This window comes from Psychrobacter sp., from assembly GCF_041554015.1.
GTDB lineage: Bacteria > Pseudomonadota > Gammaproteobacteria > Pseudomonadales > Moraxellaceae > Psychrobacter.
This window is the reverse complement of record NZ_JBFFMS010000004.1, coordinates 1-57,671: the sequence shown is the minus strand read 5'-3', so window position 1 is coordinate 57,671 and position 57,671 is coordinate 1. Positions and strand designations below refer to the sequence as shown.

At 44.1% G+C, this 57,671-nt stretch carries 46 protein-coding genes (1 of these 46 running past the window's edge); 29 read left to right on the top strand and 17 right to left on the bottom strand.

Features of this window, described 5'->3' with window-relative positions; all coding sequences use genetic code 11:
* A protein-coding gene (locus ABYU67_RS02445) for an NAD+ synthase (protein ID WP_372843431.1) crosses the window boundary here: on the bottom strand, nucleotides 1-1,051 show its 5' portion. The gene continues 653 nt to the left of window position 1, outside the view; the window shows 1,051 of its 1,704 coding nt (coding positions 1-1,051); it begins with the start codon at nucleotides 1,049-1,051; its stop codon lies off the left edge, out of view.
* A gap of 764 nt (nucleotides 1,052-1,815) precedes the next feature.
* Here ABYU67_RS02445 and ABYU67_RS02440 point away from each other — a divergent pair.
* The 3 genes from ABYU67_RS02440 (at nucleotide 1,816) to epmA (ending at nucleotide 5,296) form a co-directional block, all read left to right on the top strand.
* Nucleotides 1,816-2,961, top strand: coding sequence for an AI-2E family transporter (locus tag ABYU67_RS02440; RefSeq protein WP_372843430.1), 1,146 nt, complete (start codon nucleotides 1,816-1,818; stop codon nucleotides 2,959-2,961).
* Nucleotides 2,962-3,060: 99 nt separating this feature from the next.
* Nucleotides 3,061-4,194: a 4-phosphoerythronate dehydrogenase gene (locus ABYU67_RS02435; RefSeq protein WP_372843475.1), complete on the top strand. Its 1,134-nt coding sequence runs from the start codon at nucleotides 3,061-3,063 to the stop codon at nucleotides 4,192-4,194.
* Nucleotides 4,195-4,267: 73 nt separating this feature from the next.
* On the top strand, nucleotides 4,268-5,296 hold the full coding sequence (gene epmA / locus ABYU67_RS02430) for an EF-P lysine aminoacylase EpmA (RefSeq protein ID WP_372843429.1): 1,029 nt from the start codon (nucleotides 4,268-4,270) through the stop codon (nucleotides 5,294-5,296).
* Between the two features lie 115 nt (nucleotides 5,297-5,411).
* On the opposite strand, the gene ABYU67_RS02425 is transcribed toward epmA, so the two are convergent.
* From ABYU67_RS02425 to ABYU67_RS02400, 6 genes are all read right to left on the bottom strand, one after another.
* A complete protein-coding gene (locus ABYU67_RS02425) occupies nucleotides 5,412-6,050 on the bottom strand; it encodes an NAD(P)H-binding protein (RefSeq protein ID WP_372843428.1) in 639 nt (212 codons plus the stop codon).
* A gap of 188 nt (nucleotides 6,051-6,238) precedes the next feature.
* Nucleotides 6,239-6,688: a DUF188 domain-containing protein gene (locus tag ABYU67_RS02420; protein WP_372843427.1), complete on the bottom strand. Its 450-nt coding sequence runs from the start codon at nucleotides 6,686-6,688 to the stop codon at nucleotides 6,239-6,241.
* Nucleotides 6,688-8,043, bottom strand: a complete 1,356-nt coding sequence (locus ABYU67_RS02415; protein ID WP_372843426.1) for a 5-(carboxyamino)imidazole ribonucleotide synthase — start codon at nucleotides 8,041-8,043, stop codon at nucleotides 6,688-6,690. Before ABYU67_RS02415 ends, ABYU67_RS02420 begins: the two co-directional genes overlap by 1 nt.
* A gap of 231 nt (nucleotides 8,044-8,274) precedes the next feature.
* Nucleotides 8,275-8,835: a 5-(carboxyamino)imidazole ribonucleotide mutase gene (purE, locus tag ABYU67_RS02410; RefSeq protein WP_372843425.1), complete on the bottom strand. Its 561-nt coding sequence runs from the start codon at nucleotides 8,833-8,835 to the stop codon at nucleotides 8,275-8,277.
* A 103-nt stretch (nucleotides 8,836-8,938) separates the two neighbouring features.
* Nucleotides 8,939-9,910, bottom strand: coding sequence for a metallophosphoesterase (locus ABYU67_RS02405; RefSeq protein WP_372843424.1), 972 nt, complete (start codon nucleotides 9,908-9,910; stop codon nucleotides 8,939-8,941).
* Between the two features lie 59 nt (nucleotides 9,911-9,969).
* Entirely contained in the window at nucleotides 9,970-10,578 is a 609-nt protein-coding gene (locus tag ABYU67_RS02400; protein WP_372843423.1) for a rhomboid family intramembrane serine protease, read from the bottom strand.
* Nucleotides 10,579-10,909: 331 nt separating this feature from the next.
* Here ABYU67_RS02400 and ABYU67_RS02395 point away from each other — a divergent pair, with 331 nt between their 5' ends.
* Nucleotides 10,910-12,436 (top strand): hypothetical protein, encoded by a 1,527-nt coding sequence (locus ABYU67_RS02395; protein ID WP_372843422.1) that lies wholly within the window; start codon nucleotides 10,910-10,912, stop codon nucleotides 12,434-12,436.
* Nucleotides 12,437-12,982: 546 nt separating this feature from the next.
* Nucleotides 12,983-14,593, top strand: coding sequence for an OmpA family protein (locus tag ABYU67_RS02390; RefSeq protein WP_372843421.1), 1,611 nt, complete (start codon nucleotides 12,983-12,985; stop codon nucleotides 14,591-14,593).
* Nucleotides 14,594-14,723: 130 nt separating this feature from the next.
* On the opposite strand, the gene nagZ is transcribed toward ABYU67_RS02390, so the two are convergent.
* On the bottom strand, nucleotides 14,724-15,806 hold the full coding sequence (gene nagZ / locus ABYU67_RS02385; RefSeq protein WP_372843420.1) for a beta-N-acetylhexosaminidase: 1,083 nt from the start codon (nucleotides 15,804-15,806) through the stop codon (nucleotides 14,724-14,726).
* A 508-nt stretch (nucleotides 15,807-16,314) separates the two neighbouring features.
* Between nagZ and ABYU67_RS02380 the strand changes: the two genes are divergently transcribed.
* Complete coding sequence (locus tag ABYU67_RS02380; RefSeq protein WP_372843474.1) at nucleotides 16,315-18,525, top strand: carboxy terminal-processing peptidase; 2,211 nt, start codon at nucleotides 16,315-16,317, stop codon at nucleotides 18,523-18,525.
* Between the two features lie 517 nt (nucleotides 18,526-19,042).
* Here ABYU67_RS02380 and ABYU67_RS02375 read toward each other — a convergent pair.
* On the bottom strand, nucleotides 19,043-19,528 hold the full coding sequence (locus ABYU67_RS02375; protein WP_372843419.1) for a peptidylprolyl isomerase: 486 nt from the start codon (nucleotides 19,526-19,528) through the stop codon (nucleotides 19,043-19,045).
* 329 nt (nucleotides 19,529-19,857) lie between these two features.
* Here ABYU67_RS02375 and ABYU67_RS02370 point away from each other — a divergent pair, with 329 nt between their 5' ends.
* Nucleotides 19,858-21,795 carry a M61 family metallopeptidase gene (locus tag ABYU67_RS02370; RefSeq protein ID WP_372843418.1) on the top strand — a complete coding sequence of 646 codons (1,938 nt, stop codon included), beginning with the start codon at nucleotides 19,858-19,860 and terminating at the stop codon, nucleotides 21,793-21,795.
* Between the two features lie 111 nt (nucleotides 21,796-21,906).
* On the opposite strand, the gene ABYU67_RS02365 is transcribed toward ABYU67_RS02370, so the two are convergent.
* From ABYU67_RS02365 to ABYU67_RS02355, 3 genes are all read right to left on the bottom strand, one after another.
* Nucleotides 21,907-22,764, bottom strand: coding sequence for a DUF305 domain-containing protein (locus ABYU67_RS02365; RefSeq protein WP_372843417.1), 858 nt, complete (start codon nucleotides 22,762-22,764; stop codon nucleotides 21,907-21,909).
* A 200-nt stretch (nucleotides 22,765-22,964) separates the two neighbouring features.
* On the bottom strand, nucleotides 22,965-23,591 hold the full coding sequence (locus tag ABYU67_RS02360) for an rRNA large subunit pseudouridine synthase E (protein ID WP_372843416.1): 627 nt from the start codon (nucleotides 23,589-23,591) through the stop codon (nucleotides 22,965-22,967).
* A gap of 326 nt (nucleotides 23,592-23,917) precedes the next feature.
* Nucleotides 23,918-26,137 carry an NADP-dependent isocitrate dehydrogenase gene (locus ABYU67_RS02355; protein WP_372843415.1) on the bottom strand — a complete coding sequence of 740 codons (2,220 nt, stop codon included), beginning with the start codon at nucleotides 26,135-26,137 and terminating at the stop codon, nucleotides 23,918-23,920.
* A 728-nt stretch (nucleotides 26,138-26,865) separates the two neighbouring features.
* Here ABYU67_RS02355 and ABYU67_RS02350 point away from each other — a divergent pair.
* The 3 genes from ABYU67_RS02350 to glyA all read left to right on the top strand — a co-directional run bounded on the left by ABYU67_RS02350 (nucleotide 26,866) and on the right by glyA (nucleotide 30,400).
* Nucleotides 26,866-28,203, top strand: coding sequence for a GNAT family N-acetyltransferase (locus tag ABYU67_RS02350; RefSeq protein WP_372843414.1), 1,338 nt, complete (start codon nucleotides 26,866-26,868; stop codon nucleotides 28,201-28,203).
* Between the two features lie 45 nt (nucleotides 28,204-28,248).
* Nucleotides 28,249-28,755, top strand: a complete 507-nt coding sequence (locus tag ABYU67_RS02345; RefSeq protein WP_372843413.1) for a chorismate lyase — start codon at nucleotides 28,249-28,251, stop codon at nucleotides 28,753-28,755.
* Nucleotides 28,756-29,143: 388 nt separating this feature from the next.
* Entirely contained in the window at nucleotides 29,144-30,400 is a 1,257-nt protein-coding gene (gene glyA, locus ABYU67_RS02340) for a serine hydroxymethyltransferase (protein WP_372843412.1), read from the top strand.
* Nucleotides 30,401-30,506: 106 nt separating this feature from the next.
* Here glyA and gltS read toward each other — a convergent pair whose 3' ends face one another.
* The 4 genes from gltS to ABYU67_RS02320 form a co-directional block, all read right to left on the bottom strand.
* Nucleotides 30,507-31,781, bottom strand: coding sequence for a sodium/glutamate symporter (gene gltS / locus ABYU67_RS02335; protein WP_372843411.1), 1,275 nt, complete (start codon nucleotides 31,779-31,781; stop codon nucleotides 30,507-30,509).
* A 79-nt stretch (nucleotides 31,782-31,860) separates the two neighbouring features.
* Entirely contained in the window at nucleotides 31,861-32,241 is a 381-nt protein-coding gene (locus ABYU67_RS02330) for a barstar family protein (RefSeq protein ID WP_372843410.1), read from the bottom strand.
* A gap of 1 nt (nucleotide 32,242) precedes the next feature.
* Nucleotides 32,243-32,983: a ribonuclease domain-containing protein gene (locus ABYU67_RS02325; protein ID WP_372843409.1), complete on the bottom strand. Its 741-nt coding sequence runs from the start codon at nucleotides 32,981-32,983 to the stop codon at nucleotides 32,243-32,245.
* Nucleotides 32,984-33,144: 161 nt separating this feature from the next.
* Entirely contained in the window at nucleotides 33,145-34,446 is a 1,302-nt protein-coding gene (locus ABYU67_RS02320) for a glutamate-5-semialdehyde dehydrogenase (protein ID WP_372843408.1), read from the bottom strand.
* Nucleotides 34,447-34,819: 373 nt separating this feature from the next.
* Between ABYU67_RS02320 and ABYU67_RS02315 the strand changes: the two genes are divergently transcribed.
* The 10 genes from ABYU67_RS02315 (at nucleotide 34,820) to ABYU67_RS02270 (ending at nucleotide 46,300) form a co-directional block, all read left to right on the top strand.
* Nucleotides 34,820-35,146: a hypothetical protein gene (locus ABYU67_RS02315; RefSeq protein ID WP_372843407.1), complete on the top strand. Its 327-nt coding sequence runs from the start codon at nucleotides 34,820-34,822 to the stop codon at nucleotides 35,144-35,146.
* A 172-nt stretch (nucleotides 35,147-35,318) separates the two neighbouring features.
* Nucleotides 35,319-36,116 (top strand): ABC transporter ATP-binding protein, encoded by a 798-nt coding sequence (locus ABYU67_RS02310; RefSeq protein ID WP_011512694.1) that lies wholly within the window; start codon nucleotides 35,319-35,321, stop codon nucleotides 36,114-36,116.
* Between the two features lie 337 nt (nucleotides 36,117-36,453).
* Nucleotides 36,454-37,254 carry a transporter substrate-binding domain-containing protein gene (locus tag ABYU67_RS02305; protein WP_372843406.1) on the top strand — a complete coding sequence of 267 codons (801 nt, stop codon included), beginning with the start codon at nucleotides 36,454-36,456 and terminating at the stop codon, nucleotides 37,252-37,254.
* An 86-nt stretch (nucleotides 37,255-37,340) separates the two neighbouring features.
* The gene (locus tag ABYU67_RS02300; protein ID WP_372843405.1) at nucleotides 37,341-38,270 is read left to right on the top strand and encodes a transporter substrate-binding domain-containing protein; all 930 of its coding nucleotides are present in this window, start codon (nucleotides 37,341-37,343) and stop codon (nucleotides 38,268-38,270) included.
* Nucleotides 38,271-38,371: 101 nt separating this feature from the next.
* Nucleotides 38,372-39,301, top strand: coding sequence for an ABC transporter substrate-binding protein (locus tag ABYU67_RS02295; protein WP_372843404.1), 930 nt, complete (start codon nucleotides 38,372-38,374; stop codon nucleotides 39,299-39,301).
* Between the two features lie 450 nt (nucleotides 39,302-39,751).
* A complete protein-coding gene (locus ABYU67_RS02290; RefSeq protein WP_296190763.1) occupies nucleotides 39,752-40,498 on the top strand; it encodes an ABC transporter permease in 747 nt (248 codons plus the stop codon).
* A 12-nt stretch (nucleotides 40,499-40,510) separates the two neighbouring features.
* Complete coding sequence (locus tag ABYU67_RS02285) at nucleotides 40,511-41,236, top strand: ABC transporter permease (protein WP_372843403.1); 726 nt, start codon at nucleotides 40,511-40,513, stop codon at nucleotides 41,234-41,236.
* Between the two features lie 179 nt (nucleotides 41,237-41,415).
* Entirely contained in the window at nucleotides 41,416-42,045 is a 630-nt protein-coding gene (locus tag ABYU67_RS02280) for a fumarylacetoacetate hydrolase family protein (protein ID WP_372843473.1), read from the top strand.
* Between the two features lie 274 nt (nucleotides 42,046-42,319).
* Complete coding sequence (locus ABYU67_RS02275; protein ID WP_372843402.1) at nucleotides 42,320-44,521, top strand: PhoX family phosphatase; 2,202 nt, start codon at nucleotides 42,320-42,322, stop codon at nucleotides 44,519-44,521.
* Nucleotides 44,522-44,833: 312 nt separating this feature from the next.
* Complete coding sequence (locus ABYU67_RS02270) at nucleotides 44,834-46,300, top strand: esterase/lipase family protein (RefSeq protein ID WP_372843401.1); 1,467 nt, start codon at nucleotides 44,834-44,836, stop codon at nucleotides 46,298-46,300.
* A 124-nt stretch (nucleotides 46,301-46,424) separates the two neighbouring features.
* Here the strand turns inward: ABYU67_RS02270 and ABYU67_RS02265 are convergent, their stop codons facing one another.
* On the bottom strand, nucleotides 46,425-47,405 hold the full coding sequence (locus tag ABYU67_RS02265) for an Hsp33 family molecular chaperone HslO (RefSeq protein ID WP_372843400.1): 981 nt from the start codon (nucleotides 47,403-47,405) through the stop codon (nucleotides 46,425-46,427).
* Nucleotides 47,406-47,813: 408 nt separating this feature from the next.
* Here ABYU67_RS02265 and ABYU67_RS02260 point away from each other — a divergent pair, with 408 nt between their 5' ends.
* The 9 genes from ABYU67_RS02260 to ABYU67_RS02220 all read left to right on the top strand — a co-directional run.
* Entirely contained in the window at nucleotides 47,814-48,812 is a 999-nt protein-coding gene (locus tag ABYU67_RS02260) for a glutamate/aspartate ABC transporter substrate-binding protein (RefSeq protein WP_372843399.1), read from the top strand.
* 107 nt (nucleotides 48,813-48,919) lie between these two features.
* Nucleotides 48,920-49,666, top strand: a complete 747-nt coding sequence (locus tag ABYU67_RS02255; protein ID WP_372843398.1) for an amino acid ABC transporter permease — start codon at nucleotides 48,920-48,922, stop codon at nucleotides 49,664-49,666.
* Nucleotides 49,663-50,331 carry an ABC transporter permease subunit gene (locus ABYU67_RS02250; RefSeq protein WP_372843397.1) on the top strand — a complete coding sequence of 223 codons (669 nt, stop codon included), beginning with the start codon at nucleotides 49,663-49,665 and terminating at the stop codon, nucleotides 50,329-50,331. The genes ABYU67_RS02255 and ABYU67_RS02250 overlap by 4 nt, the downstream gene beginning before the upstream one ends.
* 182 nt (nucleotides 50,332-50,513) lie before the next feature.
* Nucleotides 50,514-51,233 (top strand): amino acid ABC transporter ATP-binding protein, encoded by a 720-nt coding sequence (locus tag ABYU67_RS02245; protein ID WP_372843472.1) that lies wholly within the window; start codon nucleotides 50,514-50,516, stop codon nucleotides 51,231-51,233.
* 235 nt (nucleotides 51,234-51,468) lie between these two features.
* Entirely contained in the window at nucleotides 51,469-52,725 is a 1,257-nt protein-coding gene (locus ABYU67_RS02240; RefSeq protein ID WP_372843396.1) for an FAD-dependent oxidoreductase, read from the top strand.
* A gap of 337 nt (nucleotides 52,726-53,062) precedes the next feature.
* A complete protein-coding gene (locus tag ABYU67_RS02235; protein ID WP_372843395.1) occupies nucleotides 53,063-54,817 on the top strand; it encodes an AMP-binding protein in 1,755 nt (584 codons plus the stop codon).
* Nucleotides 54,818-54,942: 125 nt separating this feature from the next.
* A complete protein-coding gene (locus ABYU67_RS02230) occupies nucleotides 54,943-56,553 on the top strand; it encodes a carboxyl transferase domain-containing protein (protein WP_372843394.1) in 1,611 nt (536 codons plus the stop codon).
* A gap of 61 nt (nucleotides 56,554-56,614) precedes the next feature.
* The gene (locus tag ABYU67_RS02225; protein ID WP_372843393.1) at nucleotides 56,615-57,415 is read left to right on the top strand and encodes an enoyl-CoA hydratase/isomerase family protein; all 801 of its coding nucleotides are present in this window, start codon (nucleotides 56,615-56,617) and stop codon (nucleotides 57,413-57,415) included.
* 62 nt (nucleotides 57,416-57,477) lie between these two features.
* Nucleotides 57,478-57,671 (top strand): GFA family protein (locus tag ABYU67_RS02220; protein ID WP_372843392.1); only part of this gene is annotated, 194 nt, incomplete at its 3' end.

The following is a 57,671-nucleotide window of genomic DNA, read 5'->3' as shown; positions in this document are numbered from 1 at the left end:
CTAAGCTGATTTGCGAGGTGTATTCGTACGGCATCATGACCGCATAGACTTTATCAGCGCCCAAGGCGTCGACAGCAATACACAAGGTCAAGGCTGAATCGATACCGCCTGATAAGCCAACGATGATGCCCGTAAAGCCTGAAAGATTGACGTAATCACGGAGACCGACGACCAATGCTTGATACATCTCTGACTCACGGCTCAATGATAACGGCGCTTTTGCTTGCGTATCAAACTTTGCGGTTTTGACATCAAAGCTTGCCAGTAGCAACTGATTCATAAAGCGTGAGGCTTCATGGGCGACGCTGCCGTTAGCTTGAATGGCCATAGAGCCGCCGTCAAAGACCAAGTCATCTTGACCGCCAACAGCGTTTAGATAAACGATAGGCAAATTATTTTCGCGGCTACGTTTGGCCAGCATGGTTTTGCGCGTATCTTGTTTTTCGATCTCAAATGGTGAGGCGTTTAAGCTCACAATCAGGTCAGCGCCTTGTTTTTTAAGCTCGGCAATAGGACCTTTTTCCCACAAATCTTCACAGATCAGCAGACCGATGGTAATACCTTTATAGTCAAACAAGACTTGATTGCGACCTTTATCAAAATAACGGCGCTCATCAAATACGCCATAATTTGGCAGAATTTGCTTATGATAAAATCCTTTTTGATGACCGTTATGCAAGATAGCGGCTGAGTTAAAGGTGCCATGATGATCAACATGCGGATAGCCCACAATCATGACGATATCATCGATATCACTTAAAGACGACAGCGCGCTTTTGACGCGACCTGAAAGACTAGGACGTAGCAATAAATCTTGTGGCGGATAGCCTAATAAAGCGAGCTCTGGAAAAATAATAACATCAGCGCCTTGCTCGCGCGCTTGTAGGGCTAGGGTACGCATTTTTTCAGCATTGGCTTTGATATCGCCAACTAAGAAGTGGGATTGGGCTAGGGCAAACGTAACGCTATCTTGCGATTTTGAAGCTTGGTTGCCCTTATTAGAAGGCGTAAGGTTGGGGTTATCAGTATCTCTTGCAGTGTCTTTTGACATTGTTATTGTTCCTATCAATAGGTTATTTAAATCTGTTAAATATTACTTGGTTCCAAATAAAACCAAATGAAAATATGTTTTCGAAAACCCTTCAAATATGTATTTTCAATGACGTGCTTAAAATACGTGGCATTAAATAATGCAGCAGACTTTTTAAACACGTTAAACACGTATAGGCATGAATGTCATGCAGCTGTGCCCTCTCAATTTATGCAAACTGCTCTAAATATCATCTAGAGTGCGATCATAGGCGAGAGGTTATTTCATAGACGTTAGGGGCTTATCTTAATAAAAGTCATAAAGCCAAACCAACAAAGCGTCATTTAAAAGCGTAAATCAATCCCTTTAGTATAACATCAATTGATGTTACTAATAGAACCAGCCAGTGATTTAGCGCTGTAGATGACAGAGCTAAAAATGCCTCAAAAGCGTACTTCGATGGTGTTTTTGTTGAAACAATTCTGACCTATAGGTTTTGGTTATGGCCATCAGTGACGATACAGGCACCAACAGATTTGCTCTCAAGAAAGTTGTAAGTAAAGGTTACAACATAGCCTTATTTATTTGGATAATCTTGTTGCATAATAGTGTTTTGCTGTTAGCCTTATTACCCTTGTAAAGGTAGATGTTTTAGCCAAATCGGTACTGCTCAAAATCTTCGCTAATGGATGAAAATTACAAACATGCTCTGTGATTTCAATAACCCATTTATAAACTTTATAGTAGAGCGTTAAGGTTCTACTGATGCCCTTGGTTTGCACGTTATGATTGAAAACTGGACAAAAGAATTTATTATTCAGCGCTTGCTGGCAATCACTTTATTGGTCGTGCTGTTTGTACTGTGTTTTCAAGTAGTGCAATTTTTTATTGTACCGGCACTGTGGGCAGCAATTTTGGCGTATGTGACCTTTCCTATTTATAACTTTTTTCATCAACGGGTTAGGTTCAGCTCAAATTTTAGTGCAGCGATTATGACCGTCAGTATTACTTTGATGATAGGCGTGCCCTTGGTAGCGGGTATTTTTATCTTGCAGCAAGAAGCTTTGAGCCTGATTAGCAATTTGATCTATCGTATTAAAGTAGGTTATTTGGATGTGCCTGATTCTGTCAAAGATTTGCCGATAATAGGGCAGCAGGTCAAAGATGTGCTGTGGCGCATCAATAAAAATCCTGAGGGAACGCTAGAGGCGTTTCGTTTGTGGGTACAGTCGCATCTGTATTATGGCAAGATTGCCTTTGATGTGGTGTTTAGTGGGCTTGCCAAACTTGGTATGGCACTTATGACGGTATTTTTCTTTTATCGCGATGGCACAAGCTTAGTCCGTCAAATTCGCCAAGCGCTGCGCAATATCATCGGTAATCGTATCGATGGTTATATCGATTCGGTCGGTACTACTACGCGTGCGGTGGTCTACGGTATCGGATTGACCGCACTGGCACAGGCATTGCTTGCGGGGATTGGTTACTATTTTGCCAATGCACCGAGTCCTATTTTGATGACGATTGTGACATTTATCATCGCCTTAATTCCTTTTGGTACGCCATTTGTGTGGGGCGGCGTTTCAATCTGGCTCTTGACCCAAGGGCATACCGTTGAAGGCATAGGTTTGGCGCTATGGGGCATACTAGTGATCAGTTGGGTAGATAACCTGATCCGTCCGATCGTTATCAGCGGCGCGACCAAAATTCCTTTTATTATCATATTTATTGGGGTGCTGGGCGGTCTGACGGCGTTTGGTTTTGTTGGTTTGTTTATCGGACCTGTGGTGCTGGCAATCGGTCTTGCGGTATGGCGTGAATGGATATCGCAGCACAAAAATGATTTGTTTGCTCAGCAAGAAGAATTGGATCAAGGTAAAAGCTTGACTAAAGTGAAACAGCCGAGCCCGAGCCAAGACACACCGGTATAAGCGCGTTTATAGCAAAGCAATCATCTAAAGCGCTGAAAGCCATAGATAAGATGATCCCTATTCAATGAGACGGTAGCGAATACGATGAAAAACGATACGATGAAAAATCTCACTATTGTGGCTGATAGTAATATCGCAAGCCTCGATGAGTATTTTAACCCTATGGCACTGGGTCAAAACACTGAGCAACAGGTACGGGTCATACGTGTTGCTGGTCGCGATATCAATGCAAAATTGGTGGCAGAGTTGCAGCCCGATGTGCTGTTGATACGTTCAGTAACTCCAGTAGATCATTCACTGCTGGCTCACAATAATAGCGTCAAATTTGTCGGTTCTGCGACCATCGGTACTGACCATGTCGATCAGGATTATTTGGCCACGCGTAATATCACCTTTGCCAATGCCGCCGGCTGTAGCAAGCATTCAGTCGCGCAATATGTATTGACGGCTATATTGACCTTGCGCCCGCAGTATTGGCAGCAGTCCACGCCGCCATTAACATTGGGCATCATCGGACTTGGTAATATTGGCAGTACGCTGGCTCAGTATGCCAATGATTTAGGCTGGCAAGTATTGGGTTATGACCCTCTATTAGCGAGCTCTGCTATCAATAATGCCAGTTTTGAGCAGGTACTGCGCCAAAGTGATGTACTCAGCTTACATGTGCCTTTGACGGATAAAAAAACTGTCGATATGCAAGGTTCAATTAGCCTCAGCAATACCGTCAGCGACTATCCGACCCGTCATTTAATCAATGCAGAGGCTTTGGCGATGATGTCGCCGCATACCATGCTGATCAATAGCGCGCGCGGACCTGTGATTGATGCGGACGCTCTTGAAGCCGATATCGATGCAACTAAACGTCAAGTGGTATTGGATGTGTTTGAGCATGAGCCGCAGATTGCTGAGCGTCTGCTCTCTAAGCTTGCGATTGCCACCCCGCATATCGCTGGTTATACCCTAGAAGGTAAGCTGCGCGGCACACAAATCATTTATGATGCCTTATGTGAGAAGTTAGCAGTACTGCCTGTATTGTCGATGCATCAGCTGCTACCGCTCAATACTTATCTATGGTCTGAGCTAAAAGAAAATCCAGATAGACTGCTAAAGTTTTATGATATTAAAAAAGACGATGCGGCACTAAGAAACAAAGTCACTCATGGCAAAGTAAAAGGGGTGGATTTTGACCAATTACGCCGTGATTATCATCTGCGCCGTGAGTGGCAAGCATAAACACTCAATGAATAATCAGAGTGACTGTTTATAACTATCTGTTCTTATGATTTATGAGGCACTATAACTACTTATGAGTAACGCCAACAACCTGCCTGTGCCTAACCTAAGCTATGCACCAACCATGACCCTTGCCATGGCGCAGCAGCGTGCGCAGTTTATGAGTGTCATTCGGCAGTTCTTTGCCACACGGCAAGTATTAGAAGTGCAGACGCCGCTGCTATCGCAAGCGGGCAATACCGATACTTTTTTGCAATCAGTCGCGGCGCAGGTCACCTATCAAGACAAACCTTGTACTTACTATCTGCATACGTCACCTGAATTTGCCATGAAGCGTTTGCTTGCCAGCTGGCAGGTGCCTATGTATCAGATTTGCCCAGTTTTTCGAGACAATGAGATAGGGGCGCGCCATAATATCGAATTTACCATGCTTGAATGGTATCAGCCGGATTATGGTCTGGATGAGATGGCGGCTGAACTGGGCCAACTGTTAGAAGCTCTCTATGGTCATCCGGTCATCCTAAGTCATTATCGCTACGTCGATGCTTTTATGGACTTTGTTGGCATCCATCCGCTGACAGCTAGCCTTGATGCCTTGCAGGCAGTCGCCGAGGATAAAGGTTTGATAGGCTTTGATTTTAATAGCGATTTTAATAATACAAAAGATAGCGAAGCAGATATTCGTCAAAGCTGGCTTGACTTATTATTTAGTCATGCAGTCGAGCCAAATTTGGGGCATGACTTACCAACATTGATTATAGAATATCCGCCTGCGACAGCCGCATTGGCAAAAACCGCTGTTGATAAAGAAGGTAATACAGTTGCCAAGCGTTTTGAGCTGTATATTAAAGGTATTGAGATTGCCAATGCTTATGACGAGCTAGCAGACGGGCAGGCACTAAGAGAGCGGTTTGAGCATGATAATCAGTTGCGTAGGCGCCACAACTTGCCACAAATGCCAATCGATGAACACTTAATTGCCGCGTCTGACGACTTGATACCTTGTAGCGGGATTGCGGTCGGTTTAGATAGGTTGTTGATGGTGTTGATAGGTGCAACAAGCTTAGAAGAAGTTATCGCTTTCCCTAGCGGTTTGGCTTAGTCGCTCTTTGATAGATTAAACATAGTCGCCACTTATTTAACAAGCACATAATAACAAAGCGCGTAAACCGAAAGGCTTATGCGCTTTGCTATTTTAACCACTGTTAAGCTATTTACTATAATTTTGCAATAGCATCATCAATGTCTGTTTCACCATTATGCATACTAAACACGGTGTTGATGCTATTATCTGCATTGAGTACCGCAGCTAACGTAGTAGCCACATCTTCGATTGAGTTCTCACCAGAAGCGTCATCATTGATGGTGATTTTCCCAGTAGCCGCTCGCTCTTTTAATGCTCCTGCTTGCACGATGGTGTAATCAAGACTGCTATTATTAATCAACCACTGATCAGCGTAGTGCTTGCAGATATAGTATGCCTTTAAATCTGCAATCGCTGGGTTGTCCCATTTGCTGGTATCTAATGAAAAGACGGTGCTTAGCATAATATAGCGTTTGATGCCTTTATCTTGTACGGCTTGCATGGTTTTAACTGCCCCATGTAAATCGACTTCTAATACATCTTTACCACCAGAACCGGCGACGAAATAGACAGCATCGATATCTTGATCAATTTGTCTTTGAATTGCATCTTTGTTTGCAGTGATATCCAAATCTAATTGGCTATAATTATTATCTGAAAATAACTTTTCTTCCTGACGGGTAGTGCCAATCACTTGATGATTATCTGCTAATAGCTGTTTAACCAAGTCCGTACCCACTCGGCCACTTGCGCCGATCACTAAAATCTTCATAACTATTCCTATTTTTATTTACGTTATTGTCGTTTAAAAGTTGAATATAGCGTAACAAGAAAAATCGGCACGCTTCGTTATGAAGCGTGCCGATTGCATAGTGTTTGGTTATGGAGTGTATACGGTTTGCAAGGAAGCAAAGAGGGTATACGGTTTGAAATAATAGAGAGAACGTTATGTATAATAAGTTAGCGTACCAATTTATTTAATCCATCGGCAAAGGCTTTTTTATCACGATCGCCATAAGGTTTTTGCCCGCTCATTTCTTGCAGCTCAAGTACGCCAGTACCACGCATGGTATCCATAAAATCGCGCATATTGAGCTTTTGCTTGATATTGTTTTTATCATAGACCACGCCGCGTGTCGTCAGTACCATGCCACCTTTATCCAAAATATCATTAGCTAATGGGATATCGCTGGTAATCGCCAAATCACCCGGCTGAATCTGCTCAACGATGTAATCATCAGCTTTATCAAAGCCGGATGGCACGACAGTCATCATAAGCAGCGACGACTTACGCAGTTTGATTGGCTGATTGGCGACAAATATCGCCATCGTTTGTGTGCGCTCAGCGGTCTTAATAATTAAGTCTTTGGCAATCAAAGGCACTGAATCTGCATCTATCCATATCTGCATTATTTCTTAGCCTTTTCAGCTTTAGTGTTGGCTGACTCAGTGATTTGCGGCTCATTATCATCATTTACTGAGCTTTTTTTATTTTCAGCGTCAGTCTCTACGTCAGCAGTCGTTAAGCTATCTTCTGCCGTTGTAGGGTTGTTAATGGGCGTTACCTTTTTATCAAGACCGACTTTATTAGGTAGTATGGCGACAAGCTTCGCTAGTGCAGGCTCCAAGTCTGCCACATCGTTTGGCATCAAGGTAATATGCGCAATCTTACGGTCGTCGCGCTCAGCTTTATGGTAACTATGATAATGGACGCCGTCGATATTGAGCACTTCGCTAATATCAGGATATTGCCCTAGGACATTGACCATAATCGCTGGATAGACATTATCAGTATCACCTAGTGGCAGATTGACCACGGCACGAATATGATTTTCAAACTGGCTGGTGACAGCACCTTCAATACTCCAATGACCAGAGTTATGTACGCGCGGTGCTATCTCGTTGGCAAGTAAAGTGTCATTGCCGCGAGCGTCTTTGGTCACAAATAGCTCAAGTGCCATCACGCCGACATAACCCAAATGATTCATCACTTTGGTGATAGCATCGGTCGCTTGCTTAAATAAATGGCTGGTACCAATAGCTGGCGCTTGGGTTTTGGCTAAGATACCTTGATGATGATGGTTTTCGACCAAATCATAACAGCGTACCTGACCGTTTTGACCGCGTGCAGCAATGATAGAAAGCTCACGGCTAAAGTGAATAAAACCTTCTGCAATCAATGGCGCTGGCGTTTGTGTCAGCGTCCCTTTACCACTGACTGCATCTTTTAGCTCTTGCCAAGCGGCTTTGATATCACTGTCTTGTCTGATCACAAACTGACCTTTGCCATCATAACCGCCGCGGCTGGTTTTTAGGACGATAGGCAATCCAAGCTCATGACAAGCTTGCTGTAACTCCGCCTCTGAGCTAACAGACATAAAGGGTACTGTTGCGATATCAAGCGTATTAAACATCTGCTTTTCTTTTAAGCGATCTTGCGCGATATCTAGGGCAATCGTTGGCGGGAACATACCTTGCTTACTACCAGATTTCGATAAATTTGCCAGCTGCTCAACGGTGGCAGTTGGAGTGTTTTCAAACTCTAAAGTAAAGACATCAGCCGCTTCAATAAAGGCGTCCAATTGCTCGCTGCTAAAAACGCGTCCATATAGGCTTGCTGGGCAGTCAGCGCTGTCTTCTAAAAACACGCACTGATAGCCTAATGGCATAGCCGCTTGTGCCAGCATCATACCGAGCTGACCACCGCCTAAAATACCGATGGTGTGAATGGTTTGAGTAACAGGGTAAGCATTCGCTATGGTCATGGCAGGCTCTTTGATTTAAATAAACAATGGGTTAAATGCTTCAAGGTACAAAAATATAAAGGCATAAGGCTAGAAGATTCTAACGAATTAAAATAGGAAAAGGTGCACTGTATGCACCTTATATTTAGTAAAACCTATCTAAAGATAAATATCAAGTAAACCTGATTATATTTAAAGCAAATGATAAAAATGGTCAATATGACAATTTTTATCATTCACTTAAGCTAAATATTAAGAGTTGATAATACCGGGCGTTGGGCTAGCAAGGATAGTATCGGTTTGGGTATTACGCAGATGGTCAAGCTTGGTTGCGATCGACTCATCATGTAATGCCAGTACTTGAATAGCAAGCAGCGCGGCATTATAAGCGCCCGCTGAGCCAATGGCTAAGGTGCCAACTGCCACACCTTTTGGCATCTGAACGATCGACAGTAAGCTGTCCCAACCACTTAGCATAGAAGATTTTACCGGAACACCAAATACAGGTAGCGGCGTTTGGCTGGCACACATACCGGGCAGGTGGGCCGCGCCACCAGCACCAGCGATAATCACGTGCAAGCCATTGCCTTTTGCACTCTTGGCATAGTCGAACAATCTATCAGGGGTGCGGTGCGCTGACACCACTTCACATTCAAAGGCGATATCAAAGTCTGCAAGCAATTGTGCTGCTGCGCTCATGGTTGCCCAATCAGACTGCGAACCCATAATAATGCCAACTTTTGGTTGACCAACGGGGGACGTGATAGGGGCGTTCTGATCGATAGCGTTAACCGCCGCTGAGATGATGCTCATGCTTTGATATCCTCAAAAAGACCATCATACAAAAAATTTGCTGCACTCGTAAAGCCAAGTTTGTGCTTTAGTATCAAAGCAGGTGCAATAGTAACGATTTGGCTTAAAAAGAATGACGTATCGAGCTGCCTTCATCATGACGATATTGTATAAAATGACTGGTCTTTAAAGGTAGTGGCTGCTGACTATCGAGCTGATAACAGGTCAGATAACCGCTATCGACGGCAGCTGAATAATCAGTGCAGACAACTTGCGGACTAAGCGGTTCAGGCTCGCCCGTTAGCCAATAATGTCCGACAAAGACGGGCTTTTGGGTTTTTAGCGCAAAGTCGATATTCTCAGCCAATACATCCTGAGGGATTTGTGCCAATGCCGATAACGGTGCGCGCGCTACTTCATGCAGACTGCGTGTATTTAATTGATCAAGCCACCAGCGTACTCTTACCCGTGTGCGCTCGGTACCTTCTTTATCGACCATTATAAGGCCATTAGGCAGTGGTGTTTCCACGCCTTTTAAGACGCGCTCTAACGCATTAAACTCTACACTGCCTTCTCTAGAAGTGGCAATAAGTCCGTGGGTGGTCAGGCAGTTATTCTCTGTTAATAAGGGCTTTAGTATCGCCATGCTATCAACATCCCAGCAAGCATGGACAAAGCAAGCGTAGTCGGTTTCGAGCCACAAAGGAATCTCATATAGGCGCTTTAGCCAGTATTGATGAGCTTCTGAGCCAAAAGGCACTTCTGCCAAAAACGCCTCATGCTGGCGAGTATGTATCTCATTATGTGAGCGCAGATATTGGCTGCTATCAGCAGGATCAGGGGTCGCATAAGCAAGGGCATTATATTCATGATTGCCCATCACCGCATCAGCAACATCGGCATCAAGCATGGCAAAGACGATTTCTAATGTCGCTACCTGCTGTGAGCCGCGATCAATCAAATCACCAATAAATAGCGCACGATGACCGGCTGGCGGCACAAAGTACTGACCATTATGTACATAACCCAATTGTTGTAACAATCCGACCAGCTTATCTGCGTAGCCGTGAATATCACCGATAACATCTATCATCATAAAGCATCAACGTTGACTAAAAATATTTGAAATATAAGGTAGATTCACAATAGTACTGTTTAAAAACCTGGCGATAACAACGCATTGATAAAATGCGGCAGCACTTGTGGTTCTAAAATAATCGTCGCTATAACCCCGAATGCGCCGCCCCACATATGTGCCATATGATTGATATTTGAGCCGCCGCGTTTATCAGAGTAGATACTGTAAGCGACATAGGCCACTGCAAATAAGATAGCAGGAATAGGAACGATCGCAAACAGATAGATTTTTTCCCAAGGCGCAAGCAATATAAAGGCAAACAATACCGCAGAGACACCGCCCGATGCGCCAAGACTCAAATAGCTGGCACTTTGCTTGTGCTTAATATAACTTGGAATCATCGCGACAATAATCGCTAGGACATAAAAAAGCAAAAAGCCATAGCCGAACAAAAACTTCTGATATAAGCCCTCAATAGCTCGACCAAAAAAGTATAACGTGAACATATTAAAGAGCAAGTGCACGCTATCGGCATGGATAAATCCATGAGTCACAAAGCGATCCCATTGACCATTGTTCACAGCTGGCGGATAAAAAATTAGTCGATTAAAGACAGTTTTGTTTTGCCACGCCAATAGACTGACAATAACCGTAATAATAATGATAAGCGTCGTCTGGTTAAACAAAGGATAGTCCTTAGGTTGGGTATGCTAGATAGCAGTGATAAGTAAGACAATACTTATAACATATAGTGTATTAATTATTTTTATCCAAATATGGCTGATCGACAGTTACCGATTCAGTTTAACTGATTCGTTTTAATAGTAGCAGCAATCAGCAGGCAAAAACCAATATGCGACAAAATTATGCTTTAATACTGAGTTATATCGAATAATATAACATCGTGTGAGCGGCAGTGCGTAATGCTTCGTATACTGACAGTAACGACTGATGCGACAAACATTCAAGATATATTGACCATATGCGTAATATGAACGCTGACAGAGGCTGTAACTTATGAGTATCATTGACCAACTAGAACAAACGGTGACCCCAGCCATATTAGGTAACAATGGCAGCGTCTCCCACGTCAGCTTATTAGAACAGTTTTATGCGATTTTGGCATCGCGTCTGGCATTGCCACCTATTTACTCACAGGTATTGCGTATTGATACCACGGTTATCAGTGAGCATGTGGTACAACCGCCATTATTTGAGCAACTTTGGCAAACCGCAAGCTTACGGCGCTTGATGATTCAAGAGCTGGCATCGACCCATCATATTGATGAGTTTACAACCATGCAGCTCTTGATAAATGCCACGCCACTGGCTTATCAAGAGCTAAAAACACTGGCAAATGGACAATTTTTGCCAGCCTTTTTGCAAGCTGAGCAAGCTTCATTGCGCCCTTATCTGCCGATATGGTCTGCCCCTATCATTGGCGCGCCGCAGCATAGCGATGATGGTCTGTTTCAGGGCCAGAGAGTATTGGCAGCCAACGAGATGCCCGTTGCTGCCATCAATAATGACGAGCCTGTCGTTATCGATAGTATTACTGCGCCAAGTTTTACGACAGCATCGCCGATACCGACTTTGGATGAGCGTCTTAGTACTGATGCGATTCATGTCAGTCCGGCAGCGCATCATTTAGCAGAAAATAGTAGCCTACGCCGAGAAAAAACACGTACCCGTAATCAACGTAATGACATGCTGCTATGGACCTTTGTACTGTTGGGCGCAGTAACCGCTATTGGGCTGGTGTGGGCATTATTAATCAAGCCAAACGATACGCCGCCAGTAGAAGCGGTGGTGACGACGCCAGTGGTCGTGCCGCCTGTGACTGAACCGCCAGCCCAAGTGGCAACGCCTATTGAGCTGATAGTTGGGGTAGATAATAATGGCAGTCTGTATACTTGTAGTGGCTCAGTGGGCGATGCCGCGCTACAAAGTCTATTACAACAGGCGCTCAATACCAGCTTTGGTGAGCAGGCGGGAATGTGTCAGTTAATCGTTAAAGAAGGGGTGGCAAGCAGTATTGCCAATATGCCAGTAGAAGTACTCCCTAATGTGCTGACATTATTGAGGGCAGCACCGTTTGCGCGCTTACAGCTACAAAATGATCGTATGACAGTAGAGGCGCCAGATAGTATGCAGCTACAGCGTTTAATGACAGACATGCGCACTTTACTCCCATCGATGATGATAGAAAGTACCACGCCATTACCATTACCTAGCAGCTCTACTGCTATGAATAATGGTGCGGTTGAGCAACAAGGTATGGCAAGCAATAATTTTAATAATCAATTTGAGAATGCACCTGCCAATAACAATGCTAACAACAGCCCTAATACTGTGGAATATCAAGCGCCAGATGATGAGACTAATGACAGTGTGATGCCAGCACCTGTCAGAAATAATAATACTAATAGCGCTAACAATTTTAATAATGCACCTTCGGGTTCAAATGGCGCTATCTCTTTATCTGAAGCTGATGACATGGCAAACAATATTATTGTGGTAGAACCGGCTCAAGTTAGAAGATAAATTATTATTATTTTTAAAGACGGTAAAATGTTAAAAGTGCCTTATGTTTTATAAGGCAATTTTATTTTATAAGGTTATTCTACTAATCGGCAATTTTTTAGACCACTTTAATTGCCTTAGGTTTTATCTCTTAGCTTAACGTTTCTTGGCTGAACGTTAAGCTAAGTATAAATTGGCAATGTTTACTTTATAAAACTCATAGTTACGAGTAACAACTGAAAGATTACTTATTGTAGCATTTGCACAACAACGCCTTGATTGTGAATACCTTCTTCATACTCTTATAATGGCAAAAGTTGAATCTGGTTATCTCCTATTTTATATCGTGTATTTTTTTAGAGTATGGCTAAGATAAGAGGGTCAAGCATGATTCAAGCCTGTTAAATTTGAGATTCTTAGAATGATCATTTTAGGGAGAGCAGTTTTGATATAACGCTCTTTTTTGCGCGCATCAACGCTATAAACCAAGTTGCATAAAATCAAGTTGCATTAAATTAAGGCACATTAAATCAAGCCACATAAAATAATGAATATAGGAAGGATGCTATGGATATTATCAATCATTTGACACGGACAGTCAGCCCAGCCGTACTTGGAGACGATCACAATCCTGCTAAGAAGAATTTGCTTGAACAGTTTTATGCCATTTTTGCGGCACGTTTAGCAGACAATCATACTCATGACCGTTTTGCCCATGAAACCATTGCTCGTGACGATCAAGGTTTTTATGATCGTGTCTGGACAGAAGACACGCATCGCGATCAAATTGCTCGTGAGCTTGCAGGTAAACACAACGTTGATGTTACGGCGACGCGTGGCTTAATTGCTATGGCAGCACCGCTTGCTTATCATGAAATCAAAAGTTTGGCAGGTTCTACGCCAGTACCACAGTTTTTAAATGAGAATGCTGATGGTTATCAGCGTCATATCCCTATATGGGCGACAGCTGTATTGCCTATCGGTGCGGTTGCTGCTGCGCCTGTTTCTACAGGTACGCCTATATCAGATACGGTGAGCACCGCGCCGCTACAGCGCGAAGCAGAAAAAGATGGCAGCTTTATGAAAGCGCTATTACCTATTATTGGCTTGATCATTTTAGGTGCTTTGGCGTGGGCACTATTAAGAGGTTGCCAAGATAATCCTGAGCCGGTCGGCACGCCTGTTGTGACAGAACAGCAAGCAGCGGATAATGAGGGGCAGGCAGTTGCCGCTGAGATTACACCAGCATCTTTGCGTATTGCTACTGGTGAAAATAACGAGCTTTATGCTTGCCGTATGAATGTGGGTAATGACACCCTACAGAGCAATGTTATGAGCGCCTTGACGGGTGTATTCGGTGATGCGGCCAATAATTGCCGCGCCGATATTGATGACAGTTTCTCAATTGATATGCCTGCAACCGCGCAGCTTGCTACTATCTTACCTATATTCAAAAATGTCCCAAATGCTAGTATGTTGGTTAAAGGCGATACGATTACAGTCAATGCTGCTGACACGGCCGCTTTAACCAAATTAGTCTCTGACTTACAGGCGGCGGCGCCAGCTATGACGGTTATTGCTGAAGGTCCGCTTAATGAGCAGACTGAAATTACTGATAGTTTAACAGCGTCTGAGGCAGCCATGGACAACTTGGGGCAGAACCCAGATCCCCGTGATGTGGCTCGCGCCTTAAGTCTTCAAGTGGTCAATTTTGAAGTCGATAAAGCAGTGATTCCTGATGCCAATAAGGCGTTATTGGACCGTGCTGTGAAGCTGATGGAGCAAGTGCCTAACATGACACTTATGATTATTGGGCACACTGACAAAACAGCAGATCCCGCCTACAATATGAAGTTGTCGGAGGAGCGTGCTCAGGCAATGAAAGATTATTTGATTGCACAAGGGGCTGATCCAACGAAGCTTATGACCAAAGGTATGGGCGAGACTGACCCTATTGCTGATAATTCGACAGAACAAGGTCGTTTTCGTAACCGCCGTATTGAGTTTGTGGTTTATGATGAAACGACTGCAGCAAACGCAGCAAATGATGGCGTAGCGATTAGTAATGAGGCGCTTGATCCAGATCTCAATCCATTAGATAGTAATAATGATGATTTAATGCCAGATGCTGACGATGCTAGCCAAGGTACTGCTTTGGATCCAGCAGCAACTAACTAAGCAAAACGTTCAAAATAGCGTGTTAATACATAAATCAGATTACTGTATAAATCAAAAAAACCGCACCTTAATTAAGATGCGGTTTTTGTTTGGCTTGTCTTTATATAAATATTAAATTGCTTGCCATTTATTAGATGTAGCTGGTTGGATCTTTTAGCTCAAGATTAGCAGGCGCACTAGAGTCTGATTGAGTAGGAAAAAAGGTCTGTGAAATATTCTCTTTTGCCTGTTGCCAATGGTCAAACTGCTGACAAGTTGATGCAAGGTCGCCTTGCCAAACCGGTATCTGCCCACGCATAGTTTTGATACGTTTTTGATTGGGATAGGGCAGCTCCTGCGCCGCTTTTGCTGCTTCATGAGCGGCGACGCGATCGTTACAGACTAGCGCAATATCACAGCCAGCTTCGATCGCTGCTTTGACGCGGGCGCTAACATCCCCTGCAGCTTTTGCGCCTGCCATCGACAAATCATCAGAAAATAATACCCCATCAAAATTTAGCTGCTGACGGATAATGTCTTTAAGCCAAATTTTAGAAAAACCCGCTGGCTTGTTATCCACTTGCGAGAAAATCACATGCGCTGGCATCAAAGCATCGAGCAAAGGCAGTGTTTGCGCAAATGGCTGCATATCACTATTCATAATCTCATCCAAGCTACGATCATCGATGGCTTCAGCAACATGCGAATCAGGCGCTATCGCACCGTGACCGGGGAAATGCTTGCCCGTGGTTGCCATGCCAGCGGCTTTCATACCACGCATAAACTGGCTTGCCAAAGCAATGATGGCTTGGGGCTCATGATGGAAGCTGCGATCGCCAATTACTTGACTGATACCATCTCTATCAAGCACCGGTGCAAAGCTCAAATCAATGCCCACTGCCAATACTTCCGCTGCCATCAAATAACCACAATCATAGGCACAGTCTAGCGCGCGATTGGGGTCTTGGTTAAATAATTCACCAAGCCGACCCATCGCTGGCAGTGGCGTAAAACCGTGGCGCAATCTGGCAACGCGCCCTCCTTCTTGATCGACCCCGATGAGGATATCAGCATTGTGACAGCGTATATCGTCACATAGGGCACGTACTTGGGCAGCATCGGTGACGTTTCTGGCGAACAATATGACCCCACCAACTTGTGCTTGTCTAATTAAGCTAACATCTTCAGCCGTCAGCGCGGTACTATCGATATCAATCATTAAAACGCCATACATTGCGTGATCCTTATGAGGTTATATATTGTTATATGATACGTTAAAATAAAAAACTATGAGAAATGACATCCATTATTTATCGCTATCACGGTCTTATTATGACAGTAATTGCAAGTCGAACATAATGTATCACGGGGTTTCATTTGCAGGCATTTTAATAAATTGACCGTTTTTCGTTAAATGGACGCGTCTGATTGATGCAATTGACTTATGCAACTGACTTATGCAATAGGCAACTTGGTATGAGCGCGCGCAGCGTGTAAGATTGTTTATACAGTTTGAGACAGAGCTATATTGACGTTCATGCTAATATTGATTGGTTTTTTAATGATAACACCAACACACTCCTTGTATAGATATAAGCTTTTAGGGCTAGCGTAACGCATGGTTTAATGTTAAATATAAGAGCATAAAAATAGCCAAGTTTTATGGACAGCCATTTATAGATGTTTTTGGATGTTGCTAAAAACAGAGCATACTTTTCACTTAAAATAATTAGGTATATATGATGAAAAAACAACCAGCACAGTGGTTACTCAGTGCAGCGTCAGTGGGCATCGCAGGTATAATACTTACTCAGAGCTACGGCACGGCAGTAGCTGATACCCATACTGAAGGCTTTAAACAGACGCCTGAGCAGCAGGTTACCACGCGCCAAGTAGCGGCATTGCTGGATCGCAGTCATTATCTTAATCAGCCACTTGATACGGCAACAGGTAGCGAGATTCTGTCGATGTATATCGATAGTCTTGATCCAAACCATACGCTGTTTTTACAATCTGACGTTGATGAATTTAAGAAAAAGTATGCTGATGAGTTTGGCGCGCGTCTAAAGCGTGGTGATTTATCTGCTGGCGTAGAGGTGTTTGAGCGCTATCGTAAACGCTCAAATGAGTATTTTGCGATGGCAAAGAAGATGCTAAAAACCGATATTGATTTGACCAGTAAAGATACCATCGTGTTGGACCGTGAAAAGCTCAATCACTTTAAGACCAAAAAAGAGCAGCGCGACTATTGGACGAAACAATTAAAGTTTCAGCTAATGAGCATCACCTTGGGTAAAGAGGATGAAAAGGCAAAAGAAAAAGTCTTTTTAGACAATCCAGATATTACCCGCGGTCAAGACTTGGTGCGTAATGATGAGCGCACCCCAAGTGAGATTTTGCTTAATCGCTTATCGCGTCAGCAGGAGCAGTTTACCCGTCTTAAAGATGATGAGATTATGGAAACCATCTTGAATACGGCAATGCTAACCTATGATCCGCACAGTAATTATTATGCGCCCATTCAAGCCAATGAGTTGCAAATTCAATCTAGTCTTCAATTAGAAGGGATAGGGGTATCTATCCGCCCTGACCGCAAAAACCCAGACTATACGCGTATTGTGACCTTGGTCGATGGCGGTCCTGCCGCAAAATCAGGTCAAATCAAGCCCAATGATTTGATCATTGGTATTGCTAAAGACGGTGAGACCATGACTGATGTGGTCGGCTGGTCAACGCGTGAAATCGTTAGCTTGATTCGTGGTAAACGCGGTACATCAGTGACCATTAAAGTACGTCAGCCCAATACCCCTGACGCCAGTGCCCGTAATGTGACCGTGGTTCGCGATATTATTCAGCAAGAAGAATCTGGTGTTACTCATCGTGTCGTTGAAGTACAGCGTCCAAATATTGATAAAACCCCAAAACGTATCGGTGTTCTTGAAATCCCAAGCTTCTATCTAAACTACCGTGCTCGCCGTAATGGTGAAGATTATCGTAGTGTCAGTATAGATACCGAAAAAGCCTTAAAAGAGTTAAATAAAGAAAACATTGATGGTTTGGTGGTCGATCTGCGTAATAATCCAGGTGGCTCGCTAGATGAAGTTGCCAAAATGCTGGGCTTCTTTATTAAGAGCGGTCCGCTGGTACAGATTCGTGACAACCGCGGCAATATTCAAGTGTATCGTGACGATGACGGCGGCGAGCAGTTATATGATGGCAAGGTAGTGGTTTTAACCAACCTAGCATCTGCATCTGCCAGTGAGATTTTTGCTGCTGCCATCCAAGATTATGGACGTGGCTTGGTGGTTGGTAGTACAACGACGGGCAAGGGCTCTGCGCAGATTCAATTAGACAGTTTGGCGCTTGGTTCAGCGACATTAACGCAGCGTAAATTCTATCGTATTACTGGTGGCAGTACGCAGAATAAGGGCGTGGTACCAGATGTTGAACTGGTCAATATCTATGACGATGCAACCTTTGGTGAGCGCGCACAGAAAAAAGCGCTGCCTTGGGATACCATAAAGACGGCGCCTTATAAGCCTGAAGGTAAATTTACGTCGGATACCTTGGCGACGCTGAATCAGCAATCAAAAATCCGTCAACAAAAAAATCCACAATTTGTGTATTTATCGACCCTTAACGATATTCGCAATATGGAAGATGAGAAAAAACCCATTGCCTTAGATATCAATAAACGCCGTGCCAAAATGCAGCTGATAGAGAAACGCTCGTTAGAAGCTGAGAATAAGCGTCAGATTGCCTCGGGTGAGCGCCCTTATGCCAATTGGAATACTTATCAAGCGGCAATGGATGCAAAGTTTGAAGAGCGTAGTCAGATGAAGGCTGCGGAGCGTCCAGAGTTGCCAGAAGATGAGGCGTTCATTAATGAGGCGGCTTATATTATGCTCAGTGCTGAACCAATGAAGCTAAGCAGTCCTGAAGAAAAGCTATAATGACGTGCGCTAAACCAGCTTTCATGCAGCTATTTAAACCTACAAAAAGATGCATGTAAGCATATGCTTACATGCATTGACGTTTAGACCTCTTACTTAGCATGGGTCAATCTGCGATTATACATCTACGGCATGATTGAACTGAAAGGTTTAGAGGTACTAGGGATTGGTAGCTGGCACGTCGTATAAGGGATAGGTAGTTTGCTGATTAGGGATGATAGGGCTGGATGCCCGACCGTTATAAAATACTTCGGGATTAAGTATTGAATGACAGTAACATGGATGGTTGGTAATAAAAGCCGTATAATGCTAGTCGTTATGCGGCTTTGTTACGTCTGGGCTTTGTGATATGTACAAGGTGCTAATACTGAGTAAGTGCAGATAACACTCTTTCTGTTTGCCTAAAAAAGATAGTTACCCATAAAAAAGGGTCAGTAGAAAACTCTACTGACCCTTGGCGATAAACGATGTGATATATCATTTACTGCCTACACATCTCACCATAATCAATCAGTGATTAGTGCTCAACGCCACCTGCGCCATGTACATGACCGTGGTTCAATTCGTCTTCAGTAGCAGCGCGTACTTCTTGGATTTCAACATCAAACGTCAAACGCTTGCCAGCTAGTGGATGATTGGCATCAACAGTCACTTCTGTGTCGTTGACAGCAGTAACGGTTACTAGCATGACTTGACCGCCAGCTTCTGACTGAAACTGCATACCAGGCTGGATATCATCAACGCCTTGGAAGTTATCACGTGGTACATGTTGTACCGCTTGTTCTTGGTATTCGCCGTAACCATCAGCAGGCTCAACAACGGCATTGACTCTTTCGCCAGCAGATTTGCCTTCTAGTTGTTGCTCTAGACCTGGGATGATATTGCTGTGACCGTGCAAATAAGCCAGTGGTTGACCTTCTGGAGATTGGTCAAGGATATTACCTTCGTCGTCTTTTAGCGTGTAGTTAAACTTGACGGCAGTGTCTTTTGCGATAGTAGTCATAAATTATCCTAAATATGTTGATATTAAAAATTAAATACGGTTGCAATAAAATAAACCTAAAAAAGCCAATCAGCCAGCCAAATAGCCACGTCATCAGTTAATTATCATCAGTTTATTAGGGTAACTTTAGCAGTTAGCTTCTTTAATTGCGATAACTGCCATCACTTTCAAGGCTAAAAGCACAAAAAATGCCAATTAATCGTGTAATAGAGCAGAATAATTAGTATTTTTAGCCCATTTGCTAATAAACGCTTGCTCAGTTTTTGCTTAGCCAGTTGCGTTTTTGAGCAATGACTTCTACCATAGTGATAACGATAAGGATAAAAAATATGACCGTCATCTCTCATGCCGCTTATCATCAGCTATCTAATATTCATTACCAATTCGACTTTGAGCGTTTTTTAGAGCATCTGGTTGATGTCTCGCTGACCTTTATAGCAAATACAGATGCGCCAAGCTTATGGTTGCCAGCATGGATACCGGGCAGCTATTTGCTACGTGAATTTGCGCGCAATATTACTGCTGTACATTATGAGGTAGTGGATGAAGCGTTGCCGGATAGCCAAATTACGCATAATAATAGAAAGCCCAAGCGTTATCGCACCCAAAAAACTGACAAGCATACATGGCAGCTGCCAGAGGCGAAAGCAGGGCAGACGATAAGCGTATATTACGAGGTATATTGTTATGATTTATCGGTACGTACCGCTTATGTTGATCAGCAGCGGCTGTACGGCAATTTTACCTCACTGGCATTGGCGGTCGATGGGCAAGAGCAATCACCAGTACAAGTCAGCTTGATAGTGCCTAAAGCCTTTTTTAGCGATAAAGATAAAGAACACGTATTGTTGGCATGTGGGCTTAAAGCGACACACTTACAAAGTAATAAGCAAGATTTATATAGTGTGCAGGCGGACAGCTATCATGAGCTGATTGATTATCCGTTTGAGATTGCGCTACAAGAGAAGTTTGATTTTATTATTCAAGATAATCAGCACCAGACGCTGGGTCATCAATTTTTCCTTGCTGGTAAGCACAATGCCAATATGGGACGATTGCAGCAAGACCTGACTCAGATTTGTCAGACCTATCTTAACTGGTTGGGTGATGCACCGTTTGATGATTACACCTTTATGACCTATGCCAGCGGGCAAGATTATGGCGGTTTGGAGCACATCAATTCGACCAGTCTGATTACCCCGCGCCGTGATCTACCTCATACTAATGAGTCAGCAGTACCAAGTAGTGATTATCAGCGATTTTTGGGCTTATGTAGTCATGAATACTTTCATGCATGGTGGGTGAAGACCGTCCGTCCGGATGTGATGCTAGATGTGGATTTACGCCGTGAAGCGTTTACCCCTTTACTTTGGGTGTTTGAAGGCTTTACCTCCTATATTGATGATTTTATGCTGCAAGCGTCAGGAGTGATCGATAAGGCAAGTTATCTAAAGCTACTTTCCGAACAAATCAATCGCTATTATCAAACGCCGGGTCGCGCGCAGCAAAGTGTGGCAGAGTCAAGCTTTGATGCGTGGATTAAGCTGTATCGCAACGATGAAAATACTGGCAATGCGGGTATCAGTTACTACAATAAAGGCGCTTTGGTAGCGTTATGTTTGGATTTAATGCTACTAGAAAGGAGCGCGGGACGTTATCGTTTATTTGATGTGGTCAAAGCTTTTTATGAGCAAGCAAAGCAAAATGACAAAAAGCGCATCGGTATCAGTAGTGCCGATATGGGAGCTGTCATTGGGCAATTTATACCAGTAGCAGAGTGGCAAGCGTTTGAAAGCCGCTATGTTAATGGTGTCGAAGAATTACCGCTTGAAAAACTGTTAGCCGCTCATGGTATTGAGTTTCATATCAACAGTAAAGAAACCTCAGATAAGCACGTACCGTGGGGTATGAGATGTACAGAAACGCCAGCTGGGCTTAAGGTTAGTAGGGTAACGCGTGGGAGCGCTGCTGCCAAAGCAGGTATATCAGCACATGATGTCATTATCGCCATTGATGCTATCAAAGCAGATAATAAGCAATTGGCAGCTTTTACTCAGGCCTCAGATGAGGTTGAGTGCCATCTGTTCCGCCGTGATGAGCTGATGATGGTCAAAGTCTTACCAAAAATAGATACAGATGATACTCATGATTCTGAGAAGGTATATCCACATAGCATTAGCTTACGTTTGGCTAAGAAAGACGAAGATAAAGCAAATAATGTAAAAACAGAGAGCGCTTGGTTGGATCTTATGAGGCATGCTCAGTAATAGTGATTTTGCTATCACATATAAATGATGGCTCTTTAAAAATAGTGGCCATTAAAAAGCCCATGCTAAGTATCCGTATTTAGCATGGGCTATTTGCTATAAGCTTAAATTTTAAGCGGCAGGTTTATTGGCTTTGGCAGAATCGATTGCCTCTTTCATGGCTTCTTTAGGGGTCAAAGACGTTTCTTGCTCGGTAGCAACGGTCGCCTCTTTTGCAGTCGATGATGTCCTTGCAATCCAGCTTTCTATCAGCTCAATTTCAGGCTGCTGGGCATCAATGATATCTTGTGCCAATTTACGCATCTCTTTATCAGTACCATATTGCAGCTGGGTTTTTGCCATATCTACCGCGCTGCGATGATGGGGCAGCATTCCACGTGCAAATGCCATATCTGGTACAGGGTCTGTAATACCCGCCATCATATCTGCATGCATAGTATCCATCCCGTTAGCATAAGCTTGTTGCATCGCTTCGGTATTGGGCTTAGGTTTGGGCGTATCAGGGTGGCTGGCAAGCCATTTATTGAGGATATCGATTTCAAGCTGTTGTGAGTCCATGATATCTTGTGCAAGTTGACGCATCGTCTCATCGGTACCGTATTTCAGCTCAATCTTTGCCATATCTACGGCGCCGCGATGATGCCCAAGCATACTTTTAGCAAAGGCGGTATCTGGATCGTTATACGCTATCCCCACCATCATCTCATTATGCATGTCAGTCATCGACTTGGTATAGTCTTTAAGCATGTCTGTCATGGGCGTTGCATCTGATGTAGTCTCAGGCATCATCACGTCATGACCTGCATGAGCGTCCTTCTCATCATGGCTGTCAGGCTGCTCTGTTGTGATTGGTACATCATCTTGCATTGCATTTATCTCACTATCATCCGCTTTTGGCTGACAGGCGCTGAGTAATAAAGCAGCAGAAACCCCACTAGCAAATAAGGCAAAACGATGTAAAACAGTCATGACATATCCTTACTATAGATTTAACGAACCATAAATTGAGCAAACCATAAATTAAGCAAAAAGCGTGACTATCATATAAAACATATAGCCCAATATTAACAGGCCAATCTTACTCTTTCGAGACGCTATGTTTAAGATGTCGTAGTTTAAAGTGTCATAGTTTAAGGTCTCTTAATATAGGTAGCTTAGGTCTATGACAACTAACCTATAACACCAAGTCTAAGGCATTGCTCATGATTTAGAGTGACGCGTACGAACTCACCGACCCCAAGCTCCCCAAGCTCAAACCCTGCCACTGACCAGCGTATCAAGCGTAAACAAGGCAGCCCCACATGTGCGGTCATGCGCCTTACTTGGCGATTTTTGCCCTCATAAATTGTGAGCATTAGCCATGACGTTGGGATACTTTTACGTTCACGGATGGGCGGATCACGCTGCCAAAGCTTAATAGGCAAATCGGCTTCATCGACCAAGACGACAGAGGCGGGCAAGGTCTTGCCATCTTTTAGTATCACGCCACTTGCCAGCTGTTTTAATTGAGCCGTAGTAACCGTGCCCTCTACTTGTACCAGATAAGTCTTGCCCTGCTTTTGTTTATTTTGCGCAAAACCTTTTATGGAGGGCGGCTGCGTGATGGCTTTATTAATCCGTCCATCACTGGTCAGGATCAGTAAACCCTCTGAGGTGGCATCAAGCCGGCCGGCAACTCGTACTGATTTGTCTGTAATATACTCTGATAAAGTAGCATGGTCATTATTGCTGTCATCACGGAATTGGCTTTGTACGCCGTAAGGCTTATTAAACAAAATCAGGCTAGAGCTGGTCATAAAATAGCGTTTCCCAAAAACAAATGACAGGTAGCAGTCATAAAATAGCATGGTTGATAAAGGGATAAAATATACAAGTTACTAACCTATATAGCCCTAGCATAACAGAATGCTGGGCAAGCTTAAAATATTTAGCTTATCAAAGGCCAGCTCTTTAGATGGTCGCAAGACTTATCAGAATTATAAGCATTCAAAACACCTAAAAAACAAGCCTAAATAGCAGATAAAAAAACACCCCAAAATCTAATATTTTGGGGTGTTGTATTTACGCTAAGATTACTTTTATTAACTCACTTCTATTAACTTACTTTTATAAAATGAGTAAATTATAGCGATGCGATTGCGTCATTGAACAAAGTGCTAGGGCGCATCGCTTGCTCAGCCAATGCCTCATCAGCTAGGTAATAACCCTTAAGATCGATAGGCTTACCTTGAGCATCATTCAGCTCTTTGACAATAGCGGCTTCATTGCTCTCTAGCGTTTGCGCAAGTGGCGCAAACTGTGCAGCAAGCTCGCTGTCTTTATCTTGAGCCGCAAGCTCTTGAGCCCAGTACAAAGCAAGGTAGAAATGACTACCACGGTTGTCAATTTCACCGGTTTTGCGTGATGGAGACTTGTCATTTAATAACAGCTTTTCAGTCGCTGTGTCTAAAGTATCAGCCAATACTTGAGCCTTAGGGTTGTTATCATTCTGTGCCAAATGCTCGAGTGACACTGCCAATGCCAAGAACTCACCCAATGAATCCCAACGTAAATGGTTTTCTTCAACCAATTGTTGGACATGTTTAGGTGCTGAACCACCAGCGCCTGTTTCAAATAAACCGCCGCCTTTCATGAGTGGTACGACTGATAGCATCTTCGCGCTGGTACCCAATTCTAAAATTGGGAATAGGTCAGTGAGGTAATCACGTAAGATATTACCAGTAGCAGAAATCGTATCAAGACCACGGGCAACGCGCTCTAGGGTATAACGCATCGCACGAACTTGTGACATGATTTCGATATGTAGACCGCTGGTATCATGATCTTTTAGATACATTTTTACCTTTTTGATCAGCTCGTTTTCGTGTGGACGATACGGGTCTAACCAAAAGATGACCGGCGTATTAGATTCGCGCGCGCGGCGTACAGCAAGCTTGACCCAATCTTGGATCGGATCATCTTTGACCTGACACATGCGCCAGATATCACCTTTCTCAACACGCTGCTCAAGTAAGATCTCATTTGTTTCTTCGTCAACAATACGAGCAATACCGTTATCACTTGCTTCAAACGTCTTGTCATGCGAGCCATATTCTTCCGCTTTTTGAGCCATTAGACCAACGTTAGGTACTGTACCCATCGTGGTTGGGTCAAAGTTGCCATGCCATTTACAGAAGTTAATCATTTCTTGGTAAATACGCGCAAAAGTAGACTCAGGCATGACGGCTTTACAGTCATACATTTTGCCATCAGCACCCCACATTTTACCGCCTGAGCGGATCATAGCAGGCATAGAAGCATCAACAATCACATCACTTGGTGAATGGAAGTTGGTGATACCTTTTGATGAATCAACCATTGCTAGACGTGGACGATGTACTTGGCAAGCATGTAAATCGCGCTCAATCTCTTCACGCAAGCTGGCTGGCAACTCAGCAATTTTTTCGTACAAGCTTGCCATGCCGTTATTAACATTGACCCCTAGCTCGTCAAATAATGCGCCATGCTTTTGGAAAGCATCTTTATAGTAGATTCTAACCGCGTGACCAAAGACGATAGGGTGCGATACTTTCATCATGGTCGCTTTTACGTGCAACGAGAATAAGATACCAGCTTCTCGGCAGTCTTCCATTTCACGCTCATAAAATTCAAGCAGTGCTTTTTTGCTCATAAACATAAGATCGATGACTTCTTTATCAAGCAAAGCGATGCCTGTTTTGAAGACATTGACAGTGCCATCGTCCGCTAAGCGTTCCATGCGTACAGTACGCGCTCTATCTAACGTGATAGATTGCTCGCCGTCATAAAAGTCGCCACTGTGCATGTGTGATACATGCGTCTGTGACCATTGCTTCCATTCGCCCATCGAGTGCGGATGCTTGCGTGCATAGTTTTTGACCGCTTTTGGTGCGCGGCGGTCTGAGTTTCCTTCACGCAGTACAGGGTTTACTGAGCTGCCTAAACTTTTGCCATAACGTTGACGAATTTCTAGCTCTTCGTCAGTTTTTGGGTCATCTGGAAAATCAGGAATGGCATAGCCTTTGCCTTGTAGCTCTTTGATCGCTGCTTTTAGCTGTTGCACAGAAGCACTGATATTTGGCAATTTGATGATGTTGGTATTTGGATCTTGTGTCAGACGACCCAGCTCAGCTAAGTTGTCAGGGACGCGTTGCTCTTCACTTAAGAATTCAGGGAATTCAGCCAGTACACGGGCAGCAACTGAGATATCACTGGTGTCAACTTCAATACCTGCTGTTTGAGTAAATGCTTTAACAATAGGCAAGAATGATACGGTTGCAAGCGCTGGGGCTTCGTCGGTTTTTGTATAAATAATTTTTGACATTGTAGTAGAGTATTCCTTTATGTTGTCAGTAATGATAGTGAATAAGGCTTGGATATTATTTAATACCTTGATATAGCCTTCATACCATAATGGGCGATGGCGCTAAATTAAGTACCTCGCGTGTCACTTTTGCAATCATACAAAAATATATTGAAACGGTTTGATGCATTCAAATGGTTTGTATATTGCCAGTTGACGTCATTTTACAAAACTATCTTTTGGAAGCTGTTTTAACCTTTATGACAAACTTACCGCCAAAAGAGGGGTTAAACGATTGGGTAACACTGCCTGACGATACATGATGACCGATATATTATAGTTCATGCACTATAAATCCGCTATGATGTCAATCTTGTACCTTGAACTAAGTATACTATTTCGCTCATATCTCATGTGTCTGAATTATATTAAGCTAATAATACTCTTATTCTATCAGTCATCAAGATTGATATCATCTTTTCCATGTAATTTGCCTGATTTTAATGGCTTTTACTGGCAATTTTTGTCACATATCGCATCGACATTTGCCTCTATAACGATAATATTATTCCAATCTCAAGCCATTCTTAAATGATGACGCTGATTCTATAAAGGTTGGGCGCAGTTTTTGCAAATTGTGACAGCAAAAAAATAGCCATTTGTTAGGCTATATCAGCAAGACCTGTTATCAAAAACAGTCATCAACGACCCTCATCAACAAAAGCCATCAAAAAAACAGTGTGCTGATTATGACCTTACAATATGCGTTACTGAACGATACTAGCTGGCAAAGCCTAGGCGATTGGCAGGCGTCAGATACGCCTTTTATGTCATTTGCTTTTTGGCAAGCGCTTATTGATAGCGGCGCAATCGGTGAAAAAGCAGGCTGGTTGCCGCTTTATATCTTGATACATCGTGCAGAAGCTGATGACGATACTGCCATACAGCACAGTCTGTCTTCTGTAGAAACTACTCTAAAAGTGCAGCAGCCAGTTGCTGTGATGCCCGTCTTTATTAAAGGTCATCATCAAGGGGAGTTTGTATTTGACCATGCGTGGGCGCAAGCTTATGCACAATATGGTCTGGATTATTATCCGCGTTTGGTGACCAGCGCCCCTTATACGCCCATCACAGGTCAGCGTTTATGGTTGGCAGAGGGTGAAATACTTGATGCTGATATTATAAAGACCGCCATCGCTGGTGTTGATGATATTGCGCAGCAAGTAGATGCCTCAGGTTGGCATGGATTATTTGTCACCCCTGAGATGGCTAGTATCACCAACGCCTCGCTACCCACTGATATCGATATAAAAATAGCGCTTAACAATCAAGTAAAGGGCGTCGCGGCAAAACCCATTGAAATGCCGATACTTGAGCGTCAAGGCTGTCAGTTTTTATGGCAAAATAAGCACCTTAGCCAAAACGATGAGATGTTTGCAGATTTTGAGGCATTTTTAAGTATACTCAAAGCCAAAAAGCGTAAAACCATCAGAGCTGAGCGTCGTAAGGTTGCCGAGCAAGGTATCATGTGTCAGCGAAAACGTGGTGATGAGATTACTGAGTCCGATTGGAAGATATTTTATCACTGCTATGTCATGACTTATGCGATACGAGGGCAGCAGCCGTATTTGACCATGGATTTTTTTAGAGCTTTGGCGCAAACTATGTCTGAGCATTTAATGCTCGCGCAAGCACTTGATGGCAATGGTGAGATTATCGCCAGTAGCCTGTTTTTATATGATACGCCTGATAATAAAACCGCGACTTTGTACGGTCGTTATTGGGGCGCGCTTGGTGAGTACGATAGCTTACATTTTGAGCTTTGTTATTATCAGGGTATCGAGTTTGCGATCGAACAGGGCTTGCAGTATTTTGACCCAGGGACGCAAGGCGAGCATAAGCTGATTCGCGGTTTTATTCCGACTACCACGCACTCATTACATCGTATTTATGATGCGCGCTTTGTCCCAGCGATTAGTGATTTTTGTGCTAAAGATCGACTGCATATGGCGCAGTACCGACAGCAGGCATTTGAGGCGCTACCTTTTAATATCGATAATATGCCAACCTTTGATAGCAGCCATTAACCTTTTTTAGTATCTACTTCATATAACAGTTGTTAGCCGTAAACTATGATCTCTCATTTTTCTTGCCTAGCCCATTCATCACCGCCGACAGAGCTACTATCTTGGCTAAATACCGAAGGCTCTCTGACTGCATTACTTGAGGTAAAGGCTGGGCAGCCGTTACGTGTCGAGCGCAGCTTTGAGGGTTACCGCTTATTGTCTTTGGCACAAAAAAAGCAGCTCGGTATGAGAGGTGCTGCGCTCAGTCGCCCGCAGCTGGCGTGGGTACGTGAGGTATATCTATACGGCAATGACGATCGGCCATGGGTACAGGCACAAAGCCTATTTCCGCTATCAAGTTTACAAGGCCGTGCCAAACGTTTACAACAACTCAAAAGCACGCCGATTGGCTATGTGTTGTTTAAGCGCAGTCGCACTTTACCAAACAAGCGCTGTATCGAACAGACGAGTGACGGCTGGCAACGGCAGACGCTATATGATTGGTATGGACGTAAGTTACTTATCAGTGAGACTTTTTTGCCGCAATTTGAGCAAAAATTACTCAAAAGTTAAACCCTTCATAATCAGACTAAAATAGCTAATGGATTGGCTAGCTATGTTACTTACCCTCGCTCAAATCTAGTCTCAGTAAAATACTCCTAATTAATTTATACTCATCCTTCAAATAGGGCAGTTATAAGCATCTAATATAATTGGATTTATATAAAGAAAATATTATCTTGCAAGATGTTCAATATCAGGTGAGGTTTTTTTGCGTTCGTCACATAAAATTTCATGCTACACTTGAGCTTTAGCAAGGATATTGATGCAAACGCCTGTCAAATTTGTAGTTAGATTTGACAAGCTTATAACAAGCCTTTTGCTTGCTTGTCTCAGACGTTTTTTGCTATTCGTTTCTTCTCAATGACCACTAACGACTGTCACTACTTAGGACCTTACTATGTTTAAAGATATCTCTATCAAAGATTTTGATCCAGTACTTGCTGAAGCCATGGCTGCTGAAAGCGTGCGTCAAGAAAACCATATTGAGCTTATCGCTTCAGAAAACTACTGTTCACAAGCAGTGATGGAAGCACAAGGTACCGATTTGACCAACAAATACGCTGAAGGCTATCCTGGTAAGCGTTATTATGGTGGTTGTGAGCATGTTGATGTCGTTGAACAGTTGGCCATTGATCGTGCAAAAGAATTGTTTGGTGCAGAGTATGTAAACGTCCAACCACATTCTGGTAGTCAAGCAAACTCTGCTGTTTTCTTAGCCTTGCTTGAAGCCAATGATACGGTACTTGGTATGAGTCTGGATGCTGGTGGTCACTTGACCCATGGCGCACATATCAATTTCTCAGGTCTGAACTACAACGCCGTACAGTACGGATTGGTAGATGGCACTGGTCTGATCGATTATGATCAAGTAGATACCTTAGCTCGTGAGCATAAGCCAAAAATGATCATCGCTGGTTTTTCAGCCTATTCACAAGTGGTCGATTGGGCACGTTTCCGCGCTATCGCTGACGAAGTTGGGGCGTATCTTTTGGTCGATATGGCACACGTTGCCGGTTTGGTTGCAGCGGGCGTTTATCCAAGCCCAGTACCATTTGCCGATGTAGTGACTACTACTACGCACAAAACTTTACGTGGTCCACGCTCAGGTATGATTTTGGCTCGCGATGAGAAGCTAGCGAAAAAGCTAAACTCTGCGGTGTTCCCAGGCAACCAAGGCGGTCCACTGATGCACGTTATCGCTGCCAAAGCGGTATCATTCAAAGAAGCATTAGAAGACAACTTTAAAACCTATCAGCAGCAAGTGGTTAAAAATGCTCAAGCAATGGCGAAAGTCATCATCGACCGTGGCTATGAAATCATCTCTGGTGGCACTGAAAACCATCTGATGCTAATCAGCTTAGTAAAGCAAGAAATGACTGGTAAAGAAGCGGATAAATGGTTGGGCGATGCACACATTACGGTCAATAAAAACGCTGTGCCAAACGATCCAAAATCTCCATTTGTGACCTCTGGTATTCGTATTGGTACGCCAGCGATTACCACTCGTGGCTTCAATGAAGCACAAGCAGGTGAGTTGGCAGGTTGGATTTGTGACGTGCTAGATAGCCGTGGTGATGAAGCTGTGACTGCTGAAGTCCGTGGTAAAGTTGAAGCTATCTGTAAAGAGCTGCCTGTTTATGCTAAAAATCAGTAATTTCTGATTAACGGGTTTTATAAGTCAGATATAAAAAAACCGCTTAGCTTTTGCTAGGCGGTTTTTTGTTTTACGACTATTTAAACTAACGTTTTAATTCATCAAATCACATAAACGGCAGTTTGGTAAATATCTGCAAGATAGTAGCGTTAACGATATCGACGAAGAAAGCACCAACCATCGGCACAATCAAAAATGCTTTATGTGATGGTAAGTAGCGGTCAGTGACTGCCTGCATGTTGGCAATCGCCGTAGGGGTTGCACCCATACCAAAACCACAATGTCCTGCTGACAAGACAGCCGCATCATAGTCTTTACCCATGAGCTTAAAGGTCACAAAGTACGCATACCCAATCATCAGTACTGTCTGTGCCAATAAGATAATCAATACCGGACCTGCCAAATCTGTTAATTGCCACAGCTTTAATGACAATAATGCCATCGCTAAGAACAAACTTAATGACGCGTTACCGATGACATCAATTGCACGGTCAAACATATCAAAATTAAAGACCATAGTCAGAGCATTACGAATAATCACCCCGCCTGCCAATGCCCAAACGAAGGTCGGTAGCTCAAACCAGGTATCTTGCGCTAACAAAGTCATAATATCCGCAAACGCCAACGCTGCGGCAAATAGAGCCAATGATTCGATGGTAGACGATGCGGTAATCAGACGGATATTATCCGGCTTTTCAAACATCTCTTTATTGCTATGAACTTCCTCTTCACTATGCTTGGTGCTATATAGCGACTGCTCACTTGCCAGTTTTTCCACATTACTGGGGTTTGGATTGACTGCTGTCGGCTTAAGACCGAGTTTATTAATCAAGCGACGGGCAACAGGACCACCGATAATACCACCTGCTACTAAACCATAAGTGGCAACTGCGATACCCAGCGTCGTCGCGCCAACCACGCCGTACTGCTCCTCCAAAGTAATGCCCCAAGCACCCGCAGTACCATGACCACCGGTCAAGGCGATTGAACCTGTGACCAAACCAAGCAGCGGATCAAGTCCAAGTGCGCTTGCCATTGCAACCCCAAGGATATCTTGTAAAATGATAAATACAGATACGATGATAGTAAAAATCAACAATGGTGAGCCACCTGCTTTGAGCCTACCAAAATCAGCGCTAAGCCCGATAGAGGCAAAAAACATCAGCATGGTCGCTGTTTGTAGTCCTTGATGGAAGTTAAAGCTATAGCCCCAAAATATATTAAGAATATAGACAACAATCGCTGCAACCAAACCGCCTGCGACCGGTTCTGGGATATTAAAATCTTCTAAAAACTTGATTCTTTTGACTAAGAAACGTCCAAGTAAAAGTACCAGTGTGGCTAATATCAAGGTGTAATAGCCGTTTAGGGTAACTTCCATATATTCATCCTTTCTATAAATAACAATATAAATTAACCTGAATTCGGGATAAATCTGTTTTTATCTCGAATTCAGATTCTTATGGGCGGCTAAGAGAATCGTTGGCCGCCATCATAATCCACAGTTGTGGTTTACCAAAGTCTCTAAAAGCATCTTCAATAAGACTTTTGAATAGGTGAAAATCTTCGTTGTTAATATCATAAGTGGCGGTCAAATCAAGGATTAAATGCTCAATATCGCTGTCTGTTAGGCAGTCCCACGCCGCATCCCAATTATGACCAAACCAGCTTGGGAAATCGCATGCTTTTGCTAAGCTGGTCAACAATGTCTCTTTATTTAGTATAGCGCCGATAGGTACAGAGATTGCCTGCTCAGGTATCGAAAGCAGTACTCTGCTGCTCTCATCGATAGGGCTTTGCTCAGTGCTGTCTTTGGTCAAATAATGAATAGCGTCACTCATCTCATTTTACCTGCAATTTTTGAAAGCTCTCATAATGATCGAGGGTCAAATAATAAATGGTTGGCGGATGACCGCCTGTGACGATACGCCGCGCACCGCGATGAGAAACTGTCGGTGTAGGGACGGTATATTCTCGATAGTAGCCTTGTGACTGCGCTGGTAGCTTGCCTTCTCGATTATAAAATGTGCTGCCGTCTTTGTTTGGATAAGGAAAAGGTCCACCTTGCTGAATAAGCGCAATGGTGTGATCTATCTGTGCATCACCTGTGATAGCGGCTGCATCGGCACTGTCGGTTTTATAGGTCGGCTGCGATATAGGCGTCGATTGTATACCATCTGCTAAGAAACTGGATTTTAAATCCCCAAAGAAGTAAACCGCAACAGCAATAATGGCAATGAAAGTTAATAGGGTAAAAAATGCGCTTTTCTTATTTGGGTTACGATGAGTGTTTTTAGCGTTCTGTTTTCGATGGTTTTTCTGATGAGCATTATCTGCGCTGCGATGAGCTGAATTTGATGCTGAGGATACTAAAACGCTTAACTCATTCGAGGTCACTTCGGTAGCACGTAACTGGTTTTTACTATTACGCTCACTATTAAAATAAACCCGTTGTCCCTCGATTATCGGTTGTGATAATCGTACTGACGTTATGTGAAAAAACACATCCTCACTTTGATGATCGACGTCGATAAAGCCATAGCCTTTATCAGAGTTCCAATGCTTGATCGTGCCACTTTGCATGGGCGTATGGTCCTATCTATAGAGGTTTATCATAGGGAACAATACTTATATTCGATATCGCCTATATTTATTGATAATAAAAAAACGCCAGCAATTAGGCTGACGTTCTGTAACAATTATACTGCAGACAGTGTTATAAATTGTATTGAAGACGTAATAAATTACATACGGGTTTCACCATGACCATAAACGATCCACTTTTGTGATGTCAAGCCTTCAAGCCCAACTGGTCCACGCGCATGAATTTTGTCGGTTGAGATGCCAATCTCGGCGCCAAGACCATACTCAAAACCGTCGGCAAAACGGCTTGAGGCATTAATCATCACGCTTGCTGAGTCGACTTCACGAATAAAGCGTTGCGACTTGGTATAATTATCAGTAATGATAACATCGGTATGATGACTGCCATGGGTATTGATATGCTCAATCGCTGCATCGATACCGGAGACGACTTTAATAGCAAGGATAGGCGCAAGATATTCGGTATCCCAATCTTCGGTAGTGGCCGCTGATAGATGACCTTTTAATATTTTATTATCGTTTAAAATAGCTTGGGCCTTATCATCAAGGCGCAGCTGCATCGCATCATCAGCAGTCACAATAGCTTCGGCAATCTTGGGCAATAGCTGAGCAGCGATGGTTTCATCGACCAATAGCGTCTCCATGGTATTACAGGTCCCATAGCGATGGGTTTTAGCATTGACGCTAACGTTAATGGCAATCTTAGGATCAGCATCGCTATCGATAAAGGTATGGCAATTACCATCAAGATGCTTGATCACTGGTACGCGTGCATCGCGGCTGATACGCTCAATTAGCCCTTTGCCGCCACGTGGTACGATGACATCGACATAATCGGTCATGGTGATCAGCTTACCGACCGCTGCACGGTCAGTGGTTTGTAATACTTGCACGCTATGCTCTGGTAAACCAACCTTTTTTAACCCCTCCAAAATACATTTGGCAATCGCTTGATTGGATTCAAAGGCTTCTGAGCCGCCGCGCAGGATAATGGCGTTCCCAGATTTTAGTGCAAGCGACGCCGCTTCAAGGGTAACGTTCGGACGTGATTCATAAATCATACCAACGACACCAAGTGGTACGCGCATTTTGCCCAGATGAATGCCCGATGGACGATACGTCATGTCTGTAACCTCGCCAATCGGGTCAGGCAATGCCGCAACATCTTTTAAACCTTGTAACATGCCATCAAAGCGGGCGTCATTTAATTCCAAGCGATCAAGCAGCGCAGCGTCTAGGTCGTTTTTTTGACCATTATCCATATCGATTTTGTTGGCAGCTAAGATATCTGGTTTCGCATTCTTTAACACCTCGTGAATCGCCATCAATGCCGCATTTTTGTCGCCCGTATTGGCAGCAGCAAGCGCTCGTGACGCGGCGCGCGCCTCTTTACCGACGTTTTGCATATAAGCGGTTATGTCTGTGGTATCGGTTTGACTCATAGATATACATCCTTATAGTAATAAATTTAGAAAGTCAGCGCACAAGTGGCGCTATGCTATTTAACATAGAGGAGATTAGGTCGATAGTAAAGCCGATTTTGTGAATAGCAGTTGCTTGGCTCTATAGGGTAGTTATGATTGAGCATTGGATTTATGATTACGTATTTTTAACAGAACTAGTCTGTAATTACTAAGGTAGTCCCTATGAATCGTCCGTATAGTGAGCGCTAAGCAGCAAAAGATTTATTTTGGTTTTAAGGCTTTAATTTTAAAGTGCTAGTTTTAAAGCAACTGGGCTGCATGAGAGCTATTTATACTAGTCATTGATTCATAGTAAGAATTGATGATATTAGAAACCTATTGGAGAATACATATGAGCATTGACCAACAACAAATGCAAAAATCTGGCGCTCACAAAAACTGGCTGGGTGTTGGGCTGATTGCCGTAGCCTTGACGCTTAGTGCTTGTGGCAAAAAAGATGAGCCACCAGTAGAGACGACGCCAGCAGCAGATGCGCAGACGGCGGTAGAAGACGAAGCAACCGGTGTGGCAACGGCTGGTAGCTCTGATGATGTGGCAGTAGCGAGTACTGATAATGATATGGCTGTCAGTAGCACAGACGATGTGGCCGTAGCAACTGCGGATGACACAGAGGTGCTGGACGGTACTGAGAGCGAAGAGCACGTTTCAACCTATTAATATGGCAGATAAAACAGCGCTCACGCTATTAAGATGATAAAATAAGGCCCATAACGGATTGTGCGTTATGGGCCTTATTTTATCAAGATTACAATATTGCCAAGCGCCTTCTTATCGTTAAGCCCTTTTTTACTCCTGTTTTCATTCATATTTATTGGAAGTCTGCTAAACCATGCTTGATACTGCAAATAATCCGACTCGACCGATCGCTTTAGATTTACAAGATATCCATAAAAGTTTCGGCTCATTGGCCGTACTAAAAGGCGTATCTTTGACTGCCTATGACGGCGATGTTATCTCCATTTTAGGCTCGTCTGGCTCAGGTAAGTCGACCCTGCTACGCTGTATCAATCTGCTTGAAAAGCCAAATCAAGGTCGTATCATCATCGGAAAAGACGAGCTGATGCTAAAGCCGGCTAAGTCGGGCGAGTTGCAAGCAGCTGACATCAAGCAGTTAGAGCACCTACGCGCGCGCGTAGGGTTTGTCTTTCAAAACTTCAATCTATGGCCACATAAGACGATTATTGACAATATCATCGAAGGTCCAATACAAGTCTTAAAAATAAAAAAAGACCAAGCGATTAGCGATGCTGAAAAGCTGCTTGATAAAGTGGGCTTACTGGACAAAAAAGATGCTTATCCGGCAAACCTATCCGGTGGTCAGCGCCAACGTGTCGCTATTGCGCGCGCCCTTGCTATGCAGCCGCAGGTATTATTGTTCGATGAGCCGACGTCTGCCTTAGATCCTGAGCTGGTCAATGAAGTGCTGGCGGTGATGCGAGAGCTGGCAGCCGAGGGGCGCACGATGCTGATTGTGACCCATGAGATGCGTTTTGCACGTGACGTTTCTAGTAAGGTGGTCTTTTTACACCAAGGCGTTATTGAAGAGATTGGTACGCCTGAGCAAGTCTTTGACAATCCTAAATCTGAGCGTGTCAGAGACTTTATGGCCTCACATCGTCAAAACTAATCTGCTTAAATCTTATCAAGTTGCAGTCTTAGTAATCAGGTTTTAAAGCGCTAAGATTGCACATCAGTAAGTCTACTTGTGCCTTTATTACTCAATAATCACAGTCGGTATGCAAAATGTTTGTTTTTGATATTCCACTCAGGTATTATCAAAAGAGCTGTGAGCGGCTATCAATAGCATTTACTGTTATACCAAACTATCTTACAGCCTAAATATCCAGTTACCTAAATCTGAGTGACTTGTCTGGCAGGGACGTCAGAGAAAATATACCAGAACGCTATATTAAAAATTAGAGATTAAAAATCGTCTTAAAAATCCATCAGAATTTAAGGAACGTATGATGTCGAATTCTCGCCTATTATGGTCATCGATGACCGTTACCGCCGCGCTTATGTTGGGTGCTTGTAGTCAGCCGGCCAATGACGCTGCTGAAACCAATGCAGATACGCCGGCAGCAGGAACCAGTGGCAAGACCATTCGTATTGCGACTGAAGGCGCATACCCTCCTTTTAACTATACCAATGCCGATGGCAGTTTGGCAGGTTTCGATATCGACGTCGCCAATGCGCTATGTGAGCAGATGCAAGCCAAATGTGAAATTGTCGCTCAAGATTGGGACGGTATTATCCCAGGTCTATTGGCACAAAAATACGATGCAGTCATTGCCGGTATGTCGATTACCGCTGAACGTCAAGAAAAAGTCGATTTCAGTGAGCCTTATTTTGCCAATACCATGGTTTGGCTGACTGATACCAAAGGCAGCTTTGACCCTAAATCTATCAAGAATCTGAAGCTTGGTGGTCAACGTTCAACGACGCCAGGTGCTTATCTACAAGACAATTATGAAGGCAAAGACGGCAATACCGTTAAGCTTTATGACAATTATGACAATGCTTATTTGGACCTAAAGTCTGGTCGCAGTGATGCGGTATTGGCTGAAAAAGTATCGGCAAAATCATGGTTAGCAGACAATCCTGAAGGCTTCGGTATCGTAGGTGATGAGATTGACAATGATGACAATATTGCCATTGCTGTACGTAAAGGCGATGCCATTAAAGAAGACTTTAATAAGGCGCTGAGTGAGATTCGCAGTAACGGTGAGCTTGCCCGTCTCGAACAGCAGAACTTTGGTCAATAAGCTGTCATCATTAACGTCGATTGTTAATGTCCGTCTTCGGTGGCGGATATATATACGGCTGATACATATATTAAGGAATAACCACTATGAGCATTTCAATCTCCTCAGCAATGACCAAAAAAGCCTTGTGGCTGGCACCACTAAGTGCTGCCATGCTGATGCTGGCAGGTTGTAATAATAGCTCTGCGCCAGTAGAAACTACTGAGACAGACACTGCAACTGATACGCCTTTAAATATCAAAATCGCAACAGAATCAAGCTACAAACCTTTTAGTTATACTGACGCAGACGGCAAGTTAATCGGCTATGAGATTGAGTTGGTCGATGCCCTATGCGCGCAAATGAAAGCCAAATGTGAAGTCATCTCGCAAGACTGGGATGGCTTGATTCCAGGTTTGAATGCGCAGAAGTTTGACGCTGCCATCGCCGGTATGTCAATCACCCCTGAGCGTAAAGAAGTGGTCGAATTTAGCGACCCTTATTTCCATAGTGGTATTATCCTAATCGGTAAAAAAGGTGATGATATTAGGGTTGATGCCCTAAAAGGTCAGCCAATTGCCTCACAGCGTTCGACCGTTGCTTCGCAATATCTACAAGATAAACATGCTGATGCTGACATCAAACTTTATGACACCCAAGATAATGCTTATTTAGATCTAACCTCAGGTCGTGTGCGCGCGATGATGTCTGACAAAGTGACAGGTATCGATTGGCTCAAGACTGAAGCTGGTAAAGACTACGAAGTCAAAGGTCAAGAAATCAGCACCAATGATGATGCGATGGGCATCGCTTTTCGTAAAGGCGATCCATTGGTTGCCAAATTTAATAAGGCGTTGACTGAGCTAAAAGACAATGGCACCTATGATCAAATCACAGGTAGCTACTTTGGTACCAGCTCAACCACAGCTGCTCAAAAAGCAGTCGCTACCAATGATCTCAAAGAAGTCGTCGTGGATAAAGCCGATACTGATGCGGATACGACCACTGCTAAAGAAGCGCCAGCAGCAACAAATTAAACCCTGTGATGACAAATATGTATTGATCATAAGTTTTGAGCAATACATATTGTAGCCAGCACTTATCCAAATTTTACGACGTAATAACTTCAAGGATGATTATGAGTAACTATCTTCTCATAGGTTCAAATTCAATGACCAATCAGGGGTTTTCAAAACCTATGCTAGCAGTGGTAGCATTTTTAGCCTTGGTTGGTTGTAGTAACGGTCAAGAGACAGGGACTGAAAGCGTCGATGCAGATAAGACTGCAAAGACGGCTGAGAAAAAAGTAGATGGCGCAGACGGCATAGAGGGTAATGTCCTGCGTATCGGTACTGAGGGTGCTTATGCGCCCTTTAACTATACCAATGCAGATGGCACGCTCGGCGGTTTTGATATCGAGATTGCCAATGCCATCTGTGCTGATATGCAGGTGACTTGTGAGATTATGGCGCAAGATTGGGATGGTATTATCCCTGGTCTAAAAGCAGGTAAGTATGATGCTATCGTCGCGGCGATGTCAGTCACCCCTGAACGCTCTCAACAAGTGGCTTTTACCGATCCTTATTTTAGTAATGCGCTGGTTTTTTTAGCCAAAAAAGACAGCAGCTTTGACCCTGCAAAGGTGTCTGATATCAATGCGCATTCTATCGCCGCTCAGCGCTCAACCATTTCTTCACAGTGGCTAGAGAATGCTTATCCAAAAGCGGATATGAAGCTCTATGATACCTTAAGTAATGCGTTTTTGGACTTGGGTGCTGGCCGCGTTGATGCCATGATATCGGATAAACTGCCAGCGATTGAGTGGCTCAGCTCGGCGTCTGGTAGCGATTATGTGCTAAAAGGCGCTGAGATTGATATCAATGATAACTTTGCGATTGCGGTGCGTCCGAATGATGATGCTCTACAAGCAAAAATCAATGCTTCCTTGGCCAATATTAAGTCTAATGGTACTTATGATAAAATCAATCAAAAGTACTTTGCGGTACCAGCAAGCGCTACTGCAACATCAGCACCGACATCAACATCAGCCGATAGCGCCGCCCAATAGCGCTTCGATATATTAGTACTGTCAATGAAATTGTTTTAATAAACATAAAGACATTTACATTAAAGACGTTTACGCTAAAGACATTGCCATAACGGTGATGTCTTTTTTGCTTTTTTGCTTAAATCCTTAAGTTTTAAGTGTGATTAACGCTCGACTTTTATCAAATATTACGGATTTATTTGATATTTATGCTGATAAGCGCTTATTTAGGCAGTGCTTTTATATGTCAGTATTAACATAGCTGGCAGCGAATATGATAAAATCAGCGCTCATTTCTGCTGTGTCAATTACCGCAGCAATAATCGTCTGAATTTAGCGTCTACCTATAATGCAAATGGTCAGCGCCTATTTGATCTAAACGACGTTTATTAGCCGCGCTCAGCTATTGATGCTGATTCTTTTAACTGATATTTTGCAATTTGCTAATATAAAGAGACTGAGTGGATAATTGTGTTTGATTTACAAGGATTTGGCGCGCTATTACTAAGCGGCGCTACCGTCACTATAAAGCTTGCGCTGACCAGTCTGGTCATCGGTATGGCGTTAGGCTTGCTTGGCGCGACCGCCAAGATGTCCAATGTCTGGCTGCTGCGTAAGCTTGCGACGGTCTATACTGCCACGATGCGCGGCATCCCTGAGCTGTTATTGGTGCTGTTTATTTATTACGGCGGCTCGATATTGCTCATGAGCATCCTCAAAAAATTCGGCTATAACGACTATATCGAGATTAGCGCGTTTTGGGGCGGGGTCATGGCGTTATCAATTGCCTTTGGTGCGTATGCGACCGAAATTTTTCGCATGTCCATTCAAGAGATTCCAATAGGGCAAAGAGAAGCGGCGCAAGCGATTGGCATGCGACCTTTTCAGACTTTTTATCGTATTACCTTGCCGCAAGTCTGGCAGATTGCACTGCCAGGTCTCGGCAATTTGTTTTTGGTATTGCTTAAAGATACGGCCTTGGTGTCGGTCGTCGGTCTCAAAGATATCATGTATCAGTCCTCGCGTGCGGCGCAGTCGACACAGCAGCCGTTTACGTTTTATATGGCAGCGGCGATTATTTATTTGGGTCTGACCATGTTGATTACCGGTTTTATGATGTGGCTTGAGTGGCGCGCCAATCCAGCAGCGCGTTATGCTAAAAAGCTCAGCCGTCAAACCCACCATCAAACCACTCAAAGTCAATCGACCATAGGGTAGAGGAGAGATACTATGGATTGGAATTGGCAGGTCATTTTTGACCATATCCCTGATTTAATGAGTGGCGCGGTATTGACTGTCCAGCTCGTTGTTTTCTCGGGTATTATTGGGTTGTTTTTTGGTTTGATTTTGGCATTATTGCGCCTGTCCAAAAATTGGCTGGTGCAAGTATTACCATTTTTATATATCTTCTTTTTCCGTGGCACGCCGCTATTGGTACAGATATTTTTGATTTATTATGGGCTTGGGCAGTTCGAAGCGGTGCGTAATTCGTTCTTATGGGAGCCAGTGCTTAGCCAAGCGTATTGGTGTGCGATTATTGCCTTTACCCTTAATACCAGCGCCTATTTGGCAGAGATTATTCGCGGTGCAATCCAAAATATTCCTGTGGGTGAGCTTGAAGCCGCCGATGCCATTGGCATGTCAAAATGGCAGAAGCTGACGCGTATTACCTTACCGCGTGCTTTTGGTATTGTGATTCCTGCCTACAGTAACGAAGTTATCTTTATGCTAAAGGGTAGTGCGCTGGCATCCACCATTGCTTTGATGGATATCACGGGCGTTGCTCGTACGATTAGTGCGCGTACTTATACCTTGATGGAATTGTTCTTTGCTGCCGGTGTCGTGTATCTGCTGCTGTCGTGGGTGATTTTATTTAGCTTTAGATTGTTTGAAAAACGTATGAATCGTCACGCCAGCTATGTGCCGCCAGATGTCATTACCAATACCATTCCTTAAAAGTAGGCACGGCAAAATAAAAAAGCCATAGTGGTCATAAATTAAAAAATCGGTCGGAAGGAAATAGTATGAGCTCATCGCCCCATATGTCCATCGCCAACGCTATTATTGGTAATGTGAAAGATACTGCTGGCACCACTGATACCCATAGTGATACCAGCATTGATAATAACGAACGTCTGCGTACTTCTATCGGTAAAGTGGTCTGTGTCGGGCGCAACTATGCGGCGCATGCAGAGGAGTTGGGCAATGAAGTGCCTAGCGCGCCGATGCTATTTATGAAGCCTGCCTCTTCGGTGGTATCTCTCCATCAGGGCGTTGAGCGCCCAAACCCTGCCATCTTTGGCGAAACCCACTATGAAGCTGAGCTTTGTATTCAGCTGGCAACAGACTTATCAAAAGCCACGCTTGAAGAGGCGAAACAAGCCATCGGCGGCGTGACATTGGGGCTTGATTTGACCTTGCGTGAGCTACAAACTGAGCTGAAAGAAAAAGGTTATCCTTGGGAGCGCGCTAAGTGCTTTGATGGCGCTTGTGTGCTTGCTGACTGGCTCGATGCAAATGCCTTTGGTGACTTCAAAAACGTCCATTACCAACTAAATATTAATAACGAACTCAAGCAAGACGGCGATAGCGCCTTGATGCTATTTCCCGTTTATGAGTTATTGGTCAATATCAGTCACGCTTTTAGTTTGCAAGCAGGCGACGTTATTATGACCGGGACACCAAGCGGCGTTGGCGCTTTACATGCGGGTGATGTGTTGACTTTAAAACTAGGCGCTCATCAGTGGCAGACAGAGGTTAAATAAGCTTTTATCGCAGCTGTCACCTAGTAACTTTTAAAGGCATTAACGCTATCAAAAAATCCAAATCCCAAGTGACCGCTTGGGATTTTTTTATCACTGGTGATAGCTATTTATCATGAGCTAATCGTTAAATTACTATCAAATCGGCATTTGGTTTTCAACGTACTGTCATAAACATTCAGTAGAATTAGGCGTAATACGTATTTTGATGACGGCAGCGATAAGGCTGTAGTCCACTCTTTTATGCTCCCCAATCCTACCAGCAAGGTGACTGATAATGACACTATTAAATAATAAACAACCAATTGCTCATGAAGTCGTTGAAGATTCCAACCCGAGCAACAATATCGATTTTCAAACCATTATTAGTCGCCGTTTAAATCGACGTAGTATCCTAAAAGGGGGCACAGGATTAACGGCAGCGGCGTTTTTCGGTACGCTCCCTTTAGTCGGCTGTAGCGACGACGATGATAATACTTCTACCAAAAATAATGGCAATGATGCTGCTATCCCTGCACAAGGTGATCTCAAACGTCCCGAAGCTTTGAAGTTTACCCCAGTGGCGCATTCGACTGCAGAAACGATGAGCGTGGCAGCAGGCTATAATGCTGAGATAATACTGCCTTTGGGCACGCCGCTGATATCTGGTATTGATGACTGGAAAGACAATCGCGAGCAGTCAGCAGAGTCATTCGAATGGCGCATGGGTGACAACCATGATGGCATGTGGTTCTTTGGTAAAAAGGGCGCTGCCTATGAGGCCAAAGCGGCAGAAAATGGGCTGCTGGTCATGAATCATGAGTACGTCAATAGCAGCGAGCTGAGCCCATTTGGTTACCATGTGATCCAAGATAAAAATGCTGCGCCAATCTTTCAAAACCGTCGACTTGCAAGCGACGTACGCCGTGAGGTCAATTGTCATGGGGTAGCAGTGGTCGAGATGAAGCGCCGCGCTGATGGCATGGGCTACGAGATGGTCCCCAATTCAAAATACAATCGCCGTATCACCAGCAGTACAACCACGCAATTAGCGGGTCCTGTTGCCGGCTCTGATTTGGTTAAGACCAAGTTTGACCCAACAGGCTTTCAAACTCGCGGTATCAACAACAATTGCGGCGCAGGCTTATCGCCATGGGGCACCTATCTGACTACCGAAGAGAACTTCTTAGGGGTGTTTGCTCGTGGGCAAGATGCTAGCCAGCTGAGCGCAGGACAGAATTACGGTCGCGAGCGCTATGGCGCAACGGAGAATTTCTCTGGCTTTGAATATCTGTGGCATACCCCTGATGCCCAAGATGCCAAGATCGTAGACGAGTTTTCACGCTGGGATATGACCGCCACTAGTGCTAGCGCTACTGACGATTATCGAAATGGTTTTAATACCTTCGGTTATATCACCGAAATTGATCCTTTTGATCAAAACTCTATGCCCCAAAAGCGCACGGCACTGGGACGTTTTGCCCATGAAAACTGTGCTTATGCCCCCGTTGAACAAGGCAAACCGGTGGTGTTTTATATGGGCGATGATGCTCGCGGTGAATATATTTATAAATTCGTCTCTAAAGCCATATGGTCAAATGATGATATCGGTGGGGGATTAAAAGCTGGTGACAAGTATTTGAATGAGGGTACGCTCTATGTTGCTATCTTTAATGAAGAGGGTCGCGGTGAATGGAAAGCGTTGATTCATGGTCAAAATGGACTGGATGCTTCGAACAGCGAGCTGCCCTTTCATGGACAAGATGAAGTATTGGTCTTTGCTCGCGCGGCAGCAGATGTGGTCGGCGCCACCAAAATGGATCGACCAGAATGGGTATCGGTCAGCCCGATAACGGGTGAGGTGTATGTGACTTTGACCAATAATAAATATCGTGGTGTACGAGATGATCAGCCAGTGTCGGCGTCCAATCCGCGCAGCTATAATACGGGCGGCAAAGCGCGTGGTAATGACAACGGTCATATCATTCGCTGGGCAGAAGCAGGGGGCGATCATGCGGCAACCAGTTTTGAATGGGATATTTATTTATTTGCTGCACCGAGTGATTTAGCAGCAGAAAATTTATCGCAATTAAATGACAGTAACGATTTTTCTTCTCCCGATGGCTTATACTTCGATCCACGCGGCGTTTTATGGATTCAAACAGACGACGGCGCTTATACCGATACCAGCAGCTGTATGTTATTGGCAGCGCTACCGGGTAATGTCAGCGATGGCACCATTAAAACCACATCAGCAGGGCAACAAACCCGAGTCGGTATGCCTGCTAGTAATGACAACATCAAACGATTTTTTGTCGGTCCGGAGGGCTGTGAAGTCACAGGTATCACGATGACGCCAGACTTTAAAACCTTATTTATTAATATTCAGCATCCGGGTAATACGTGGGGCGCAGTGGATGGCGGTAGTACTCCGCGCTCAGCGACAGTTATGATTACACGCGAAGATGGGGATGTCATACTGGCAGAGTCCTTTGTCTAGTTAACCATTTGCAGTAGTAATGATGCCTCTGAACAAACATAAAAATCCTAAGCCATGGCTTTGGGATTTTTGTGTTTTAGGCGATCGCTACTAAATGGGTAAGTGCAGCCTCTGCCAGTTTAGGCACAGCAAGCCAGAAAAATTTATACCAGTTCCGCGTTACAGTATGGCGTATCTATTTTATTTGGAATCGACTATAGTTCCCTATCTTTTTGACAATAAAGATACTTGATAGTTGAATCATTCTCTTCTGTTTATGATGATTACAGGATAGTATGGAAAATCTCTTTAACTGTTTGATATGTCAACATTATGCTCAGTCAAAAACCTTTAGAAACCATTCATGATTTATTTGCGACGACTCAGCATCCCTCTGATCAGGAGCAATCCGCTATCGATACAGGATTCCAAGGCGACGTCTATGAGGAGCTGGATAAGCTTGACTATATCTATGTGGATGAGCTGACTGAAAAAAGCGTGAATCAGAGTGATGTTCAACCGTATCAACCGCTCTCATTGGTTGGTTTTTTTGAAGGGTTGGCACAGCTTGCGACTATGGGCGTGGTTGAGGTGACTGATATTGTAGAAGCCATCCATCGTGAGATTCTGCTGCGGCCTTTGGGGCGGTTTAATAAAGGCTATGTCGAGCGCTGGCAACAGGGCATTACGGGACGTATTTATGGTACGGTACGTCAGGCAATGCAGCTGGTTGGCAATAACCTAGCGTCAGGTTTGCACCTTTATAACACTGTCTTAAGGCCTAAAAAGGTCAGATTATTACCAAAGAATTTGCGGCGTATGGTCAATATCCTAAACGGGGTCATGGGCGATCATCTGCTTACCCATCAAAACCCATTAGCGGTTTCGATGGTGCTTTACGATACTGCTAATCGCGTGCAGAGCACTGTTTTGTCAGGACGCGTGATTATTCTATGCCATGGACTTTGTTTAAGTCACTTAAGCTGGAAGGTATCTGGTGAGTATAATCTGGCAAAAGCGCTCATGTATAGCTTGCCATCATCGACTGTCTTATACTTAAATTATAATACCGGTCGACGTATCTCAAGTAATGGACGTAACTTTGCTCAGGTATTGCAAGATTTGATTGAGAACAATCCAGACATTACTCAGATTGATTTGATTGGTCATAGTATGGGCGGTTTGGTGAGCCGTAGCGCGCTGTTTTATGGCAAAGAGCAAGGGTTTGATTGGGTCAAACGTGTGGGCAATCTTATCACTTTAGGCTCGCCGCATCATGGCGCAAGTTTGGAGCAGATTGGGCATTTTGTCCAAGATAAAATTGCCAAATTGCCGTTTGCGGGGTCATTGGCAAAGCTTGGCGACATGCGCAGTGCCGGTATCATTGATTTGCGTTACGGTAGTATTCGAGATGCCGACTGGCAAGCGTTAGAGGGGCGTAGCGTCCTGCCAGCAGATTTTCGTCATCCTACGCACTTGCCACTGCATGTGAATACCTATCTGGTAGCAGCAGTGATGGTTGAGACCCATTTTGAATTTAAGACCACAAGCTTACTGGGCGATGGGCTGGTGTCGGTAGAGTCGGCACTTGGTGAGCATACTGAAGAGCATACGCTGGCAGTACCAGAGGGGCACAAAGCGATTTTTTATGGGATCAATCATATGAATTTAATCTATAGCGATAGAGTACATCAGCAAATTATCGCATGGCTCTTGGATAGTAGATTGGGCGATGCACATGAGGCAAAGTATGCACTGAATCCTCGTATTTATTCTTATCCAGAAATCGATGAGGTTTAATATTAGGACGTATAAGATAAAAGATACAAAATAAAAAACCAATCAGGCAAATACTAAAAACCCCTCAAGCATCATACTTGAGGGGTTTTTTATGTCAGACTACCTAAATCAATAAGATAAAAGCCTACTCAGCAAATATCGCTGCAATATCATCATTAGTAAATTTATAAATCTCACCGCAGAATCCGCAATCCATCTCAAAAGTACCGTTTTGCTCTGCAACGATATCAAAGGCTTCTGTTTCGCCGATTTGCTCAATGGCCATTTCACATTTCTCGCGTGAACAGGTACAGCCAAACGATAGCGATACTGGCTCAGGGGCGACGACTTGCTCTTCATGATATAAGCGGTACAAAATCTCATTACTATCAAGCGTGGTCAATTCTTCCGCTTTTAGCGTGCGCGTCAATACAGACAAGCGTATCCATAGATCATCATCGATACCCGCATCTTTATTTTGCTCAACTTCATAAGTCTCTTCAGCGGTACGTGGTAGCATTTGCACCAAGATGCCCCCTGCTTGTAAACCATCAGAGGCCAAGTTGATCAGCGTTGGAATCTGTGCTGATTGCTTTTGATAATGTGCCAAGCAGTCAGCCAAATTGTCATGACTACGCTCAACAATACCTTGGTACGGCTCGCCGCCCTCCGGCTGGATATTGATAAACAAGACACCTTGACCAGTCGCACCCAATTCTGCAAACGCTTCTTTGGCGTGTAGCATATTGTCCCACGCTTGCGCCTGCTCTTCGGTATCGCCCTTCCAGCTGGCAAGGGCGCGGATAACACCGTTTTGATCACATTCAGCCATCGCCCAGTTCAGCAAGCTATCGCTATCTGATGATTGTAATTGAATCGACAAGCGACCGTTGATTTTGACAGTACCAATCAGCAAACTTGCCGCCGTCAGCATCTCACCGAGCAAGCGTTTGAGTGCTTCAGGATATGGCTTTTGAGCAATGATGGTCGCATAGCTACGCGATAGGCGCACCACATCGCCGCGTACGGGTGAATCTTCTATAAAAAAGCGTTGGCGAATATCATTATCATGTATCAGATCAGCGTTTTGCTCATCAGTAATCGGAGTTTGGTTATCTTGTGTCATAGGTCATTTATAAGATTAAGAAGTTGCTAGCTTTATGGGGATAGATGCGGATTTATCAATCGGCTTTAGCAGATTATTGCCATAAGGAATGCTGCTTATAAAAAATGAATTTTCCTATTAGCCTTAGTAAATACGTACCTATATGCATGAGGTGAGCGCTTGTTTTATCTGGGTATTATGACTTTTCACAAATTAAAAATCAAAAACAGTCAGTTGAGTAAAAAAAGTTTACCCTCATCAGTCAATTTGTTGTACAGTAACATTAAGTTGCATAGTGATAAACAACAGCAACAGCACGGATGCATAGCAATAGGGCTCATAAGCGCACATTTATAGCGTTTTTTACGGTCTCTATCGCCTTTAAATGTCATTCCAATCTTGTGGCAATGTGATAAAAGGACATATCTCATGACTTACTCTCTTCCTACCTCTATATCCAAACCATTGACGTTAGTTGCCTTTATGGCACTAGGCCTAGCAGGCTGTAACAACAATACGCAAACCAGCACTGAGTCGACGCCATCAGATGGGGCAGCCACTGAGGCGACGGCGAATGGCAATGGCAATGGCACTTTAGATAAAATCAAAGAATCTGGCACCATCGTCGTCGGTCACCGCGACTCGTCTATTCCGTTCTCATACATTGCTGATGACCCAAATCAGCCGATTGGCTATGCCCATGATTTAGAGATGAAAGTGGTAGACGCGGTCAAAGAAAAACTCAATATGCCGGATCTAAAAATCCGCTATAACTTGATTACTTCACAAACGCGTATCCCGTTGGTGCAAAACGGTACCGTGGATTTTGAATGTGGTTCAACGACTAACAATGAAGAACGTCAAAAACAAGTCGCTTTCTCAAACGGCTTTTTTGAAATCGGCACCCGTCTATTGACCAAAAAAGATTCAGGTATCCAAGGCTTTGATGATTTAAAGGGTAAAACCTTGGTTACGACTGCAGGTACCACCTCAGAGCGTTATATTCGTGAATATAACGATGATAAAAAGATGGATATCAATGTTATCTCAGCAAAAGACCACGGCGAAGCTTTCCTTATGTTAGAAAATGGTCGCGCTGATGCGTTTATGATGGATGATGTATTGCTTGCTGGCGAAAAAGCCAAAGCAAAAAATCCGGATGAATGGGTGATTGTAGGTGAGCCACAATCGTTTGAGATTTATGGTTGTATGATGCGTAAAGACGATCCAGAGTTTAAAGCCGTCGTCGATGAAGCACTAGCCAATGTCTTTAAATCAGGTGAGATCAACAGTATTTATGACAAATGGTTTATGAATCCTATTCCACCAAAAAACGTCAACCTAAAGTTTGAGATGTCAGATAACTTAAAAGCCTTGATTGCGAGTCCACATGATAGCGATCAGCCAAAAGTTGCCACGGCACAATAACGCTCCTTGTCCCTCAACATAGCATGCTCATGCGTTCAGAGTGTTTGTCAATGTCTTGATAGCAGTCTGAAGCGTGAGCTTTTTCACCGTTGCTCGGAGAGACAATTATGAATTATAGCTGGAACTGGGGTGTGCTCTTTGAGCAAACCGGTATCGGTAGCGAGCTGTATATCCATTGGATGATTACCGGTCTCGGCTGGTTGTTATTGATTGGTAGTATCGCTTGGGCGATCGCCATGGTGGTTGGTACTATTCTTGGCATTATGCGTACTTTGCCCAATAAAGGCGCGCGTGCTATTGGTACCGCTTATGTGACTTTTTTTCGCAATATCCCCTTATTGGTACAACTTTTTTTCTGGTTTTATATCGCCCCCGGTTGGCTAACCCCGTCCATACAAGAGTGGTGGTATAAAGACTTGTCTCCCAATACCTCAGCCATGCTCTCAGCCAGTATCGGTCTAGGTTTATTTACCGCCGCTCGTATTGTTGAACAGGTACGGACCGGTATCGAATCCTTACCAAAAGGGCAAATCAACGCCGCCTACGCGCTCGGCTTTAGCATTCCGCAAGCTTATAAAGAGGTGCTATTACCGCAAGCGTTTCGGATTATCTTACCGCCGCTAAGCTCAGAGCTCACCAACTGCTTTAAAAACGCTTCGGTGGCATCTTTGGTTGGGGTGATGGAGCTGATCAGTCAGACCAAAACCATCAGTGAATATACCCAAAACAGTATTGAGATTTATACCTATGCGACCATTATTTATCTGGTATTCAATCTGTCGTTGATTGCCATTATGGGATTGATTGAACGTAAATTGCGTGTGCCTGGGCTAATTGCAGGGAGTCAAAAATGAATATGACCGAACTTGCAACTGCCTATCCCGGTTTGATGGGTGGCATGCTGACGACGTTAAAAGTATTATTTTTAGCAATTTTAGGCGGTCTCAGCTTGGGGACTGTCTTAGCGTTGATGCGTTTATCTGGTATCAAGGTACTTGAGATACCTGCAAAGCTATATGTCAATTATTTCCGTTCTGTGCCACTACTGCTCGTGCTGCTATGGTTTTATTTTGCCGTACCGATGATTTATTTTTGGGTCGCTGGTAAGTACCTGCAACTCGATACAGCATTTACCTCGTGTGTGGTCGCCTTTATGATGTTTGAAGCGGCGTACTTTTCAGAGGTGGTACGTGCTGGTATCCAATCTATCGGCAGTGGTCAGGTTAATGCTGCTAAGGCGCTTGGCATGACCTATGGGCAGACCATGCGCTTGATTATTTTGCCGCAGGCCTTTCGCAAGATGTTACCGCTGATTTTGCAGCAATGTATTATTTTATTCCAAGATACGACCCTGGTTTTTGCCATTGGTTTGACAGACTTTTTCCGCGCCGCTTATGTACGCGGTGAGCTGATGGGCTTACTGACGCCCTATATTTTAGGAGCCGGTGCTATTTACTTTATCATCAGTTTGAGCGCTTCTCTTGGCGTGCAGCAACTGCAAAAAAGATTGAGATTTTGATACTTTTTGCCAAAACAGTATCGGATCTATCTAATAAAAGCTTTATTTAATAATGATGAAAATAATGTGGTTAGGAGCCAGCGATGAATGAGCCAGTGGTAAATAATGCGGATACGTATATCAATCAATTTGGCGGACTGGTCACCGATAATGGTCATGCAAGCGATGAAATCGTCATCAAGATGAGTGATGTCAGTAAATGGTATGGCGACTTTCAGGTATTGACTGACTGTAGCGCCCATGTACATAAAGGCGACGTGGTCGTCGTTTGTGGTCCATCAGGCAGTGGTAAATCGACCTTGATAAAAACGGTCAATGGGCTTGAGCCGTTTCAAAAAGGTGAGATTATGGTCAGCGGCATATCTGTCGGCGCGCCAAAAACCAATTTGCCAAAACTGCGTAGTAGTGTCGGCATGGTATTCCAGCACTTTGAGCTGTTCCCGCATCTGACGATTATTGACAATTTGACCGTCGCCCAAATCAAAGTATTGGGACGTAAAGAAGCGGAGGCCAAGCAAAAAGCCATGGCCTATCTAGACCGTGTCGGGCTAACGGCGCAAGCAGCAAAGTATCCAGCTGAGCTCTCCGGTGGGCAACAGCAGCGCGTCGCGATTGCTCGTGCGTTAGCGATGGATCCGGTAGCGATGCTTTTTGATGAGCCAACTTCAGCACTTGATCCTGAGATGATTCAAGAGGTGCTTGATGTGATGGTTGAACTGACTCGTGAGGGCATGACCATGATGTGTGTGACTCATGAGATGGGCTTTGCCAGTCAGGTTGCCAATCGAATCATCTTTATGGATGAAGGTCATATCGTTGAAAACTGTAGCAAGGATGAGTTTTTTGAAAGCGCAAGAAGTGACCGTGCGCAAATGTTCTTATCGAAGATTCTCAATCATTAAGGCAGTCGGTGTAAGCTGATTGATCGAGAGCGTCTATTCATTATTTATAGGCGCTTTTTTTATGGTGAGTAACCATGTAAACGATTCTATAGATACTGATGTAAACGCCTATGTGACTGAATACGTGAGTGAATACCTGTTTACTGATACAATGGCAGTCAGTTTTATAAACTGCTACTTTTATAAACAGCCATTATCATAAAAAATATAATCTCTCATCTATCATGGAGTCAGTATGAGCTCAGAAACTATGCTTTCATCGACAACAGCAGAATCTAAAGGTATCGTTATCATTGGTGCAGGTTTGGCCGGCTGGCACGTTATTGATGCCATTCGTGCCAAAGACAAAGAGGTGGCGATTACCTTAATTACTACAGACAGCGGCGACCGCTATCATAAGCCCATGCTCACTATGGCAATCAGTCAAAACAAGCAAGCCTCAGATTTGGTACGCGCGACTGGCGCTGCTGCGGCTGAGGCGGCACAAGTGACCTTAATTGCCAATACGCAGGTGACAGACATCGACGCTGCTGCGCAAACGGTACAGCTTATCTCAGCGCTGCGCTCAGATCCTGTCTATACCAATTACGCAACCATCAGCTATGATAAGCTGGTGTTAGCTATGGGCGCTCACCCGATCTTTCCACCAAGCTTACCAGAAGATTTGGTCTGGCATGTCAATCATATTGAGCGTTTTGGGCAGCTACAAGAAAAGCTGGCAGCGGGCAGTCAGCATGTAGCGATTGTTGGCGCGGGTATGGTTGGGACAGAGATTGCTGAGGACTTGCTAAAGGCGGGTCATGAGGTGACCTTGATTGATTTAAATGATGCGCCGCTATCACAAATGCTACCGCCAAAAGCGACTGCGCGTATTGCAGCGGCAGTCAAATCTCAAGGTATTAACTTTTTAGGTGGTTATCTGGTGACGGATGTTGTTCGTATCAGTGAGGGTAATGAAGAGGAAAGCACTATTGGTAAGTTGCAAGTCAGCTATGAGCCATTTGCTTCTAACGCACAACCTACAGAATCTAAACAATCTGGTGTACTCATCGTTGACCATGTGATTGCCAGTACGGGTTTGACCGTTGACAGTACATTGCCAAGTGCCGCTGGGGTCGATTTCAATCGCCGTACTGGTATTGAGGTCGATGCGCCAACGCTGCGTACTACTACCGATAATATCTATGCGATTGGCGATTGTATGTCTATCAATGGCGTCGCCTGCCGCTATGTAGCACCGCTGCGTGCGCAGGCAGCGACGATTGCTGATGACGTTTTGGGATTAGAGCATAGCGGTTATGAGCATAAACCGCCGATGATTCGCCTAAAGAATAAAGCGATTTCGGTGATGGTAACGGGCGTGACGCAAGCTGCTGGTAATTGGCAAGTAGCCACTGAAACGGATGATGAGCTTGTTATGAATTTGCTCGATGATAGTGGTGAGGTCAGCGCAACCGTGACTATTAAAGCGCCGCCGATGGCATCCGCGTAATGATTGGCAAGTTGCCTGTAGCTTAGCTTTTAGCTTATTAAACATACCTCATGTTTTAAGTTAAAGGCTCTCTATAATCTAATGCCAACTAAAAACCAGTCATCTATACATACGTGGCTGGTTTTTTTGTGTCAAATAACTGCCATATATTTATGCTATCTTTAATAAAGCATCACAATGATATTCAATTAAATGATACAGAGCGTATTACTATTATTGACAGCGTTCGATTTAAGGCGGTATAGTAGCTAACGCTAGTCGAGACCTGTTCAAGGAAGCATGAATAGGTGACAGGCGACTTATTAGCATTATAAAAAGTAAAACGAAAGGACTCGTTATGACTCAAAATATCTATTTTGATAGCATTTTAAATAATATTCCCTCTATCAATATGGGCGCGCGCTCAGCAAATGCGCCATTGACTCAAAGCTATGATAAAGGTCCTGAGGTACCGCTGATTGAAGCGACCATCGGCGATTTCTTTGATGCCATCGTCTCTAAATATCCTGAACGCGAAGCACTGGTTGTCTGCCATCAAAATATCCGTTGGACTTACCGAGAGCTACAACAGCAAGTCAATCAGTTAGCGAGTAGTATGATTGAGATGGGGCTTGAGATTGGTGATCGCATCGGCATCTGGTCGCACAACAATGCCGAATGGCTACTGATGCAATTGGCAACGGCCAAGGTTGGTATAATTTTAGTCAATATCAACCCAGCTTATCGTGTCTTTGAGCTGCAATATGCACTCAATAAACTGGGCTGCTCGGCACTGGTACTCATGCGCCATTTTAAAAGCAGTGATTACGCCGGTTTGATCCGTGAGATGTGTCCTGAGATTTACCATAAAAACTATACTCAATTGGATTTGGTCGAGATTCCGACGATTGAGCGTATTATTTGGATTGATGAGCCAGACTCCGATGAAGAGTTTAACTTTATGCAGAAGTTCTCTGCATGGATGGCGGAAGGTGATGCCAATGATCCACGCGTAGCCGAGCGTCAAGCACAGCTCAAAAACACTGACTCTATCAACGTACAATTCACCAGTGGGACAACCGGTACACCAAAAGGCGCGACCTTAAGCCATCGCAATATTCTCAATAACGGCTATTTTATCGGTGAAGCGATGAATTTCACCGAAGAGGACAGACTGTGTATTCCAGTGCCTTTATATCACTGTTTTGGTATGGTGCTTGGTAATTTAGCCATTCTCACGCATGGCGGTTGTATCGTTTATCCAAATGACGGTTTTGAACCTTTATCGGTCTTAAAAGCCGTAGAAGATGAAAAATGTACCGGCCTGCATGGCGTACCGACGATGTTTATCGCCGAGCTTGACCATCCTGAATTTAAAAACTTTGATTTATCCACTTTGCGTACCGGTATTATGGCAGGCTCTAGCTGTCCGATTGAGGTCATGCGCCGCGTCATCGATGAGATGCACATGAAGGAGGTTACCATTGCTTATGGCATGACCGAAACCAGTCCGGTATCTTGTCAGACCAATGAGCATACGCCGCTTGATAAGCAGGTCTCGACCGTTGGTTTGGTACAACCTGCGCTTGAAGTCAAAGTGATTGATACCGAAACCGGCGAGATTGTACCCTTAGGTGAGACAGGCGAGCTGCTGACGCGTGGTTATTCGGTGATGAAAGGCTATTGGGGCAGCCGATTTAAGACCCGTGAAGCCATTCAAGATGGCTGGATGCATACCGGTGATTTGGCGACCATGGATGAAGATGGCTATGTCAAAATCGTCGGTCGTAGTAAGGATATGGTCATCCGCGGCGGTGAAAATATTTATCCGGTCGAAATTGAAAACTACCTTTACCGTCATCCTAAAATCCGTGATGTACAAATTGTCGGCGTTCCTGATGAAAAGTATGGTGAGGTATTGGCGGCTTGGATTATTCCCAAGGAAGAAGGCAGCTTAACGGAAGAGGAGGTACGCCAATTCTGTAGTGAGCATATTGCCCATTATAAAGTGCCAGCCTATTATCGTTTTGTGACCGAATACCCAATGACTATTACCGGTAAAATTCAAAAATATAAAATTATCGAGCAAATGAGAGAAGAATTAGGCTTATAAAAGATGGAGCCGTTTCATTTCTTGTTTTACTAATCATTTGTATTAGCAAAAACTAAAATAACCAGTCGTTAAAATAATTCGCATAACAAGCTACTCGCATTTACGCATTAAAGAAAAGGGATATCATGAGCGCTATCATAACCAGTAAACTGAGTCCAAATGCCGCTGAATTTCAGCAGAACAGTGCTGCCATGCAAGAGGTCGTTGATGATTTATATCAGCACCTGCGCAAAGTTGCCCAAGGTGGCTCAGAGCGTGCACGCGCCAAGCATTTGGCACGTGGCAAGTTATTACCTCGCGAGCGTGTCGAGCGTTTGCTTGATGTTGGTACGCCATTTTTAGAAGTGGCTCCGATGGCGGCGCACGATATGTATGGCGAAGATATTCCAGCGGCGGGCGTGATTGCTGGTATCGGTCGCATTAACGGCACTGAGTGTATGATTGTCTGTAATGATGCCACGGTAAAAGGCGGCACTTATTATCCAATGACGGTCAAAAAACATTTGCGTGCCCAAGAAATCGCGCAAGAAAACAATTTACCTTGTGTCTACTTGGTTGATTCTGGCGGTGCCAACTTACCCAATCAAGATGAAGTGTTCCCTGATAAAGAGCATTTCGGGCGTATATTTTTTAATCAGGCCAATATGAGTGCCGCTGGCATTCCGCAGATTGCGGTGGTGATGGGTAGCTGTACTGCTGGCGGCGCATATGTGCCAGCGATGAGCGATGAGTCTATTATTGTCAAAGAACAAGGGACTATCTTTTTGGGTGGTCCGCCACTGGTCAAAGCTGCTACAGGTGAAGAGGTTACTGCCGAGGACTTGGGCGGCGGCGATGTGCATACGCGTCTGTCAGGCGTGGTTGATCATTTGGCGCAAAACGATACTCATGCGTTATCAATAGCGCGTAATATCGTCAGTCACTTAAATCGTCCGGCTAAGCAAATTCCGAATCAAATCAAACCGCTGCCACCGCGCTATGATGCCAAAGAGTTATATGGCGTTATTCCAACCGATAAGCGCAAGCCATTTGATATCAGAGAGATTATTACCCGTATCGTTGATGATAGTGCCTTTGATGAATTTAAAGCACGTTTCGGCACGACGCTGGTTTGTGGTTTTGCTCATATTGAAGGCATGCCCGTTGGTATTATTGCCAATAATGGCATCTTATTTAGTGAATCGGCGCAAAAAGGCACGCACTTTATTGAGCTGTGCTGTAAACGCAAAATCCCATTAATATTCCTGCAAAACATTACTGGCTTTATGGTTGGTCGTAAATACGAAAACGAAGGTATTGCCCGTCATGGTGCCAAAATGGTGATGGCAGTGGCGAATGCTAAAGTGCCTAAATTTACCGTCATCGTCGGTGGCTCATTCGGTGCGGGTAACTACGGTATGTGTGGACGTGCTTATAGTCCACGTTTTTTATGGATGTGGCCAAATGCGCGTATCTCTGTGATGGGCGGTGAGCAAGCAGCGTCGGTACTCGCAACCGTCAAGCGTGATAACTTTGACCGTAAAGGTGAGGCGTGGAGTGATGAAGATGAAGCGGCATTTAAAGCGCCGATTCGTGAAATGTACGAAGAGCAAGGTCATCCTTATTATGCCACCGCACGTCTATGGGATGACGGCGTGATTGACCCTGCTGATACGCGTAACGTGTTGGCATTAGCGCTTAGCGCCGCTCATAACGCGCCGATTGAAGAAACGACTTTCGGTGTCTTTAGAATGTAGCAGTGAACGGTATATTGCAAATCATTTCGCGCTCATAAATACATAAAATATAGAGAAAGTCATGCAACAAAATTTGAATAATTATAAAAGTCTATTGGTTGACGTTGAGCAGCACGTTGCAACGGTAACCTTGAATCACCCTGAGATACGTAATGCCTTTAACGATGAAATGATTAGCGAGCTAACCAATGCGTTTAAGACGCTTGGCGCTGATGATCAAGTACGCGTTATCGTTTTAGCAGCAGCTGGTAAAGCATTCTGTGCAGGTGCCGATTTGAATTGGATGCGCGCCATGGCGGATTATAGCTATGAAGAAAATCTAGCGGATGCGGACAAATTGGCGCAAATGCTCAAGACTATTTATGAGTGTTCAAAACCAACGATAGCGGCTATCCAAGGTGACGTCTATGCAGGTGGCATGGGCTTGGTTGCGGTTTGTGATGTAGCAATCGCGGTGAGAATTGCCAATTTCTGTCTTAGCGAAGTACGTTTGGGCTTAGCACCAGCAACCATTAGCCCTTATGTGATACGCGCATTAGGCGCTAGAGCCTCGCAGCGTTACTTCTTAAGTGCAGAAGTATTTGATAGTAAAAAAGCCCGTCAGCTTGGTTTCATCCATGAGCGCGTTAGTGAAGAGTCGCTTGATGACACAGTTGCAGAATTTTGTGCCAAAGTGGTTAAAAACAGCCCGGAAGCAGTCAAAACCTGCAAACGCTTATTGCATGAAGTCGCGGGTGCACCTATTAACGATGAGCTGATTGCTAATACGGTCAAAGGCATCGCTGATATCCGCTCATCAGAGCAGGGTAAAGAGGGCGTGCAAGCTTTTTTACAAAAGCGCAAACCTGATTGGCTAATTTAGGGTCACAAACTTAGAATAAGCTGTTTAAGCATCAGACGTTATTCAAAAAAGGTGAGAATATAATGTTAGGAAAATGCTTGTGTGGTGATATCGAGTTTTCTGTTGACATACAGACCAAGCCTTTTAAGATTTATCAGTGCCATTGTTCGTTGTGTAAAAAACAGTCAAGTTCAAGTGCCAATTCGGCGACCGTTATCGAAGCGCGCCATTTTAAATGGATAAAAAGTGACAATATAAAAAGTTGGCAAAAAGAGAC

What these genes read in the sequence shown, in the direction of transcription:
- ABYU67_RS02440 (WP_372843430.1), top strand. Translation starts at nt 1,816, where the DNA reads ATGATTGAAAACTGGACAAAAGAATTTATTATTCAGCGCTTGCTGGCA.
- ABYU67_RS02435 (WP_372843475.1), top strand. Translation starts at nt 3,061, where the DNA reads ATGAAAAATCTCACTATTGTGGCTGATAGTAATATCGCAAGCCTCGAT.
- epmA (WP_372843429.1), top strand. Translation starts at nt 4,268, where the DNA reads ATGAGTAACGCCAACAACCTGCCTGTGCCTAACCTAAGCTATGCACCA.
- ABYU67_RS02425 (WP_372843428.1), bottom strand. Translation starts at nt 6,050, where the DNA reads ATGAAGATTTTAGTGATCGGCGCAAGTGGCCGAGTGGGTACGGACTTG.
- ABYU67_RS02420 (WP_372843427.1), bottom strand. Translation starts at nt 6,688, where the DNA reads ATGCAGATATGGATAGATGCAGATTCAGTGCCTTTGATTGCCAAAGAC.
- ABYU67_RS02415 (WP_372843426.1), bottom strand. Translation starts at nt 8,043, where the DNA reads ATGACCATAGCGAATGCTTACCCTGTTACTCAAACCATTCACACCATC.
- purE (WP_372843425.1), bottom strand. Translation starts at nt 8,835, where the DNA reads ATGAGCATCATCTCAGCGGCGGTTAACGCTATCGATCAGAACGCCCCT.
- ABYU67_RS02405 (WP_372843424.1), bottom strand. Translation starts at nt 9,910, where the DNA reads ATGATGATAGATGTTATCGGTGATATTCACGGCTACGCAGATAAGCTG.
- ABYU67_RS02395 (WP_372843422.1), top strand. Translation starts at nt 10,910, where the DNA reads ATGAGTATCATTGACCAACTAGAACAAACGGTGACCCCAGCCATATTA.
- ABYU67_RS02390 (WP_372843421.1), top strand. Translation starts at nt 12,983, where the DNA reads ATGGATATTATCAATCATTTGACACGGACAGTCAGCCCAGCCGTACTT.
- nagZ (WP_372843420.1), bottom strand. Translation starts at nt 15,806, where the DNA reads ATGTATGGCGTTTTAATGATTGATATCGATAGTACCGCGCTGACGGCT.
- ABYU67_RS02380 (WP_372843474.1), top strand. Translation starts at nt 16,315, where the DNA reads ATGAAAAAACAACCAGCACAGTGGTTACTCAGTGCAGCGTCAGTGGGC.
- ABYU67_RS02375 (WP_372843419.1), bottom strand. Translation starts at nt 19,528, where the DNA reads ATGACTACTATCGCAAAAGACACTGCCGTCAAGTTTAACTACACGCTA.
- ABYU67_RS02370 (WP_372843418.1), top strand. Translation starts at nt 19,858, where the DNA reads ATGACCGTCATCTCTCATGCCGCTTATCATCAGCTATCTAATATTCAT.
- ABYU67_RS02365 (WP_372843417.1), bottom strand. Translation starts at nt 22,764, where the DNA reads ATGACTGTTTTACATCGTTTTGCCTTATTTGCTAGTGGGGTTTCTGCT.
- ABYU67_RS02360 (WP_372843416.1), bottom strand. Translation starts at nt 23,591, where the DNA reads ATGACCAGCTCTAGCCTGATTTTGTTTAATAAGCCTTACGGCGTACAA.
- ABYU67_RS02355 (WP_372843415.1), bottom strand. Translation starts at nt 26,137, where the DNA reads ATGTCAAAAATTATTTATACAAAAACCGACGAAGCCCCAGCGCTTGCA.
- ABYU67_RS02350 (WP_372843414.1), top strand. Translation starts at nt 26,866, where the DNA reads ATGACCTTACAATATGCGTTACTGAACGATACTAGCTGGCAAAGCCTA.
- ABYU67_RS02345 (WP_372843413.1), top strand. Translation starts at nt 28,249, where the DNA reads ATGATCTCTCATTTTTCTTGCCTAGCCCATTCATCACCGCCGACAGAG.
- glyA (WP_372843412.1), top strand. Translation starts at nt 29,144, where the DNA reads ATGTTTAAAGATATCTCTATCAAAGATTTTGATCCAGTACTTGCTGAA.
- gltS (WP_372843411.1), bottom strand. Translation starts at nt 31,781, where the DNA reads ATGGAAGTTACCCTAAACGGCTATTACACCTTGATATTAGCCACACTG.
- ABYU67_RS02330 (WP_372843410.1), bottom strand. Translation starts at nt 32,241, where the DNA reads ATGAGTGACGCTATTCATTATTTGACCAAAGACAGCACTGAGCAAAGC.
- ABYU67_RS02325 (WP_372843409.1), bottom strand. Translation starts at nt 32,983, where the DNA reads ATGCAAAGTGGCACGATCAAGCATTGGAACTCTGATAAAGGCTATGGC.
- ABYU67_RS02320 (WP_372843408.1), bottom strand. Translation starts at nt 34,446, where the DNA reads ATGAGTCAAACCGATACCACAGACATAACCGCTTATATGCAAAACGTC.
- ABYU67_RS02315 (WP_372843407.1), top strand. Translation starts at nt 34,820, where the DNA reads ATGAGCATTGACCAACAACAAATGCAAAAATCTGGCGCTCACAAAAAC.
- ABYU67_RS02310 (WP_011512694.1), top strand. Translation starts at nt 35,319, where the DNA reads ATGCTTGATACTGCAAATAATCCGACTCGACCGATCGCTTTAGATTTA.
- ABYU67_RS02305 (WP_372843406.1), top strand. Translation starts at nt 36,454, where the DNA reads ATGATGTCGAATTCTCGCCTATTATGGTCATCGATGACCGTTACCGCC.
- ABYU67_RS02300 (WP_372843405.1), top strand. Translation starts at nt 37,341, where the DNA reads ATGAGCATTTCAATCTCCTCAGCAATGACCAAAAAAGCCTTGTGGCTG.
- ABYU67_RS02295 (WP_372843404.1), top strand. Translation starts at nt 38,372, where the DNA reads ATGAGTAACTATCTTCTCATAGGTTCAAATTCAATGACCAATCAGGGG.
- ABYU67_RS02285 (WP_372843403.1), top strand. Translation starts at nt 40,511, where the DNA reads ATGGATTGGAATTGGCAGGTCATTTTTGACCATATCCCTGATTTAATG.
- ABYU67_RS02275 (WP_372843402.1), top strand. Translation starts at nt 42,320, where the DNA reads ATGACACTATTAAATAATAAACAACCAATTGCTCATGAAGTCGTTGAA.
- ABYU67_RS02270 (WP_372843401.1), top strand. Translation starts at nt 44,834, where the DNA reads ATGCTCAGTCAAAAACCTTTAGAAACCATTCATGATTTATTTGCGACG.
- ABYU67_RS02265 (WP_372843400.1), bottom strand. Translation starts at nt 47,405, where the DNA reads ATGACACAAGATAACCAAACTCCGATTACTGATGAGCAAAACGCTGAT.
- ABYU67_RS02260 (WP_372843399.1), top strand. Translation starts at nt 47,814, where the DNA reads ATGACTTACTCTCTTCCTACCTCTATATCCAAACCATTGACGTTAGTT.
- ABYU67_RS02255 (WP_372843398.1), top strand. Translation starts at nt 48,920, where the DNA reads ATGAATTATAGCTGGAACTGGGGTGTGCTCTTTGAGCAAACCGGTATC.
- ABYU67_RS02250 (WP_372843397.1), top strand. Translation starts at nt 49,663, where the DNA reads ATGAATATGACCGAACTTGCAACTGCCTATCCCGGTTTGATGGGTGGC.
- ABYU67_RS02245 (WP_372843472.1), top strand. Translation starts at nt 50,514, where the DNA reads ATGAGTGATGTCAGTAAATGGTATGGCGACTTTCAGGTATTGACTGAC.
- ABYU67_RS02240 (WP_372843396.1), top strand. Translation starts at nt 51,469, where the DNA reads ATGAGCTCAGAAACTATGCTTTCATCGACAACAGCAGAATCTAAAGGT.
- ABYU67_RS02235 (WP_372843395.1), top strand. Translation starts at nt 53,063, where the DNA reads ATGACTCAAAATATCTATTTTGATAGCATTTTAAATAATATTCCCTCT.
- ABYU67_RS02230 (WP_372843394.1), top strand. Translation starts at nt 54,943, where the DNA reads ATGAGCGCTATCATAACCAGTAAACTGAGTCCAAATGCCGCTGAATTT.
- ABYU67_RS02225 (WP_372843393.1), top strand. Translation starts at nt 56,615, where the DNA reads ATGCAACAAAATTTGAATAATTATAAAAGTCTATTGGTTGACGTTGAG.